At 38.3% G+C, this 57671-nt stretch carries 55 protein-coding genes and 1 other annotated feature (1 of these 56 running past the window's edge); of the genes, 45 read left to right on the top strand and 10 right to left on the bottom strand.

Annotated features, from left to right (window positions below; all coding sequences use genetic code 11):
• A protein-coding gene (gene pyk / locus K3T81_RS13520) for a pyruvate kinase (protein WP_106897133.1) crosses the window boundary here: on the top strand, positions 1 to 1152 show its 3' portion. It extends 612 nt beyond the left edge of the window; 1152 of the gene's 1764 nt are visible here — the last part of the coding sequence; the start codon falls outside the window, past its left edge; the stop codon is at positions 1150 to 1152.
• Positions 1153 to 1230: 78 nt separating this feature from the next.
• Positions 1231 to 1620, top strand: a complete 390-nt coding sequence (locus K3T81_RS13515) for an FxsA family protein (RefSeq protein WP_036572134.1) — start codon at positions 1231 to 1233, stop codon at positions 1618 to 1620.
• 7 nt (positions 1621 to 1627) lie between these two features.
• Here the strand turns inward: K3T81_RS13515 and ytvI are convergent, their stop codons facing one another.
• Positions 1628 to 2737 carry a sporulation integral membrane protein YtvI gene (ytvI, locus tag K3T81_RS13510; protein WP_238020534.1) on the bottom strand — a complete coding sequence of 370 codons (1110 nt, stop codon included), beginning with the start codon at positions 2735 to 2737 and terminating at the stop codon, positions 1628 to 1630.
• A gap of 282 nt (positions 2738 to 3019) precedes the next feature.
• On the opposite strand from ytvI, the gene citZ reads away from it, so the two are divergent.
• The 22 genes from citZ to K3T81_RS13400 all read left to right on the top strand — a co-directional run bounded on the left by citZ (position 3020) and on the right by K3T81_RS13400 (position 25333).
• Positions 3020 to 4135: a citrate synthase gene (gene citZ / locus K3T81_RS13505; RefSeq protein ID WP_238020533.1), complete on the top strand. Its 1116-nt coding sequence runs from the start codon at positions 3020 to 3022 to the stop codon at positions 4133 to 4135.
• A 74-nt stretch (positions 4136 to 4209) separates the two neighbouring features.
• Positions 4210 to 5481, top strand: a complete 1272-nt coding sequence (gene icd, locus K3T81_RS13500; RefSeq protein ID WP_238020532.1) for an NADP-dependent isocitrate dehydrogenase — start codon at positions 4210 to 4212, stop codon at positions 5479 to 5481.
• Positions 5482 to 5558: 77 nt separating this feature from the next.
• Positions 5559 to 6497, top strand: a complete 939-nt coding sequence (gene mdh, locus K3T81_RS13495) for a malate dehydrogenase (protein WP_238020531.1) — start codon at positions 5559 to 5561, stop codon at positions 6495 to 6497.
• A gap of 200 nt (positions 6498 to 6697) precedes the next feature.
• Positions 6698 to 7174 carry a MaoC family dehydratase gene (locus tag K3T81_RS13490; protein ID WP_238020530.1) on the top strand — a complete coding sequence of 159 codons (477 nt, stop codon included), beginning with the start codon at positions 6698 to 6700 and terminating at the stop codon, positions 7172 to 7174.
• A 292-nt stretch (positions 7175 to 7466) separates the two neighbouring features.
• The gene (locus tag K3T81_RS13485) at positions 7467 to 8162 is read left to right on the top strand and encodes a response regulator transcription factor (RefSeq protein ID WP_036572145.1); all 696 of its coding nucleotides are present in this window, start codon (positions 7467 to 7469) and stop codon (positions 8160 to 8162) included.
• On the top strand, positions 8159 to 9535 hold the full coding sequence (gene pnpS / locus K3T81_RS13480) for a two-component system histidine kinase PnpS (RefSeq protein ID WP_238020529.1): 1377 nt from the start codon (positions 8159 to 8161) through the stop codon (positions 9533 to 9535). The genes K3T81_RS13485 and pnpS overlap by 4 nt, the downstream gene beginning before the upstream one ends.
• 325 nt (positions 9536 to 9860) lie before the next feature.
• The gene (gene polA / locus K3T81_RS13475; RefSeq protein ID WP_106897126.1) at positions 9861 to 12500 is read left to right on the top strand and encodes a DNA polymerase I; all 2640 of its coding nucleotides are present in this window, start codon (positions 9861 to 9863) and stop codon (positions 12498 to 12500) included.
• 15 nt (positions 12501 to 12515) lie between these two features.
• Positions 12516 to 13343 (top strand): DNA-formamidopyrimidine glycosylase, encoded by an 828-nt coding sequence (gene mutM / locus K3T81_RS13470; RefSeq protein ID WP_238020528.1) that lies wholly within the window; start codon positions 12516 to 12518, stop codon positions 13341 to 13343.
• 16 nt (positions 13344 to 13359) lie between these two features.
• Positions 13360 to 13971, top strand: a complete 612-nt coding sequence (gene coaE, locus K3T81_RS13465) for a dephospho-CoA kinase (RefSeq protein ID WP_238020527.1) — start codon at positions 13360 to 13362, stop codon at positions 13969 to 13971.
• Positions 13972 to 14097: 126 nt separating this feature from the next.
• The gene (locus K3T81_RS13460; RefSeq protein ID WP_238020526.1) at positions 14098 to 15129 is read left to right on the top strand and encodes a glyceraldehyde-3-phosphate dehydrogenase; all 1032 of its coding nucleotides are present in this window, start codon (positions 14098 to 14100) and stop codon (positions 15127 to 15129) included.
• Between the two features lie 290 nt (positions 15130 to 15419).
• A complete protein-coding gene (gene speD / locus K3T81_RS13455) occupies positions 15420 to 15800 on the top strand; it encodes an adenosylmethionine decarboxylase (protein WP_106897122.1) in 381 nt (126 codons plus the stop codon).
• Between the two features lie 215 nt (positions 15801 to 16015).
• Positions 16016 to 16405: a cytosolic protein gene (locus tag K3T81_RS13450; RefSeq protein ID WP_106897121.1), complete on the top strand. Its 390-nt coding sequence runs from the start codon at positions 16016 to 16018 to the stop codon at positions 16403 to 16405.
• Positions 16406 to 16445: 40 nt separating this feature from the next.
• Positions 16446 to 16928 carry a transcriptional regulator NrdR gene (nrdR, locus tag K3T81_RS13445; protein ID WP_036572161.1) on the top strand — a complete coding sequence of 161 codons (483 nt, stop codon included), beginning with the start codon at positions 16446 to 16448 and terminating at the stop codon, positions 16926 to 16928.
• Positions 16929 to 16959: 31 nt separating this feature from the next.
• The gene (locus K3T81_RS13440; protein WP_238020525.1) at positions 16960 to 18285 is read left to right on the top strand and encodes a replication initiation and membrane attachment family protein; all 1326 of its coding nucleotides are present in this window, start codon (positions 16960 to 16962) and stop codon (positions 18283 to 18285) included.
• Between the two features lie 27 nt (positions 18286 to 18312).
• Positions 18313 to 19242, top strand: a complete 930-nt coding sequence (gene dnaI / locus K3T81_RS13435; RefSeq protein WP_238020524.1) for a primosomal protein DnaI — start codon at positions 18313 to 18315, stop codon at positions 19240 to 19242.
• 199 nt (positions 19243 to 19441) lie between these two features.
• Positions 19442 to 20299 (top strand): putative sporulation protein YtxC, encoded by an 858-nt coding sequence (gene ytxC / locus K3T81_RS13430; RefSeq protein WP_106897118.1) that lies wholly within the window; start codon positions 19442 to 19444, stop codon positions 20297 to 20299.
• Positions 20300 to 20631: 332 nt separating this feature from the next.
• On the top strand, positions 20632 to 22575 hold the full coding sequence (gene thrS, locus K3T81_RS13425; protein WP_238020523.1) for a threonine--tRNA ligase: 1944 nt from the start codon (positions 20632 to 20634) through the stop codon (positions 22573 to 22575).
• Between the two features lie 160 nt (positions 22576 to 22735).
• Positions 22736 to 22858, top strand: a sequence feature (ribosomal protein L20 leader region).
• 72 nt (positions 22859 to 22930) lie between these two features.
• On the top strand, positions 22931 to 23434 hold the full coding sequence (gene infC / locus K3T81_RS13420) for a translation initiation factor IF-3 (RefSeq protein WP_036572171.1): 504 nt from the start codon (positions 22931 to 22933) through the stop codon (positions 23432 to 23434).
• Between the two features lie 31 nt (positions 23435 to 23465).
• Complete coding sequence (gene rpmI / locus K3T81_RS13415) at positions 23466 to 23663, top strand: 50S ribosomal protein L35 (protein ID WP_106897116.1); 198 nt, start codon at positions 23466 to 23468, stop codon at positions 23661 to 23663.
• A gap of 60 nt (positions 23664 to 23723) precedes the next feature.
• On the top strand, positions 23724 to 24080 hold the full coding sequence (gene rplT, locus K3T81_RS13410) for a 50S ribosomal protein L20 (RefSeq protein WP_106897115.1): 357 nt from the start codon (positions 23724 to 23726) through the stop codon (positions 24078 to 24080).
• Positions 24081 to 24375: 295 nt separating this feature from the next.
• Entirely contained in the window at positions 24376 to 24651 is a 276-nt protein-coding gene (locus K3T81_RS13405; protein WP_106897114.1) for a DUF1294 domain-containing protein, read from the top strand.
• 109 nt (positions 24652 to 24760) lie between these two features.
• Positions 24761 to 25333 carry a TVP38/TMEM64 family protein gene (locus K3T81_RS13400; RefSeq protein ID WP_036572178.1) on the top strand — a complete coding sequence of 191 codons (573 nt, stop codon included), beginning with the start codon at positions 24761 to 24763 and terminating at the stop codon, positions 25331 to 25333.
• 57 nt (positions 25334 to 25390) lie between these two features.
• Here the strand turns inward: K3T81_RS13400 and K3T81_RS13395 are convergent, their stop codons facing one another.
• The gene (locus K3T81_RS13395; protein WP_106897113.1) at positions 25391 to 25783 is read right to left on the bottom strand and encodes a sigma-w pathway protein ysdB; all 393 of its coding nucleotides are present in this window, start codon (positions 25781 to 25783) and stop codon (positions 25391 to 25393) included.
• 235 nt (positions 25784 to 26018) lie between these two features.
• On the opposite strand from K3T81_RS13395, the gene dut reads away from it, so the two are divergent.
• Together dut and K3T81_RS13385 are read left to right on the top strand one after the other, a co-directional pair.
• Entirely contained in the window at positions 26019 to 26453 is a 435-nt protein-coding gene (gene dut / locus K3T81_RS13390) for a dUTP diphosphatase (protein WP_106897112.1), read from the top strand.
• Positions 26454 to 26553: 100 nt separating this feature from the next.
• Entirely contained in the window at positions 26554 to 27639 is a 1086-nt protein-coding gene (locus K3T81_RS13385; protein WP_106897111.1) for a M42 family metallopeptidase, read from the top strand.
• Between the two features lie 279 nt (positions 27640 to 27918).
• On the opposite strand, the gene K3T81_RS13380 is transcribed toward K3T81_RS13385, so the two are convergent.
• The 6 genes from K3T81_RS13380 to sspI form a co-directional block, all read right to left on the bottom strand.
• Positions 27919 to 28551, bottom strand: a complete 633-nt coding sequence (locus K3T81_RS13380; RefSeq protein WP_238020522.1) for a lytic transglycosylase domain-containing protein — start codon at positions 28549 to 28551, stop codon at positions 27919 to 27921.
• 77 nt (positions 28552 to 28628) lie between these two features.
• Entirely contained in the window at positions 28629 to 29297 is a 669-nt protein-coding gene (locus K3T81_RS13375) for an ABC transporter ATP-binding protein (RefSeq protein ID WP_238020521.1), read from the bottom strand.
• On the bottom strand, positions 29281 to 30426 hold the full coding sequence (locus K3T81_RS13370) for an ABC transporter permease (protein ID WP_238020520.1): 1146 nt from the start codon (positions 30424 to 30426) through the stop codon (positions 29281 to 29283). Before K3T81_RS13370 ends, K3T81_RS13375 begins: the two co-directional genes overlap by 17 nt.
• Positions 30423 to 31634 (bottom strand): ABC transporter permease, encoded by a 1212-nt coding sequence (locus K3T81_RS13365; protein ID WP_238020519.1) that lies wholly within the window; start codon positions 31632 to 31634, stop codon positions 30423 to 30425. The genes K3T81_RS13370 and K3T81_RS13365 overlap by 4 nt, the downstream gene beginning before the upstream one ends.
• A 34-nt stretch (positions 31635 to 31668) precedes the next feature.
• Complete coding sequence (locus tag K3T81_RS13360; RefSeq protein WP_238020518.1) at positions 31669 to 33249, bottom strand: DUF6583 family protein; 1581 nt, start codon at positions 33247 to 33249, stop codon at positions 31669 to 31671.
• Positions 33250 to 33657: 408 nt separating this feature from the next.
• Entirely contained in the window at positions 33658 to 33879 is a 222-nt protein-coding gene (gene sspI / locus K3T81_RS13355) for a small acid-soluble spore protein SspI (RefSeq protein ID WP_106897105.1), read from the bottom strand.
• 170 nt (positions 33880 to 34049) lie between these two features.
• Here sspI and K3T81_RS13350 point away from each other — a divergent pair, with 170 nt between their 5' ends.
• The 3 genes from K3T81_RS13350 (at position 34050) to pheT (ending at position 38682) form a co-directional block, all read left to right on the top strand.
• A complete protein-coding gene (locus K3T81_RS13350; RefSeq protein WP_238020517.1) occupies positions 34050 to 34787 on the top strand; it encodes a TrmH family RNA methyltransferase in 738 nt (245 codons plus the stop codon).
• Between the two features lie 419 nt (positions 34788 to 35206).
• Complete coding sequence (gene pheS, locus K3T81_RS13345; RefSeq protein WP_106897103.1) at positions 35207 to 36241, top strand: phenylalanine--tRNA ligase subunit alpha; 1035 nt, start codon at positions 35207 to 35209, stop codon at positions 36239 to 36241.
• Between the two features lie 14 nt (positions 36242 to 36255).
• Positions 36256 to 38682: a phenylalanine--tRNA ligase subunit beta gene (pheT, locus tag K3T81_RS13340; protein WP_238020516.1), complete on the top strand. Its 2427-nt coding sequence runs from the start codon at positions 36256 to 36258 to the stop codon at positions 38680 to 38682.
• 70 nt (positions 38683 to 38752) lie between these two features.
• Here pheT and rnhC read toward each other — a convergent pair whose 3' ends face one another.
• Positions 38753 to 39688, bottom strand: a complete 936-nt coding sequence (rnhC, locus tag K3T81_RS13335) for a ribonuclease HIII (protein WP_106897101.1) — start codon at positions 39686 to 39688, stop codon at positions 38753 to 38755.
• A gap of 151 nt (positions 39689 to 39839) precedes the next feature.
• Here rnhC and zapA point away from each other — a divergent pair, with 151 nt between their 5' ends.
• From zapA to uvrC, 12 genes are all read left to right on the top strand, one after another.
• Positions 39840 to 40103, top strand: coding sequence for a cell division protein ZapA (gene zapA, locus K3T81_RS13330; protein WP_106897100.1), 264 nt, complete (start codon positions 39840 to 39842; stop codon positions 40101 to 40103).
• A 2-nt stretch (positions 40104 to 40105) separates the two neighbouring features.
• Positions 40106 to 40654 carry a CvpA family protein gene (locus K3T81_RS13325; protein ID WP_106897099.1) on the top strand — a complete coding sequence of 183 codons (549 nt, stop codon included), beginning with the start codon at positions 40106 to 40108 and terminating at the stop codon, positions 40652 to 40654.
• A gap of 227 nt (positions 40655 to 40881) precedes the next feature.
• Positions 40882 to 42600: a DNA polymerase/3'-5' exonuclease PolX gene (polX, locus tag K3T81_RS13320; protein WP_238020515.1), complete on the top strand. Its 1719-nt coding sequence runs from the start codon at positions 40882 to 40884 to the stop codon at positions 42598 to 42600.
• Between the two features lie 25 nt (positions 42601 to 42625).
• On the top strand, positions 42626 to 44968 hold the full coding sequence (locus tag K3T81_RS13315) for an endonuclease MutS2 (RefSeq protein ID WP_238020514.1): 2343 nt from the start codon (positions 42626 to 42628) through the stop codon (positions 44966 to 44968).
• A 21-nt stretch (positions 44969 to 44989) separates the two neighbouring features.
• On the top strand, positions 44990 to 45397 hold the full coding sequence (locus tag K3T81_RS13310; RefSeq protein ID WP_036572201.1) for a DUF350 domain-containing protein: 408 nt from the start codon (positions 44990 to 44992) through the stop codon (positions 45395 to 45397).
• A gap of 174 nt (positions 45398 to 45571) precedes the next feature.
• On the top strand, positions 45572 to 47281 hold the full coding sequence (locus K3T81_RS13305; protein WP_238020513.1) for a long-chain-fatty-acid--CoA ligase: 1710 nt from the start codon (positions 45572 to 45574) through the stop codon (positions 47279 to 47281).
• Between the two features lie 132 nt (positions 47282 to 47413).
• Positions 47414 to 47998: a TetR/AcrR family transcriptional regulator gene (locus tag K3T81_RS13300; RefSeq protein ID WP_238020512.1), complete on the top strand. Its 585-nt coding sequence runs from the start codon at positions 47414 to 47416 to the stop codon at positions 47996 to 47998.
• A gap of 16 nt (positions 47999 to 48014) precedes the next feature.
• Positions 48015 to 48788 carry an enoyl-CoA hydratase gene (locus K3T81_RS13295; protein ID WP_238020511.1) on the top strand — a complete coding sequence of 258 codons (774 nt, stop codon included), beginning with the start codon at positions 48015 to 48017 and terminating at the stop codon, positions 48786 to 48788.
• Between the two features lie 27 nt (positions 48789 to 48815).
• Entirely contained in the window at positions 48816 to 49589 is a 774-nt protein-coding gene (locus tag K3T81_RS13290) for an electron transfer flavoprotein subunit beta/FixA family protein (protein ID WP_238020510.1), read from the top strand.
• Between the two features lie 29 nt (positions 49590 to 49618).
• On the top strand, positions 49619 to 50593 hold the full coding sequence (locus K3T81_RS13285) for an electron transfer flavoprotein subunit alpha/FixB family protein (protein ID WP_238020509.1): 975 nt from the start codon (positions 49619 to 49621) through the stop codon (positions 50591 to 50593).
• A gap of 219 nt (positions 50594 to 50812) precedes the next feature.
• Entirely contained in the window at positions 50813 to 51127 is a 315-nt protein-coding gene (gene trxA, locus K3T81_RS13280; protein WP_036572212.1) for a thioredoxin, read from the top strand.
• Positions 51128 to 51214: 87 nt separating this feature from the next.
• Complete coding sequence (gene uvrC / locus K3T81_RS13275) at positions 51215 to 53005, top strand: excinuclease ABC subunit UvrC (protein ID WP_238020508.1); 1791 nt, start codon at positions 51215 to 51217, stop codon at positions 53003 to 53005.
• Between the two features lie 89 nt (positions 53006 to 53094).
• Here the strand turns inward: uvrC and K3T81_RS13270 are convergent, their stop codons facing one another.
• Positions 53095 to 53532 carry a YslB family protein gene (locus K3T81_RS13270; protein WP_106897090.1) on the bottom strand — a complete coding sequence of 146 codons (438 nt, stop codon included), beginning with the start codon at positions 53530 to 53532 and terminating at the stop codon, positions 53095 to 53097.
• A 315-nt stretch (positions 53533 to 53847) separates the two neighbouring features.
• Between K3T81_RS13270 and K3T81_RS13265 the strand changes: the two genes are divergently transcribed.
• From K3T81_RS13265 to K3T81_RS13250, 4 genes are all read left to right on the top strand, one after another.
• Complete coding sequence (locus K3T81_RS13265; RefSeq protein WP_106897089.1) at positions 53848 to 54468, top strand: succinate dehydrogenase cytochrome b558 subunit; 621 nt, start codon at positions 53848 to 53850, stop codon at positions 54466 to 54468.
• Positions 54469 to 54496: 28 nt separating this feature from the next.
• Positions 54497 to 56260, top strand: a complete 1764-nt coding sequence (gene sdhA, locus K3T81_RS13260; RefSeq protein ID WP_238020507.1) for a succinate dehydrogenase flavoprotein subunit — start codon at positions 54497 to 54499, stop codon at positions 56258 to 56260.
• A gap of 2 nt (positions 56261 to 56262) precedes the next feature.
• Positions 56263 to 57027 carry a succinate dehydrogenase iron-sulfur subunit gene (gene sdhB, locus K3T81_RS13255; RefSeq protein ID WP_106898531.1) on the top strand — a complete coding sequence of 255 codons (765 nt, stop codon included), beginning with the start codon at positions 56263 to 56265 and terminating at the stop codon, positions 57025 to 57027.
• Positions 57028 to 57117: 90 nt separating this feature from the next.
• A complete protein-coding gene (locus tag K3T81_RS13250; protein WP_106897087.1) occupies positions 57118 to 57561 on the top strand; it encodes an acyl-CoA thioesterase in 444 nt (147 codons plus the stop codon).
• Positions 57562 to 57671 lie beyond the last annotated feature (110 nt).

Genomic DNA, 57671 nt, shown 5'->3' with positions numbered 1-57671 from the left:
AAAGAATTGCTTGATACCCACAATGCTTCACACATTCAAATTATCCCTAAAATTGAAAACCAAGAGGGTGTCGACAATATCGATAGCATCCTGGAAGTAAGTGACGGGCTTATGGTTGCACGTGGTGATTTAGGAGTAGAGATACCTCCTGAAGATGTACCACTTGTACAAAAGCAGTTAATTAAAAAATGTAATACAGCAGGGAAGCCGGTTATCACCGCAACACAAATGCTTGATTCTATGCAACGAAACCCTCGTCCGACAAGAGCAGAAGCTTCCGATGTAGCGAATGCAATCTTTGATGGAACCGATGCAATCATGCTTTCAGGGGAAACAGCTGCAGGAATTTATCCAGTAGAATCTGTTCAAACAATGAGCAATATCGCAATAAAGGCAGAAACAGCGCTTAACCATGAATCAATTCTGAAAGATCGCTCTAAACATGTAGATATGACAATCACGGATGCAATTAGTCAATCTGTTACACATACAGCAATGAACCTGTCAGTGAGTGCGATTATTACTCCTACGGAAAGTGGTCATACTGCACGAATGATCTCCAAATATCGCCCGCAAGCACCAATTGTGGCAGTAACTTTTGCAGATCGTGTAAAACGTCAACTTTCTCTTGTATGGGGAGTACACGCTGTACCAGGAGAAAAAGCAAACTCTACTGATGAAATGCTTGATATTGCTATCGAAAAAGGATTGGAAACTGGCGTTGTAGAACATGGAAGCAGAGTAATTATTACTGCCGGTGTTCCTGTAGGACAAAGTGGCACTACTAACCTGTTGAAAGTACATGTGATTGGGGACGTTATCGCAAAAGGACAGGGAATTGGAAAACGCAGTGCTTATGGTAAAGCTATCCATGCAAAAAGTTCACAAGAAGCCATTGATAAGATGGATGATGGAGATATTCTAGTAACATATGGCACAGAGAGAGAAATGATGCCTGCAATTGAAAAGGCCGGAGCTATTATAACAGAAGAAGGAGGACTAACCTCACACGCAGCTGTTGTGGGATTAAGTCTAGGAATTCCAGTTATCGTTGGTGTTAAAGATGTCTTTGATGTTATCACAGAAGGACAGGTAATTACCGTTGATGGTACAAAAGGGGATATCTATAAAGGCCATACAAGAGTCCTTTAATCCGTAAGAAAAAAGAAGGGAGAACCTTCTTTTTTTCTTATATTTTAAATTAAATTTATTTAAAAGGGAGGTACCGATATGCGCTGGTTGTTACTTAGCATGCTCCTATTATCTGGGTTGGAAATAGGAATGTTTATTTGGGTAGGTGGGATGATTGGCCCATGGTGGGTGGCACTCTTAATTATCCTTACAGGAATTATTGGTGTTTCACTTGCAAAGCAACAAGGTGTTGAAACATGGAACAAAGCGCAGCTGTCTATGCGTAATGGATCAGCCCCGACCCCTTATATCATTGATGGTATTTGTATTTTAATCGGTGGAATTTTTCTTTTTACACCTGGTTTTATTACAGACATCGCCGGTTTTATTCTCGTTATCCCATATACAAGAGCACCGTTCAAAGCATACATCGGTAAACTTATTACGAAGATGATGAGTAAAAACACCATTATTTATCGGAAATGGTAGTGGTAGGTTATCCTTTTGCAATGAATTGCCAAATCTTCTGAGGGATTTCAGCCTTATAAAACGCGTTAACAAGGATTAATAGTACAGGCGCAATAAGGAAGCCAAGCATGCCAAGCATTTGTACACCAACAAACAAGATAATAAGTGCTGCAAGCGGGTGTAAGCCAATACTTGAAGCAAGTACTTTTGGTTCTAGGATCTGTCGTAAAATGACAATAATCATATAAATAACAATCAGGCCAATAGTTAGTGGGAAATTACCTGTCATATAAAGATAGAGAATCCAAGGGATAAATAGGATGCCTGTCCCAACATATGGCAAGAGATCCACACATGCTGCCAAGAAGGCAATGGTCAGTGGATGATCAACCTGGAGTACAATTAGGCCGACAAGTATGACGATAAATGTAATGAAGATAAGTGTTACCTGCGCTTTTATATACCCTGCAGTAGCTTTTTTTAGTTGAGTCATAATCCGTTGTCCTGAACTATTAATACGAGCTGGAAAAAGGGATTTCATTTTCGTATTTAATAAATCCCAGTCATTCGTAATGATAAAAGAAGCCAAAACGATGAAGATAATAATGGTAACCGAATTTGGAAGTGTACTGACAAAGGCAGGTATGGATAACAGTAGCTGTTGCAGAAATTCTGCAGCAGCTACTGCCATATTATTTGCAAAATCCGTAACCTTTTCTTTAATTGTAATTTGCTGCTCCTCGTCTAATGTGTGAACAAGGGAAGCTAATTTTTGATAAAAGGGTAATAAGTAGCTGTTCGTAAGGTGGTCCAGTATCTGTGTGCCTTTGGTAAAGTAACCAGGAATCTTATCTGCAATAGATATGACACCATTAATAACTTCATTCACAATAAAAAAGATGAAGCTAATAAACGTTAAAAAGGCAGCAACAATGACGGTCAATGTTGCCGCAATCCGAGGAAATTTGAAACGTTTTTGTAAAAAAGTCACAGCTGGATGCATACCCAGTGACAGCATAATGGCAATGATTAGTGGATAGATGAATTTGGCAGTATAATGAAACACTAAGAAAATAACCGTACATAGTAAGATGACAATAAATAAGCGCAACAGTTGATAAGAAAGCTGCTTGTACATAAAAGGACCCCATTCATTAAATTAATGACGTATACTTTTTATTTATGCTTCTAGGTGAAGGATTAGACGTACCAGTTTAGGGCAATTTTGAAAGGTGCAAATCAAGGAAGAAATTTACTTTTTTTAAAATTAATCTGTAATTTAATCGGTTTCAATTCACATTACATTCGAAATACTTTATAATTAGCCTTGGGGATGACAATATGAAACTATGAATATATTGTCGATTTTTAAATGGTCCTAATTGAATGGAACAATTAATAGAAAAAGGAGAGGTTTTCAATGACAACAACGAAAGGGCTTGAAGGCGTTGTAGCAACACAATCTTCCATAAGCTCCATCATTGATGATCAACTAACATATGTTGGTTACAAAATCGATGACTTGGCAGAAAATTCTAGCTTTGAAGAAGTAATTTATCTATTATGGAATCAAAAACTACCAAATAAGTCAGAGTTAGATGCTTTCAAAAAAGAGATAGCAGAAAATATGTCGTTGCCAGATGCAGTTATTTCTCATTTGCGTTCTTATGACCTGTCTACCGTTCATCCAATGGCAGCTCTACGTACAGCGGTTTCTTTACTTGGGCTGTATGATGAAGAAGCAGATGTTATGGACGAAGAGGCTAACAAACGGAAAGCGTTACGAATTCAAGCTAAGATATCAACAATTGTAACTGCTTTCGCAAGAATTCGTCAGGGTAAGGAGCCAGTACAGCCTAAGCATGACTATAATTATGCTGAAAATATTTTATATATGCTGAATGGCAAGGAACCTGAAGCAATCGAGGTTGAAGCGATAAATAAGGCGTTAGTTCTTCACGCAGACCATGAGCTTAATGCTTCCACTTTTACTGCCAGAGTGTGTGTCGCAACATTATCTGACGTGTATTCAGGTATTACGGCAGCAATTGGCGCATTAAAAGGACCGTTGCATGGTGGGGCAAATGAACGAGTAATGCAAATGCTCACAGAAATTGGCGAAGAAGAAAATGCGATCCCTTACATTAAAAGAATGTTAGATAACAAAGAAAAAATTATGGGGATGGGGCACCGTGTGTACCGCGATGGTGATCCACGTGCTAAATACTTGAGGGAAATGTCTAGACAGCTTACAGAGCTTACAGGACAATCCAAATGGTACAATATGTCACACGAGATTGAAGATTATATTAAAGAGACAAAAGGTCTTCCTGCTAATGTAGATTTCTATTCTGCTAGTGTTTACCATAGCTTGGGAATCGACCATGATTTGTTTACACCAATCTTCGCAGTAAGTCGTACATCAGGATGGCTTGCCCATATTCTGGAGCAATACTCAAATAATCGACTGATTCGTCCACGTGCTGAGTACAATGGACCAAGGTCACCTAAATACGTTCCAATTGAAGAAAGATAAAAGAGATAGCTAGACACAGATAACGGGGAATACGTTATACTAGAATCGAGAAAAGAAACAGGAGGTTTTTTACGATGACACAAGGAACAAAAATTACAGTTGAAAACGGACAAATGAATGTACCAGACGTTCCAGTAATTCCATTTATTGAAGGAGATGGTACTGGCCCGGATATTTGGGCTGCAGCAAGCAGTGTAATTGAAGCTGCTGTTGAGAAGGCTTACAATGGCACGAAGAAAATAGAATGGTTAGAAGTATTTGCTGGTCAAAAAGCATTCGATCAGACAGGAGAATGGCTACCAAAGGATACTCTTGATAAAATCAATGAATACAAAATTGCAATTAAAGGACCGCTTACTACACCAATTGGTGGTGGTATTCGTTCATTAAACGTTGCTTTACGTCAAGAACTGGACTTATTCACATGCCTACGACCTGTACGTTATTTTGAAGGTGTTCCATCACCAGTTAAACGACCAGAAGATGTAGATATGGTCATCTTCCGTGAAAATACAGAAGATATCTACGCAGGAATAGAATGGCAAAAAGGTTCGGATGATGTTAAAAAGGTTATTGAATTCCTTAAAAACGAGATGAATGTAAGCAACATTCGCTTCCCTGAAACGTCTGGTATTGGTGTGAAGCCAGTATCTGAAGAGGGTACAAAACGTCTAGTACGTTCAAGTATTGAATATGCACTGAATGAAGGACGTAAGAGTGTTACTTTAGTACATAAAGGTAACATTATGAAATTTACAGAAGGTGCTTTTAAAGCATGGGGATATGAAGTGGCTGAAGAAGAATTCGGTGATAAAGTCTTCACTTGGGCTGAATATGATCGCATTGTAGAAAAAGATGGGAAAGATGCTGCAAATAAAGCACAAGACGAAGCTTTAGCATCAGGCAAGATCTTAGTTAAGGATTCAATTGCCGATATTTTCTTACAACAGATTTTAACTAGACCGAAAGAATTTGATGTTGTAGCTACAATGAATCTTAACGGTGACTATATTTCAGATGCCCTTGCAGCACAAGTTGGTGGAATTGGTATAGCACCAGGAGCAAACATTAATTACGATACAGGGCATGCCATTTTTGAAGCAACTCACGGTACAGCACCTAAATATGCAGGACTGGACAAAGTAAATCCGTCTTCTGTTATCCTATCTGCTGTATTAATGCTTGAACACTTAGAGTGGAGAGAAGCAGCGGACTTAATTACGAAGGCAATGGATAAAACAATCGCATCCAAAGTAGTTACGTACGATTTTGCTCGACTTATGGATGGAGCAAAAGAAGTTAAATGTTCAGAGTTTGGTCAAGAACTTATTAAAAACATGGACTAATTATAAGCTATAGAATCTCTGCACCCTCCTTTCATAAAGGAGGGTGCACTGCAAATATTGTAAAAGGGGACGTTAAAATGGCTATTAAAAGAAGTAAAATATCAGTAATCGGATCAGGCTTCACTGGAGCAACAACTGCTTTAATGTTAGCACAAAAAGAATTGGGCGATGTCGTGCTTGTTGATATTCCAAACATGGAGGATCCTACAAAAGGAAAGGCATTGGACATGCTTGAAGCAAGTCCAGTACAAGGTTTTGATGCGAATATTACAGGTACATCTAATTATGAAGAAACCAAAGATTCCGATCTTGTCATCATTACAGCCGGGATTGCTAGAAAGCCAGGCATGAGCCGTGACGATTTAGTTAATACAAATGCTAAAATAATGAAGACTGTAGCCAAGGAAGTCGTTAAATATTCTCCTGATACCTTTATCGTAGTGTTAACAAATCCTGTTGACGCCATGACGTATACTATATTTAAAGAGTCTGGGTTGCCAAAAGAACGCGTAATTGGTCAATCTGGTGTCTTGGACACAGCTCGTTTCCGTACATTTGTAGCCCAAGAATTAAATCTTTCTGTTAAAGACGTAACAGGGTTTGTATTAGGTGGACATGGGGATGACATGGTTCCATTAATCCGTTATTCTTATGCTGGTGGAATACCGTTAGAAAAGCTTATTTCCAAAGATCGCCTTGACGCCATTGTAGAACGTACACGCAAAGGTGGGGGTGAAATTGTAGGCCTTCTGGGTAATGGAAGTGCTTATTATGCTCCTGCAGCTTCCCTAACCGTTATGGCGGAAGCAATTCTTAAGGACCAACGTCGTGTTATTCCATCTATTGCTTACTTAGAAGGAGAGTATGGTTACAGCGATATATACTTAGGAGTGCCAACAGTGCTTGGCGGAAAAGGTATTGAAGAAATCATTGAACTTGATTTAACTGAAGAAGAAAGAACTGCGCTTGATAAATCAGCAGATTCAGTTAAAAATGTTCTAAGCATATTGGGATAGTAATGAAAGCCCTCTGCAGTTTCCAAACTGTGGAGGCTTTTTTTATCATTAATTTTGCTGTCTAGGTGAACAAATTCCTAAACGTATTTCTGGCTATTTGCTGCCCCCCTATTAGTCTCATAGGCTCTTCGCATTTGTTCTGGTAAAGTAAGAAAAGGTTTGATATAATAGAAAGCGCTTACAAAACGGAGGTGGTTGCAGTGTTAGGGAAGAAAAGAAAGCTTGGCATGACGTTGAAGGATATACAGATAGGGGAGACGTATACGGCAATCAAAGTTATTGAGGACAAAGAGTTATTGCTCTATCTAGGATTAACAAATGATGCGAACCCATTATATATTCAACATGATTATGCTTCACAGACTCCATATAAAGCTCCAATTGTTCCGTCAGTTTTGCTGTTTGGGATGGTATCCTCCATAGTATCAATGCATCTCCCTGGTCCAGGTAGCCATATTACACAGCATGAAATGACTTTTCCAAAACCTGTCCTACACCAGGCTGAGGTAAGATTTAACTTAGAAGTAATAGCTATAGATGAAAAAGATCATACTGTTTCAATCAATGTTACAGGGTACGATACGGATGGAGGTAAGGTCATTATTGGAAAGTTGCAAGTTTGCCCGCCATATAAACCAAATTCATTAACAGCAACTTCATTGGAAAACTTTTTCTGATCAAGGAAGATACCTATTAAACCAGGTCGAACGGGCAACATGACGTTCGACATTTTCCTTTTCAAGAGGCTGTGTTGGGACGTATTTTCAGTGTGTGGTATTCGATTCTTCTACTCATTCTTCTCTACATTTTCATTATCTAGATCCCCAGTCTAAGATGTTTTTTGTAAATTTTAGTTAACAAAGTTTTTAATATGTTCACATTGTCACCTATTCATTGTAAGATGAGGGTAGGTCGAACGTAATTAAATGGTAATAGATACGATATTCTCTAGAGAAATGGGGATTTTGAATGAAGCAAAATATACTTATTGTAGATGATGAGAAGTCCATTGTGACACTTCTTAATTTCAATATTGAGAAAGCAGGATTTCAGACAGATGTAGCATATGATGGAGCCGAAGCGATTAAAAAGGCTGAGGCAAATGACTATGATTTAATCATTCTTGATCTCATGCTACCTGAAATGGATGGGATGGAAGTATGCAAGTACCTCCGTAATAACAAAATTGATACACCCATCCTCATGCTCACTGCTAAAGATGAAGAGTTTGATAAAGTACTTGGTCTTGAATTAGGCGCTGATGATTATTTGACAAAACCGTTTAGTCCTAAAGAAGTAATTGCCAGAATGAAAGCTATCCTAAGACGATCTAACAAGGTAAGCAAATCAACCTATTCCTCTTTAAAAATAGGGGAACTAATTGTCTACCCTGAGCGCTATGAGGCTGAAATTGCTGATAGGGTCATAACATTTACAAGAAAAGAATTTGAATTACTTCATTATCTGGCAAACAATAAAGGAAAGGTAATCTCACGTGATCAACTGTTGAGCGGTGTTTGGGATTATGATTTTGTTGGAGATACAAGAATAGTAGATGTCCATGTATCCCATTTACGAGATAAAATCGAACCGGACACAAAAAAACCTAAATATATTAAAACAGTACGCGGTCTCGGGTATAAATTGGAGGAGCCTACTACATGAAAGCACTCTTTAAGAAACCACTAGCTACTTATTTATTTGGCGTTTTCATTGTGGTTTTCGCCACAGGACTTGTCCTGTACCAAATTGTTGATAACATAGTTATTTTAGGGTCTGTTCTACTAACCCAGTTTATAATTTTAACATTATTTTTAATGCATCTTTATGAACGTTACATACGTCCGATAAAGAAAGCGACAAGTACCATTGAAGAAATAGTGAAGGGAAACTATCGTGCTAGATTCCATCATCCCAGCAATGATAGCATTGGTTTATTAAGTGCAAAAATAAATTCCCTTGCTCGTAATATTGGGGAGTTCGCCAGGCACGAGAAGATGCAATCGGAGCAATTATCAACTGTAATTGATAATACACAAAGTGGTCTTATTCTAGTTGATGCAAAAGGATATATTCATTTTGTTAACCGGAAATTCATCCACATCTTTGGCGGTGTACCAAAGGATTATAAGGGGCACCTTTATTACGATATATTAGAGAATGAAATTATTCATGAAACGGTACAAAAGACATTCTTATATGAAAAAAATGTAAAAGAAGCGTTTACCCACTATAAAGGCATTGATAAAATCTATTTGGAAATAGTCGGTGCACCAATTTTTAATGAAAAAGGCATGCTAAAAGGTGCGGTATTAGTCATATATGATATTACAGAAATGAAAAAGCTGGAGTTAATGCGCAAGGACTTTGTTGCCAATGTTTCGCATGAACTGAAGACTCCTATTACATCGATTAAAGGGTTTGCGGAAACTCTTTTGGATGGCACGATGGATGATAAAGAAGCTAGTAAGGAATTCCTCGGTATTATTTATAATGAGAGTGAACGTTTGCAATTACTAATTGAAGATCTCCTTATTTTATCTCGACTTGAAAAGGAAGATTTCCAGCTAGTATTATCTGAAATTAATTTAAAGCAAGTTGTATCCGAAGTGGCCATGTTGATGAAACATAAAATGGATAAAAAGAAGCTTTTGCTATCCGTTAATATTAGTGATGAGGCAATAATAAAAGCAGATAAAGAGCGTTTAAAGCAAGTCATTATTAACCTTCTAGATAATGCGATCAATTATACCCCTGTCAATGGGCAGATCTGGATTAATGGTGAAAACACCAAAGATGAGGTTATGATAGAAGTGAGGGATACAGGAATTGGGATAGCCCAAGAAGCATTGCCACGCATTTTTGAACGTTTTTACCGTGTTGACAAGGCGAGGAGCAGAGATACAGGTGGCACGGGGCTTGGTCTAGCTATTGTAAAACATATTGTGGAAGTCCATAGAGGGGATATTCAAATCAGTAGTGACCTGAATAAAGGCACAACAGTGTCTGTTACTTTTAAAAAAGAACTGATCGATTAATAATTAATATTTTGTACAGCATATGGAGAATGGAAGAGGGTGCCCCTTTTAGCTATAGGGTCATCTTCTTTCTTTTTATCCCAGTGCAACCGTCCGTAAGACCCCCACTTCAAAACATGAGGTGAAATCGTTAGTTTTTAGTGAGAGAAAACGGACGCTAACACTCCGATTCGTTCAACTAACAATCAGTGGGGGAAGAATGTCACCACTGATTGAAGTTTCACTTTCTATCCGGTGGCTCTATTCATGTATATATTTTTTCACTTTCATGATAGAGAATGATACTATAGGGGTAATGAAGATTCTGGAATGGAGGATAATTACGATGTCTGAAAAGCTTGTTTTAATAGATGGTAATAGTATTTTGTACCGTGCTTTTTTTGCACTTCCCTTGCTTAATAATGACAAAGGTGTTTATACAAATGCTGTGTATGGATTTACGACGATGTTACTTAGAATTCTGGAAGAAGAAAAACCAACACATATGCTTGTTGCGTTTGATGCAGGAAAGACGACGTTTCGTCACAAAACTTATAAAGAGTACAAAGGTGGTCGGCAAAAAACGCCTTCCGAGTTATCAGAACAATTTCCCCTTATAAAAGAAGTATTGGATGCTTTTCATATCCCGCATTACCAACTGGAAAACTATGAGGCAGATGATATCATAGGTACGCTTTCTAAAACGGCTCAACAAAATAAGTGGGACGTCACGGTTATTTCAGGGGACAAGGACTTATTACAACTTGTTTCCGATTCGGTAACCGTCCGCTTGACAAGAAAAGGCATTAGTGATGTGGAAGAATATAACCCAGCTTTCTTACAGGAAAAAATGGAGCTGCATCAAGATCAAATTATTGATCTAAAAGCACTTATGGGAGATAGCTCCGATAATATTCCTGGGGTCCCCGGTGTGGGACAGAAAACCGCCACTAAATTGTTGAAGCAATACAATACGTTAGAAGAACTCTATAACCATGTGGACGAGGTTAGTGGAAAGAAATTACAGGAAAAGCTAACTACATACAAAGATGATGCGTTTATGAGCAAAGAGCTTGTGACCATAGACCGGGAGTCTCCTATCACAATTAAGGTAGAGGACATTGCCTTTAATGGCTACCAACCAAGTGATGTTAGTGGGGTTTTTAAGGAGCTAGGTTTCCAGTCATTGTTAGACAAACTTGGAGGAAATGTATCAGCTGAAGAACCAACAGAAAGTGAATTACAGGACATTGATTTTCAAATTGTAGAAGAAATCGATGAATCCATGTTTCTTGGAGATGAATCCATCGTCGTGGAAACACTTGGTGAAAATTACCACCAAACGGAAATTGAGGGTTTTGGGGTATTTAATCGAGAGCAAGCCTACTTTATCCCAACAGAAATTGCATTATCTTCAGAATCATTTAAAGCATGGCTAGAAGACAGCAGTAAAAAGAAAGCAGTATTTGATGCGAAAAAAACATTAGTAACACTTCTTAGAAATGGGATTCACATAAAAGGAATTACGTTTGATATGCTGCTTGCGTCATATTTGCTGAATCCAGCGGATAATAACCATGACATCCCTGCTATTGCAAATAGAATGGGAAAACAAGTTGTTCTCTTTGATGAGGAAGTTTATGGCAAAGGTGCAAAGCAAAAGGTTCCAGAACAGCCAGTATTAGCGGAACACGTTGTTCGTAAAACAAAAGCATTGTTTGAGTTAACAGATAATATGAATCAGCAGCTGATTGATAATGAACAAAAGGAATTATGTACAGAGTTAGAGATGCCACTTGCTTTAATTCTTGGTGAGATAGAACACTATGGTGTTGAAGTGGACGTTGAGCGACTTGAGGAAATGAGTATTGATTTAAAATCTAGGCTAGCTGAATTAGAAAAAGAAGTACATGAGCTTGCAGGTGAAACATTTAATCTTAACTCACCTAAGCAATTGGGGCCGATTTTATTTGAAAAACTACAGTTACCTGTTGTGAAGAAAACAAAGACAGGCTATTCAACTGCAGCGGATGTATTGGAAAAGCTGGAACACGAACATGAAATTATTCCAAAGTTACTTCTTTACCGCCAATTAGGTAAGCTTCAGTCTACCTATATCGAAGGATTATTGAAAGTAGTAAATAAAGACACAAATAGAATTCATACGCGCTTTAACCAGGCACTAACACAAACAGGTCGCTTAAGCTCAATTGATCCTAACCTGCAAAATATCCCGATTAGACTGGAAGAAGGCAGGAAAATTAGACAAGCTTTTATTCCTTCTAAGAAAGATTGGATCATGTTTGCAGCCGATTATTCACAGATTGAATTAAGGGTGCTAGCACATATAGCAAATGATGAGAAATTGGTGGCTGCCTTTAAAGAGGATTCCGATATTCATACACAAACAGCAATGGATGTTTTTCATGTAGACAAGGACGAGGTTACCGGAAATATGCGGAGACAGGCCAAAGCGGTAAACTTCGGTATTGTATATGGAATTAGTGACTTCGGATTATCACAAAATCTAGGTATCACCCGTAAGGATGCAAAAAAGTTTATTGAGCGTTACTTTGAGAGCTACCCTGGGGTTAAGGCTTATATGGACGAAATTGTACAAGATGCAAAGCATCAAGGATATGTCACCACATTAATGAAACGAAGAAGATATTTACCGGATATTACGAGCAGGAATTTTAATCTTCGTAGCTTTGCAGAAAGAACAGCAATGAATACACCAATTCAGGGAAGTGCAGCAGATATTATTAAGAAGGCTATGATTGACTTGCATGAAAAACTGCAGGAAGAGAAATTGCAGGCGCGTATTCTGTTACAGGTCCATGATGAATTAATTATTGAAGCTCCAAAAGAGGAATTAGACAAGTTAAAAGAAATAGTGCCGGAAATGATGGAAAACACAGTGGATCTCATTGTTCCGTTGAAAGCAGATTATGCTTACGGTTCCAGCTGGTTCGACGCGAAGTAAGGAGAGACGAAAAACATGCCTGAATTACCTGAGGTAGAAACAATAAAAAATACACTTAAACAATTTGTATTAAATAAAACAATTGAGCAGGTAGAGGTCTTCTGGCCAAATATTATAAAAGAACCAGATGACGTGCAGCAATTTCAAACACTGCTAACTGGACAGACGATTTCGGATATAACAAGAAGGGGAAAATTTTTACTTTTTCAGCTAGATGATTACGTTATGGTGTCTCACCTTCGGATGGAAGGGAAATATAGTGTAGAGCCACCGGGGGAAGCGGTTAAAAAGCATACTCATGTAATCTTCCGTTTTACAAATGGAGAAGAACTTCGTTATAACGATGTTCGGAAGTTTGGTACAATGCATCTATATCAGCGAGGCAAAGAGCTTCTTAATAAACCGTTGAATCAATTAGGTCCAGATCCATTTGATGCTACTTTTACATTTGAATACTTCTATCAAAAATTGAAAAAAACAGAGCGGGTAATTAAATCGGCCCTCTTAGACCAAACCATCGTGACAGGTCTTGGCAATATTTACGTAGATGAAACATTATATAAAGCTGGTGTCCATCCTTTAAAAAAAGCTAGTAAGCTAACCAAAAAAGAAGTAAAGGCTATTCAGGAACAAGCTATTAAAACATTAGCTGAGGCAGTCGAACTAGGTGGTACAACCATTCGTTCCTATGTAAATGGACAAGGGCAAATGGGAATGTTTCAACAGTCCCTATATGTGTATGGACAAGAAAATAAACCTTGTAAGAAATGCGGAAAACCGATTATGAAGATGAAAGTGGGCGGCCGTGGTACGCATGTTTGCAGTACCTGCCAAAAAAAATAATTGAGGTGGGAGAATAGTGACGCTTAAAATTGGACTTACTGGAAGTATTGCCAGTGGAAAAAGCACCGTCTCTCTCATGTTCCATGATCTTAATGTACCGGTAATCGATGCAGACAAAATTTCTAGAGAAGTAGTAAATCCTCATGAGGATGCATACATTAAAATAGTGGATACATTTGGTAACAGTATTTTGCAAGAAGATAAAACCATAGACCGGGCAAAGCTTGGTGAAATTATATTTAATGACCACGTGATGCGAGAGAAACTTAATAACATCGTGCATCCTGCAGTACGTGAAAGGATGCTTGCTAAAAGAGACGCCTATGTAAAAGCAGGTGTGCCAACTGTTGTATTGGATATTCCTTTACTATTTGAGAGTAACCTAACGCACCTTGTCGATAAGACGCTTGTTATTAGTGTGAGAGAATCGGTCCAGCTAACTCGGCTGATGACTCGGAATGGCTATAATGAGCAAGAAGCAAGGCAACGCATACAGTCACAGATTCCTATTACGGAGAAAGTAAAAATGGCAGATGCCGTGATTGATAATAATGGTACAAAGCAAGAGACATATGAACAACTTGAACAGTTACTTCAACAATGGAGAGACCTAACTACTGAAAACTAAACTAAAATCCGAACCTGACAATTTTGTCAGGTTTTTTCTTTTTAATAAGACACACTAATTAGTTTTTATGTTATACTTATTTTGAAATATCTCGATTAAAGTATAGCTTAACGGGAGGTTGTCTAAATGGGGAAGACAAAAATCGCGATAAATGGGTTTGGAAGAATTGGCAGAATGGTTTTTCGCCAACTGATATTGGACAGTGAAATTGAGGTGGTTGCAGTCAATGCTAATTATTCTGCAGATACATTGGCACACCTAGTTAAATATGATAGTGTACACGGTATTTTTTCCGAAGAAGTGAAAGCGCTTCAAAACGGATTGCAAGTAAATGAAAAGAAAGTAAAGATAGTAAATTCAAGGGAACCGGAGAAGCTGCCGTGGAAAAGCCTTGGGGTTGACATAGTTATTGAAGCAACAGGAAAGTTTAAAACAAAAGAAAGTGCGGGTAAGCATATAGAGGCAGGGGCCAAGAAAGTAGTTATTACAGCACCAGGAAAAGGGTTGGATAGAACCATCGTAATGGGGGTGAATGAGTCAGAATATGACCCCGACACGGATCACATTCTTTCCAATGCTTCCTGTACAACAAATTGCTTAGCGCCCGTAGTAAAAGTATTGGATGACCATTTCGGAATAAAGAATGGCTTGATGACAACCGTCCATGCTTTTACAAATGACCAAAAAAACATTGATAATCCACATAAAGATCTTCGACGCGCTAGAGGTTGTACCCAATCGATTATTCCAACCTCCACAGGAGCGGCCAAAGCGTTAGGTGAGGTTTTACCTCATTTGAACGGCAAATTGCATGGCATGGCACTAAGAGTACCTACACCAAATGTCTCGCTAGTCGACTTAGTCGTAGATCTTAACCACCAGGTTACTACAGAGCAGGTCAACAAGGCTTTTGCTGATGAAGCAGCCGGAAGTATGAAGGGGATTTTACATTATAGTGTAGAACCACTCGTTTCGATTGATTACACCACTACAAATTATTCAGCAATCATTGATGGACTATCCACCATGGTAATGGAAGGGAACAAAGTAAAGGTGCTTGCATGGTATGATAATGAGTGGGGATATGCAAAACGTGTAAGTGACCTTACAAAATATGTGGGGAAATATATGTATCGTACTTCTGCAGTGGTATCGTAAACTGCTTTCAAGATATAATATTTTCGGGGGGCAACCAGTACGGCAATAGATAAAAAGATATAATAGAAGAATTAGAAAAGAGTGAAAGATTCTTATAAGAACATCAATTTTCAAACTTCCCTTTTTCGAAAAAAAACGTGTTGCAAATCAAGCAGAAAACATATATACTTTTCGATGTACTTCCTGATTAAATGGTTTATCCGCTTAAAGGGTTAGGACCTCATCGGACTAACTTTCCCCCGTGGCGGTGTTAGAAATCAGGAGGATCACCATAAATAAGGGGGATTTATATGGATACAATGGGAAGACACGTTATTGCCGAATTATGGGATTGTAATATTGATAAATTAAATGATATGGGATTGATAGAACGAATTTTTGTGGATGCAGCACTTAAAGCTGGTGCAGAGATTCGAGAGGTAGCATTTCACAAGTTTGCACCACACGGTGTGAGCGGTGTGGTTATAATATCAGAATCACATTTAACCATCCACAGCTTTCCGGAACATGGCTATGCGAGCATTGATGTATATACCTGCGGAGACATTATTGATCCAAATGTCGCAGCAACATATATTGCTGAAGCGCTAGAGTCTAAAACTTTCGAAAAAGTTGAAGTTCCACGTGGTATGGGGCCGGTAAAAGCAGGAAAATTCCAAAGCGTATTATAATATAAGAACAGGTTGACTAATTCAGTGATCAAACACTGCTAACTAGTCAACCTTTTATTTTCCCCTAAGCATAGCCACTCTTATGATGTTCAGTCTAGAGGAATTCCCTGAAACATGTTAAGATTAATAGTAATCTATTAAAGATGTAGTTATTACATAGCGATCAGAATTCTTATATTTAAGTTTGAGAATATATTCATGATGAGGTGTGCGATATGGGTGTTCGCAATACGATTGGAAAATATTTAAGTAATCATGCTGAAACTAAGGAAAATCACTGGGACGAGTCACTTAACACACATTATTATAAAACATCAAAAGACAAGGGACTACGTGCCCTTGAAGATATCATTAAAAATTCACCATCCTATGAATTAAACGCTGTTTCAGCAGAACATGGTGAGATTAGCATGTATGTAAAAAAGGGGAAAAAGGCATTTGTTGTAGCGACCGTTATTATGGTTAGGCCCTATCAGACAGCCATTGATTTTTCCGTTACTACAGAGTCAGCCTTACCGTTTGATTTGGGCTATAGCTCAAAGTTAATCAAAACATTATACAATGAACTTAACAAACATCTGCAGCTAATTACGGATAAAAAATAGATTTCCTTCATGAAAAGACATAAAGGAGGGACACCACGACATGAGATGCTCCAATTGCCAATATAAAAGTACAAAAGTATTGGATTCGCGACCAATAGAAGAGGGCCGTTCCATACGAAGACGAAGAGAGTGTGAAGCCTGTGGTTTTCGCTTTACTACCTTTGAAAGAATTGAGGAAGTACCGTTAATCATTGTGAAAAAGGATGGAACAAGGCAGGAATACAGCAGAGAAAAGCTTATTCGAGGCTTAATAAAGGCGTGTGAAAAACGACCCGTTCCGCTTGAAAAAATTGAAGCGGTAGCGATAGATGTTGAGAAAGAACTGCGAAACACTGGTATGTCTGAAATTGACAGCAACGAGATAGGAGAAATGGTGATGGACAGGCTTTCCGAAGTAGATGAAGTGGCATATGTCCGCTTTGCATCTGTTTATCGTCAGTTTAAGGATATTAGTGTGTTTTTTGATGAGTTAAAAGATCTCATTAAAACAGATAAGAATGACGGTACACGTTCAAAACCGTAGTAAATTGGGTTAAGCGAAAGGGTTAATCACGATGAATTTTATTGGTAAAATTTTGCCTATTGAAGGCTATTATGTGGTGGTGAAATCACCTTTACCTGTCGACTATGCAAAATCATTGACCCATTTGTATCAGCCACTGATTGGAATCCAGGCTGTTACATTGTATTTGACATTATTGCATGAAGTAGAATTACAAAAGGAAGATTCACCTCAGACACATCATACATTAATGAATTATTTAAATCTCCCTCTTGATGAAATTTACCAGGCACGATTAAAGCTAGAGGGAATTGGGCTGTTAAAAACATACGAGAACAAGGGTGAAATGCAAAACTATTATACCTATGAGATCCAAAGCCCGTTCTCTGCAAAAAGCTTTTTCTTAGATGGTATGCTTACACAATTACTCTACCATCACATCGGCAAGGATAAATTTGAACTATTACAGGAACATTATACGAAACAACCTGTCACAAAAGGGTCAAATATAACGGCTTCCTTCAATGAAGTGTTTCAAACCTTTCAGCCACAGGCTCCAGCCAATCAGGTGAAGCAGGACGAGAAACCAGCTTCAAGTGAAGCAGTATTTGATTTTACTTGGATAGAACAGATGCTTAGGCAACGCATGATACCAGCACAGCGTGTGTTAACTGGTGAGAATAAGCGACTAATCATTCAAATGATGCAGTTATATGATTTGGAAACATTTGAAATAGAAAAGTCCCTTTTATGGGCACTTACTGAGGATAATGTGCTTAACTCTGAAGAATTTAAAACAGCCTGCCATGATTTATTTAAATCAAAGTACAAGGAAACGGATATACAGTTAACCGAAAAACAATCGAGTCCAACACAGATATCGTCCCAAGAAGTCGTCACGAAGGAAGATCAATTAGTTATGGAACTTGAAAAGATCTCTCCCAAACAGTTATTAGAGGATCTATCAAGCGGTAACCATGCTTCTGATCAGGATATGAAAGTCATCAGAGAAGTTATGACATCACAAGGACTTCCTTCTCCGGTCATGAATGTATTAATTCATTATGTGCTGCTCCAGACTAATATGAAGTTATCCAAGGCCTATTTAGGAAAGATCGCCAGCCATTGGTCGAGAGCCAATTTAAAGACTGCGAAGGAAGCGATGGCTTTTGCAAAGAGAGAAACAAAGAATTTCCAAAAAGGGAACCAAGCAGCTTCTAGCTATAGAAAACCGGCGTCGAAAGAAATTATTCCGGATTGGTTCAAGGAGCGGAAGAAAAAGCAGCCCTCCACTTCAAAGGAACAAAATGTAGATAAAGAAAAAGAGCAACAGGAAATTGAGGCATTGCTGCGCCAATTTTCAGGTGAAAATAAATAAAAATAATCATTTGCAAGGATGATTGAGATGAAACCAGTACAATCTGAATTAAAACGCTGGATGGAGCAAAATGAAAATTTCCAGGAAAACTATAACCGTACGAGACAGGAAGTATTAACTGATCCGGAAATAAAGGAATTTTTAGCTGCACATCCCGAATTAAAAAAGAACGAGATTAATAAGAGTTTAATAAAGCTCTACGAATATAAGACACAGTCGAAACAATGTGATCGTTGTAATTCTTTTGGTGGTTGCCAGAATATGCTACAGGGCTATTCGCCAATTCTACACGTGGAAGATAACGAAATTCATCTTTCCTATGAAAAATGCCATAGTAGAGTTGATTATGAGAGGCAACAAAAGCAGCATAAACTAATCAAAAGTCTATTTATGCCTAAGGAAATCATGCAGGCAACGATCGCCGATATTGACAGTGACCCCGAGCGAAGTGAGGCTGTTAGACAGCTATTACATTTTGTGGGACAGGTTAAAGAAGGATTACCTAAAAAAGGAATCTACTTTTACGGGCCATTTGGAGTAGGAAAAACGTATTTTCTTGGTGCTTTAGCAAATCAGTTGAAGGAGAAAAACATTTCCTCGACACTAATCTATATGCCTGAGTTCGTAAGGGAAATAAAAGCTTCCTTTAAGGATGACTCGATTAATGATAAAATTGATTACTTTAAAAAAGCAGATGTCTTAATGCTTGACGATATTGGGGCAGAACTTCATTCAGCCTGGTTCCGTGATGAAATTCTTGGGTCTATTTTACAATATCGCATGATGGAGGGGCTGCCGGTCTTTTTTACATCCAACTACAGTATGGATCAGTTAGAGGGTCATTTGGCTACAACACGTGGTGGCGTAGAGGAAGTTAAAGCAGGTAGAATTATGGAACGAATAAAACAAGTAAGCAAAGAAGTGCGAATTGCTGGAGGAAATCGAAGAGACATCTAGCATCTGTGGGCCTGAAACTAGTTAGGTAAACAAGAAGATCTCCATTTTACTTAAAAAAAGCTGGTGATAGAGTTTAGGAACTCTGTTACCAGTTTTTTCTTTTTATTTACTATATTGACTAGTTTCAGTTGTTTATTCATTTTTTGCTCTCCTCGTCCATATAATGTAACAGTTTGGTGTTGGGTGAGGGTGATGATGATTGCTTGAAGTATATTTTGAGTCAGATAAAGAAGTAATCCGATTCTGTGAACTGCTTTTTCGCTACAATAAGGGAATCGAGTTACACTGGAAAACCAATAAAGATTGGGGGAATCATATATTATTTGAAAAAGAGATAAAGTCAAATGAACTATTTGATGCCATTTCGAAGGCGATGGTTGAAGTATTTGTTACCCACCGTTTAACAGCAATGATAAACGCCATTATTGAAGAATATTATTATTATACAAACCAAGATGAAATGGAAAAAATACTTGAATTAACACAATGGATATTTGCAGGGGAAGACGAGGACAGTCGCCGTGTCAGAAAAGACAAAGATCCTAGGCAACTCTTAATGTCGCTTTTTATGGCAAATATAAAAAATACGCCTACGGTACACTATGATTCTATTGTAAAGTTTCGTTTAAACGTTTTTAAAGACAAGCTAGTTCATTATGTAGGATTGGCAATAGATGAGTTCAAACGGGAAGAGGACCATCAAGAATTTGTTTATTTACTCCGTGAATACATTGCAAAAAAAGAGCCTAGCTTTAAAATTATTCATATTTTACAAGGCGATCCTTTTTCCTTTTTTAAGCAGAATGGAAAAAGGTTGTCTAAAATGGAATTACACTTGCTCATGCAAAAGGAACCGTTATATATTGTTGGGCTTGATGAGGATGAACTTAATTTGGCACCGCTTGTAGCCATGGCTCCAGAGAAAATTAAAATTTATGGAGATCATCCATCAGAGCCAAAAACACTAACAGTTATTAATGTTTTTCAGGAAAGAGTAGACTTTGAACCATACAATAATTTTCCTTTTGCCTTCTACTTAAACAATCGCCAAAAATAGGGCTTGCATTTCTGTATAGCAACAGATATAATACTGATTATAAATTATCTCAACTTAAAGGTTTTGAGAAGGACATGATTTGTTGAACTGAGTTAGTACAGAGATGGGAGCCTTGGCTGTAAGCTTCCTCTATACCATCAACTAATTACCCCCTTTGAACCCTGCTGTGGAAATGAAGTAAATAGCAGCGTATGATCTGCGTTAAAGATGTTATAAAGCCGTAATAAATTGTTGCGGAAACTTGGGTGGAACCACGACGTGTCAGCGCTCGTCCCTTTGCAAATTAGCAGAGGGATGGGCGCTTTTTAATTGTAGAGAAGGAGTGAGCAGAAATGTCGGAAGCAGTAACCATTATTTTTCCTGACGGAGCTGAAAAACAGTTTCCAGCAGGATCAACAGGAGAAGATATTGCAAGTTCTATCTCCAGTGGACTAAAAAAGCAAGCAGTTGCAATTAAACTGGATGGTGAACTAGTTGATTTAAAACGTGAGCTTTATCACGGTGGCAAAATAGAAATCGTCACCTATAAAAATGATGAAGGTATTGAAGTAATGCGCCATTCTACAGCTCATTTGATGGCACAAGCAATCAAGCGCTTGTATGGTGACGTTAATTTTGGAGTAGGTCCAGTGATTGAAGAGGGATTCTATTATGATATCGAAATGGATCAATCTGTAACACCAGAAGACTTACCAAAAATCGAAAAAGAAATGAAGCGTATTGTGGATGAAAGCTTAGAAATTAAAAGGATAGAAGTATCCCGTAACGAAGCAAAGGAAATGTTTAAGGACGATCACCTCAAGCAAGAATTAATTGATGCCATTCCTGAAGAGGAACAAGTGACAATCTATAAACAAGGTGAATTCTTTGATCTTTGTCGCGGTATTCACGTTCCATCTACGAATAAAATAAAGGCATTTAAATTGTTAAGCATCTCTGGGGCATATTGGCGTGGAGATAGTAATAATCAACAACTACAACGTATCTACGGAACAGCTTTTGAAAAGCAAAGCCAAGTGGATGAGTATTTGCGCATTTTGGAAGAACGTAAAGAACGAGACCACCGTAAATTAGGCAAAGAGCTTGAGATATTTACTGTCTCACAAAAAGTTGGACAAGGGCTGCCTCTGTGGCTTCCAAAGGGTGCTACTATTCGCCGTAACATTGAACGTTATATTGTAGACCTTGAGGAACGCTTAGGTTATGACCATGTATACACCCCAGTACTGGGTAGTGTCGACCTATATAAAACAAGTGGCCACTGGGATCATTACCAGGATGACATGTTCCCTGTAATGGAAATGGATAACGAAGAATTAGTTCTTCGTCCTATGAACTGTCCACATCATATGATGGTGTATAAAAACCAACTATATAGTTACCGTAACTTACCTGTAAGGATTGCAGAGCTTGGAACGATGCATCGTTACGAAATGTCAGGAGCTCTAGCTGGCTTACAGCGTGTCCGTGCGATGACATTGAATGATGCTCATATTTTTGCACGTCCTGATCAATTGAAGGATGAATTTATCCGGGTAGTAGAGTTAGTACAAAAAGTATATGAAGACTTTGGTATCGAAGATTATTATTTCCGTCTATCCTATCGTGACCCAGAGGATAAAGAGAAGTATGTAGATAACGATGCAATGTGGGAAAAAGCACAAGCCATGCTGAAAGAAACAATGGAAGAAATGAATGTAGAGTATGTAGAAGCTGAAGGAGAAGCAGCATTTTACGGACCAAAGCTTGATGTTCAGGTGAAAACGGCTCTCGGCAAAGATGAAACACTTTCCACAGTTCAATTGGACTTCCATCTGCCAGAACAATTTGATCTAACTTATATTGGGGAAGATGGAAAAGAGCACCGACCAGTGGTTATTCACCGAGGTGTTGTTTCTACAATGGAACGCTTTGTTGCATTCTTAATTGAGGAATACAAAGGAGCATTCCCAACCTGGTTAGCTCCCGTTCAAGTAAAAGTGATTCCTGTATCTCCACAAGTCCATCTGGAATATGCCAAAAAAGTGGCCGACGACCTCCGTTTAGATGGGGTGCGTGTATCCCTTGATGAAAGAGACGAGAAAATTGGGTACAAAATACGGGAAGCACAAACACAGAAAATCCCATTTGCACTCGTTCTTGGTGATAATGAGATTAATGAAGATGCCGTAAATGTAAGACGCTACGGTGAAAAAGCTTCCAACACCTTATCTTTTGAGGCATTTAAACAATTAATTAAAGAAGAAATAACAAGTAAAACATTATATACAAAATAAATATCTAAAGGGTAAATCCGTTTTCAAAGGATTTACCCTTTTTAAATGGAGATATCTATGATAGAATAGATTTTGGTTAAGAACTCATTGTTGTTTACCATGTGTTGACAGCAGTATTTTTAAATGATATGATAATTAAGTTGAAAACATTATATGATCTTAAGACAAGAAGAAGCACCCGCTTCTCACCTGATCGACGCTCTATTGCAGTTGACTGGTTCCGAACTTTTTTAAACGATTGGAGACGTGTGGGTGCATTTTGTACCGACGCTTTTTTAATGTATATGATTCGCTTGTCAATAGAGATCAGAAACACGCAAAATAACTTTGGAGGTGGCTGGCTATTAGCAAAGATATGAATGTTAATGAGAAAATCCGTGCTAGGGAAGTACGTCTTATTGATTCAAACGGTGATCAGCTTGGAGTGAAATCACGCCAGGAAGCACTTGAAATCGCACAAACAAGAAACCTAGATTTAGTGTTAGTTGCACCGAATGCGAAACCGCCTGTTTGTCGGATTATGGATTACGGTAAATTCCGTTTTGAACAACAGAAGAAAGAAAAAGAAGCACGTAAGAAACAAAAAATCATTAATGTTAAAGAAGTACGCTTTACTCCAGGAATTGGCGATCATGATTTTGAAACAAAACTAAAGAACGCTAGAAAATTCCTAGAGAAGGGTGATAAGGTAAAAGCAGCAGTCCGTTTTCGTGGACGTGCTATTACCCACAAGGAGCTTGGACGTGAGGTGCTAGATCGTTTCGCTGAAGAAGTGAAAGATATTGCAACCGTTGAAACCAAGCCGAAAATGGAAGGTCGTAATATGTTTATGATGATCGCTCCAGTTAACGAAAAATAATATTTGGACAGCTTACGAGGAGGAAATAACTATGCCAAAAATGAAGTCCCATAAAGGTTCTCAAAAACGTTTTAAGAAGACTGGAACTGGAAAACTTAAACGCGCACATGCTTACACAAGCCATATGTTCGCAAACAAATCTCAAAAACAAAAACGTAAACTTCGTAAAGGTACTGTTGTATCTGCAGGAGATTTCAAACGTATCAAAACAATGCTTCCATACAAATAAGTTAAGAAGCACATACGAATAAAAAGACTACTATGAGATGTATTTTAGGAGGGAATTTATATGCCACGTGTAAAAGGTGGAACAGTAACGCGTCAACGTCGTAAACGCGTCCTTAAATTAGCAAAAGGTTATTATGGTTCAAAGAGAACGTTATTTAAAACAGCAAAACAACAAGTAATGAAATCAGGTCAGTATGCTTATCGTGACCGCAGACAGAAAAAACGTGATTTCCGTAAACTATGGATCACACGTATTAATGCTGCAGCTCGTTTGAACAACCTTTCATACAGCAAATTAATGTACGGTTTAAAAGTTGCTGGTATTGATATCAACCGTAAAATGCTTTCAGATCTTGCTATTAATGATGAGCAAGCATTCGCTCAATTAGCAGAAAAAGCTAAACAAGCTGTTAAGTAAAAAACGTTTAGGTGCATCCGTTTCTAGTGGAGCTAAGTCTCCATCTGATTCGGCCCTAAATGGTAGAAGGCCAAATCTTTTATTTTATAAGAGATCTGGTCTTTTTTACACTTTAGGAAAGTATAAAATTCCAGCAAGGAAGCAAAGTCGATGCAGTTGAAATTTTGAGGTTCCAAGTATAAGAAAAACGTACACATTTGCTAAAGGACGAGCGAATGTGAGTTTTTCTAAAATAGCATAATACATAGTCTATCATTTAAAATTATCAAGTAGTTACAAGAAGGAAGGTATTCCAATGGACGAGTTGAATGGATTGCTGCTATATCTTCTAGGCGTTAATATCATTGCATTTATTATGATGGGTTTAGATAAGCAAAAAGCAAAAAAGAGACAATACCGTATACCCGAAAGGACGTTCTGGCTTTTAGCGATTGTTGGTGGAGCTCTAGGGGCGATTATTGGAATGCAACGATATAGACACAAAACCAAGCATAAAACATTTGTATGGGGTATGCCTATCTTGCTATTAGTCAATATAGCTTCCGTTGTGTATCTGCTTTATTCCATTTAAAACTTTACATAACGCTCTATTAGGGCATAATCCGACAATGACCATCATATAATGAGGTGAGGAGGTGGGCAAAGAGGCTTGAGCAGGCTCTGAAGCGAGGAGGTTTGTTATGGAGCTGTTTGGAAATTACCTGATGGCGTTTATTGAAACAGGAGGATTTTTGGCACCGTTGTTATTCATCAGCTTTCACTTATTAAGGCCGTTATTTTTCCTTCCAGTTGTTTTCATTTGTATCTCCGGAGGGGTGCTGTTTGGTGCGGTTGCTGGCAGTGTTTATTCATTAATTGGTATTACGTTATCCAGTATTATGTTCTACTATGTAATTCGTTGGATGCCCGGAACGTTTAACAAATTAGTCCGTGTCAAACATAAATTAATCGGAAAGCAGACCTCGTTCACACCATCTCAAATTGCATTACTTAGGCTTGTGCCATTTATCCATTTTCACTTACTTTCCCTATGTTTAATGGAAATTTCAGCTGGCTTTAAGGATTATACAAAGTCTGCACTTATTACCAACATTCCATTAGCCTTTGTTTACACATCCATTGGTCAATGGATTTCTAATTTAACCCCACTTCATATCTTCATTTTCCTAATGGCTCTGCTTCCTTTATTATACTTATTGAGACGAAAAGAGATAATAATTAAATGGAATGAATTCTTCCACCCAGCGACATAATTTAATGAATAAACCACTCATCTGATGATGAGTGGTTTTTAGTTTGTTTTATAATATTTACTCAATGCTTGTAAGAAGCAGCTGATTTATTGGATGCTTCCATTCAATACTTGCATATGGATATCGCATTAAAATTTCTTTCTCCATAAAATAAAGATCATCTCTCGTAAGCCCTCTTAGTTCAAGGGGATCTCGTACCGTAACATGGATGTTCACTACTTCAAATGCATCCTCGGTTGTACCTAAATACTTTTCTCCTTCAAATAAACAACCTTTATAGACAAACTGCACATTTTTTTTACTGTTATTTGGTTCGTCAAGAAAGAAAAATTCATTTGCTACCTTGGCCAGACGCAGCCGCCGTGAAGGATTGCGATAGTATTGTATTAATGTATAAACGAGGAGTACCAGTGCGATGATAACGAGTACGCGAAATAGAATCACAATCATAAAGATACACGTCTCCCTGCAGATTAATACTCGTTATACGTATACCAAGGGAGGAAGGTTTCACTTTTTGTCTAAAAAATAATTTCATGACTTTAATAATGTCTTGTTTAATATTAAAGGTCCAATCATGTTAAAATGAAATGATTGTAATGTTGATTAAGAAAAGAAGAACAAGTGCATCGCTATCAGCGCACACATATTGTAGCTAGATGGAAATAGGGGAGAGGTTGATTTCATGACATATACATTAAAAGTAAAATTAGTTGATGAGGAAGCAACATTACCATTCCGCGCAAATGAAGGGGATGCTGGGATGGATTTATTCTCAATTGAAGAAAAAACAATTAAAGCAGGCGAGTCAGCTTTAGTAAGAACGGGAATTCAAATTGAGTTACCACAAGGAACAGAGGCACAGGTAAGACCTAGAAGTGGGTTAGCGTTAAAGCACTCTGTTACGGTTCTGAATAGTCCCGGAACAATTGATGAGGGGTATCGGGGGGAGATAAAAGTAATCTTAATTAACCATGGGAAAGAAGATTTCCAGGTTTTGAAACAAATGCGAATTGCCCAAATGGTTGTCGCGCCTGTCGCACAAATAAATCTTGTTGAAACAGTCATTATGTCTGAAACTGCTAGAGATAAAGGGGGATTTGGTTCCTCTGGAAAATAAATGAGGATGCCTTTTCAAAACTACGTTTCTGTTTTGTTATTTTTCAAAAAACGGTTATACTGTAAGGGAACATTATATTATAGGAGGTACTGGTACATATATGGCAAAACTAGATGAAACATTAACAATGCTGAAGGATTTAACTGACGCTAAAGGGATTTCTGGGAATGAAAAAGAAGCAAGAGAGGTAATGCATAAATATATCTCTCCATATGCAGATGAGGTGTATACCGATAATCTAGGGAGTTTAATTGCTAAAAAAGCTGGCGATGAAAATGGACCAAGCATTATGGTTGCAGGTCATTTGGATGAGATTGGCTTTATGGTAACACGGATCGATGAGAAAGGCTTTGTTTATTTTCAAACCATTGGCGGATGGTGGAACCAAGTTATGCTCGCACAACGTGTAACGATTATGGGAACTAAAGGAGATGTAACTGGTGTAATTGGTTCAAAACCACCACATATTCTCTCTGCAGAAGCACGTAAGAAACCTGTAGATATCAAGGATATGTTTATTGATATTGGCGCTTCTAGTAAGGAAGAGGCAAAAGAATTTGGTGTAAAACCTGGAGATTCTATTGTCCCTTATTTTGAGTTTACCCAAATGAATAATGAGAAGTTGCTAATGGCAAAAGCTTGGGATAATCGTATCGGATGTGCTATCGCAATAGAAGTGTTAAAACAGTTAAAAGATACAGATCACCCTAACGTTGTATATGGAGTGGGAACTGTTCAGGAAGAAGTCGGACTGCGTGGTGCTAAGACAGCTGCACATACGATAAAGCCAGATATTGGTTTTGGTGTTGATGTAGGAATTGCTGGAGATATGCCAGGTGTATCAGACAAAGATGCTGACAGTAAGCTAGGAGAAGGCCCACAGATTGTTTTATACGATGCTTCTATGATATCTCACAAAGGAGTTAGAGATCTTGTATTAGCAACTGCTGATGAGAACAACATTCCTTATCAGTACACTTCTATCGCGGCTGGTGGTACGGACTCAGGTTCTATTCATTTAACTGCAAATGGTGTACCGTCATTATCTATCACGGTAGCTACTCGCTATATACATTCTCATGCAGCAATTTTGCATCGTGATGATTTTGAAAATGCTGTGAAGATCATTGTAGAAACCATTAAAAAACTGGACGCAGATACAGTAAAAGACATTGTACTAAGTTAAGCAGGGATAAGGAAATACCTTGCATAGACTAAAGAGTATAGAATAAAGAAACGCCGAACGAGATTTGAGCTCTAAAAGAGTTACAATAACGTTCGGCGTTTATATGTCCACATTTTTTTGCCGCGGTGCAAACATCCGTAAGACTCCCACTTTAAAACACAAAGTGAAACCTTTAGTTTTTAGTGGGAGTAAACGGTCGCTAACACCCCGATTCGTTTAACTAACAATCAGTGGGGGAAGAAAGAATCCCCCAACTGATTGTAGTTTCACTTTATGAAATTATGCTAAGTAGCTGTTCATAACTTTTGTTACATAATTTTGTGTTTCTTTAAATGGTGGAATGCCTTGATGTTTGTCAACATTACCTGGACCAGCATTATAGGCAGCAAGTGCCAATTCCATATTTCCGTTATATCGACTAAGCATCTGACTTAAGTATTTTGCTCCGCCTTCTATGTTTTGCTGTGCGTCAAATGGATTTGTTACTCCAAGCCCTCTAGCTGTAGCGGGCATCAGTTGCATGAGACCTTGGGCACCAGCAGTACTGCGTGCGTTTTGGTTATAATTGGATTCATTTTTAATAACCGCATATATAAGTTTTTCATCCAAGCCATACTTTGTAGCTGCTTCTTGTACATATGTATTATACTGTGAAGCAGCACCAGTTGCCTCTGTTGTGAAAGTTGGCGATGGACTGGATTGTATTGCAGTATAAAGAGTATTCATATTTGAAACATTTTTATTTAAATCAGCACTCTGAGTTGTTGCCTGGTTTATTCTTTCCTGTAGCATTTGTTTAAATGCTAATTCCATCATGGGGGAACCATTAGAGTAAGGACTTGAGCCAGAAGATGAAGTCAACGTAGCCATTGCCTGATATTGAATCATTTGTTGTAACTCTCTTATCTCCATAGTAACTGCCCCCTTTCTCTTTTAAAATAGCTTACAGGATTATTTTACTATAATCTATCTATTATGCAATATAAATTTTAAACTGGAATAATAGACTTACCTGCTTCTTCAAGTAGGTTTTTATAAAAAGGATCTTCCCCGATACAGACAATTCGATCACATAATGAAATAATTTCATCCATATCATGGGAAGTGTAAACGATGATTTTGCCTTCATCCTTAGCTAATCGTTTTAGATAGTTGCCGATCTCTTTGCGCGATTTAAGGTCTATACCTACTGTAGGCTCATCAAGCAACAGTAGATCCGGATCATGAATTAGACTGATTGCAATGTTTAATTTACGCTTCATCCCACCAGACAAGGACTTAACAGGGTCCTTCCATCTATTGAGCTTCATATCCAAACAGAGTTGTTTTAGCTGGGTTTTAGTTCTATTGGTCCAGGCCAGCTTTTCAAAAAACACCATATTTTCTTCTACGGTAAATTCATCCCATAAGGCTATTTCTTGGGGCACAAACCCAATCTGTTTCCGGAGTTTCTTTTTATCTTCAAAATTTCGTTCATACAGTGATAGGCTACCATTAGTTGGTTTTTGTAAGGTGGCAAGGATCTGCAGCAGAGTAGATTTCCCCGCGCCATTTTCCCCAACCAAACCGATGACTTCTCCTGGATTAACGATGAAATTAATGTCTCGTAATACTTTTCGCGTTCCGTAATTTTTTGATAGGTTATGCACCTTTAACATTTCTCTTCTCCTTTCGTACAAACCATATTGCAATTAGGATAACAAATAAAATATTCCATTCATATCCAATTTCTTTAGAAAGAAAGGGTGCTAGTGGATTTCCTAATTGTAGCCATGGATAGCGACTTATTAATCCTTCAGTCGGAAGAATGGCACCACTTATAATGGCAATTAAAAGTGTGAGCACAAACGAGAAACCATAATAGACAGGTAATTTATTAATCCATATGGCAAGTAAGAATGCTCCCATTAAAACGGTAAGTCGAAAGGAGAGGACAGCAAAGATTAATACCAGCGTTACAGCTTCTCCTAAGGATTTGAAAAATACTGCAATTGTTACGATGTCTATAATGATAAATAACAGCAGATATAACATAGCATTTCGCAGTAGATATGATTTAAGTGCTATTCGCATAAAGAAAAAACGTGGCGATAAGCTCTTGCGTCGCTCCCGTATAATCCAATCCATTACCATAAAGGTAGAAAGGATTGAAAAAATGGCCCATACTCCCCAGGGATTAAATAAAACAAATCGGTTTGCATCCTCTTCAGTTTGCGCGTTTAAAAAAGTAAAGGAAGTCTGTAGTAAGTTTTCTTCTGCTTCTACTGCCTTACTTTTGTCCACAATTTCTTCCCAAGTCCAATTTCCCCCTGTATTTGCATATTGTTCACTAAGTTCCTGAATAGTGAGCACTGCTTTCGTTCTACCGGTATCCTGCTGGACGTAGGACATCACCATTTCCGCAATAGGAGAGTAAGCAAAGGATAGGTCTGAACGATAACTCTTGATCAGACGGTTTCTACTTCCTTTTTTTATTTGTTCCTCATAGCCTTCCCGTATGATAAATACACTATCAAGCTGGTGTTGTTCCAGCTGAGTTAAAGCTTCATCTTCAGATAGTTGTTCAACTCGAATGATAGGCGTCTGTTTGATAGAATCAACCAAGTCCAATGCCATAGGGGTGGTCTCTTCTACGACAATTCCTACTGGGACTTTGCTATCTTGTTGTAGAGAATTTGTTAACCCCATAATGGTCAGAGTCGCAATAATAGGAAATAGGAGCCAAAAAAGAAGCGATCCCCAATGCTTTTTTAAATGGATGAAGCGTGTTTGAAGAATTGCTTTCATTCCTGAATTCGCTCCTTTCCAATAGCTGTCCCTATAAAAATAAGAGTAGTAGCAATCGTTAGAAGCAAGAGTGGAATATAGTCAACAAATACTCTGTTATTTAAAACAATTTCTTGCACCCAATGGAGTGCCTCCACAGAGGGAACATAGTCTATAAATTTTTGGATGACGACTGGAAAATAAATTGTCGGAATAAGTGCACCACTTATTAGAAGGTAAACACCGCTTAATATACTTTGGGTTAGCATACGTAATTTTTGCGAGAAAATTATTATTTCTACCATCCCGAGAGCAAAGAGAAATTGAGTACTATAAAGCATGCTAAGCAGTAAGACCCGTCCATAGTCTTCTATCGTCATATCCCAATCAAGTAATGAATGGAAAAGAAAAAGGGCAATTGCGGAAAATAACGTAGCTACTATAAGCGTAACGCTCATTTTGGCAAATGTCTGCTGTAACTCGGTAACACCATATAATTTCATCCGCTGCTTAAGTCGCACAGTGTCTTCCTTAGATAAAAAGTTATAAATAACAAAAAGCCATAATGTTACAAAAGTAAACCAAAAAGACAAGCTATAATAATTCAGTGGGTTAGATGTAGCCGCATTGCTAATTTCACTTTCATTTACTATTCTGTCTTTTCCGATTGTGTAGAAAAAGTATTCCTTGAATTGTTCAAAGAGTAGATCGCTTCTTGTTTCACTATCTATATCCAACTGCTTCGCATAATAATTAATGGTCAGAATATTAGCCTGTGAAGCACGTATGTGTCGTGTCACGCTTTCAATTAACTCTCTTACTAATTGGCTTTGTGCCGGTTGTGTTGGATTACCTACGATTGGAAACTCTACTGATCGACCTTGATAGAGGTCTTCTGTAAACCCTTTTGGGATGACTAGATAAGCACTCAAGCTGTCATCTTCTATTCGTTCAATCGCTTGCTGCTCTTCCATCCCTCTAAGTTCGAGGAAAGAGCTCAGCGGGGTCTCTTCAATTAATTGACTCACGAGTTGTGTTTCTTCCGATTGGTCTTGATCAACGATCCCGACTTGAACAGGGGCATGCTCATCGTTAATAAAAAACTGAAGTATAATAAATAGCACAAGACCTGTTAATAAGATCGGAAAAAGCAAAAGAAGAGGAAGTGAGAGCCACTTCCTCCTAAACTGTAATACATTATTTTTAACAAATAATCTTACATTCCTCATGAAATGCATTCTAGCACTTCCATTTCTTTAAAGATTAAAAGCCTGCTCCTCCGTAAAGAAGGTTTGAAACCCATTGCTGAAATTGTGGTGTTACCTCAGTATTGAAGTATTGTGACAATTCATCCATGCTCATACTTCCTATGTCTTTCACGTTGTCCTCGTTTGGTAGCTCGACACTATCAATTGTTTTCCCTTCAACAGCAGCATGTAAGGAGAACATGTCTTGACTCATATCTGGCGTGTTCACAGAGAAGGAATGTTCAGAAGTCATTTGGTCACCTTCATAATTTGCATTTCCAGACCAGATCAAGCTTCCTTCACCATTCATTGGATCTTCAAACGAGAATGTCCGCTCAAACTCACGCGCGGTCCCATCAAGGGTTTCTTCTCCATTATAAGAAAGAACCGTATCAGCGAAGGTTAATGCTAGTGAATCAGTTGCTTGATTATCTTTCCAAGAAAGGTCACCTGTTAAGTTCATTGTACCCTCGGTATACCCATCGTCATAACTAAAATCATAGTTAAAGGATTGATTTGCATCTTCGAGTAGTTGCGAACCTTTTACAGCCAAGGAAACGGTATCCTCATTTTCTGTTGAACCTAATTTTACAGAAAAATCTCGCTGGGCAATTAAATCATCTTTGACCCAAATTGTAGAATTTAACCCATCTGGGATGCTTACTTTATCTATTTCATTAATTCCTTCTTCTAAACCAGTTTCAAAATCGGCAATAAATTGGTCGGCATCAGGTGACATTGCTGTACCACCAAACTGTTGTAAAGCCATTTGCTCACGAATCATTTCTTTCAGTTTTTCATCGTCTTTCATTTTCTCTAATGTCTTGACAATAAGGTCCTTAACCTGATCTTCAGAAAGATGAAGACTAAGTTTCTCTGTGTCTAAAGATTGATCTTTAACCTTGATAGATTCTTCCGTTTGTTCAAATGCATCTTCAGGTAACTCATCAAAAATCATCTTTCCATATTCTTCTTTAAAGTACTCTAAATCTTCCGAGTTTGTTCCTTCAAATAATTGTTCTAGATTCATAGATTCTTCACCTGTGAAGGTTTCCGGGTCTACTTCTTTTAATAAAGGTCCAAGGTCTTCATCTTTTAGTTGTAATATTTCATTGATGAATGGTAGGCCAAGAAGAATCTTCTCTGCTGTCACATGGAATTGAACCCCATCTATCTCCATTTCACCGAATGATGCAGCTAGTTCTGTGGATATTTGTTTTTCTTCCATGTCAGCAGCAGTTGTTAAGGTGATAGTAGAGTTATTAATGATCTGGCTAGGATCCAATCCCATTCCGTATCCCATCCCACCGTTTGGGTCATTATATTCAGCTGATAACTCAACTGTTGACTCTGTAGGATTTTCTTCTGATGTTTCTAACCACTCCATCTCTGGTTGATATCGATCTTCAAATTTATCACCTATGTAATCAAGTGAGTTTTTCTCTGCTAAAAAATACTGAGCCTTAGCCGAATTTTCTAATAATACAAAGGCAGCTACACTACCTCCTATCACCAAAACTGCGGCAACAATGATTGCAATAAGTCCTTTGGATACTCCTTTTTTTTTCTCTGGAGTATTGTTTACAGTTTCATCCATTATCTTGCTCCTCTCCTTTGTCCTTTATCATTATTATATATGCTTAGAGTAAAAATACATAACGACAAAGTATCTTCATTCTTTTTATCAGATTAAAAAAATATAGTCAAATGGTTTCACAAAGGTAGGTAAATAGATTGTCATATCAAGGGTTATAATACTTTGACTTCAAGATAATTATAGGGGTAATTAGACCTTGTTTTATTACAAATAGTGGAAATATAATTGGTAATTTCAAGAAATTGTATCGATGTGCATAGGTCTTTTTCTTTATTTTAAAAAAATAGATGCGAATCGCATCTATTTTAGTATCGGTCTATTTATTTTCTTAAATGACCAAACGTTCTTAGTTCTTCGTTTAGCACCGAGCGCCAAAAACGTAAACTTACTTACCTTTTTGCACTTTTATTAACTAGCAGTTTCCTTTTTGACACCTTGTTCAAGGGCGTCGATCATTTCTTGTTTTTCTTGTTCATCTGATGCTTTCCAAATTAATTCAAATAGCACGCCCAAACCCGGTAGCATTTTTTCTTCTCCATCCTGGATGGCATCCACAATGGTTGCTTCTAATTGAGATTGGTCATTAGTCGCGATATTTGTTAGTATTGCTTTTCGTAAATTTAAATCCATTTCTTTTCACCTCTTTTAGAAAATTAAAGCTAGGGATAGTTTGACCCGGAAGTAAAATAATATGTATGATAATAAAAATGGATTTAATTGATACAAGGATTATTAATGCAAACTAATATTACTCAGATGTTTTAACCGATTTTAATTTTAATATGAAGGATGAAAAGTCTATGATTACCTCAGCAAAAAACGAAAAAATAAAAGCGTTACGTAAGCTACATAAAAAGAAGGAAAGAACGGAAACAGGAACCTTTCTAGTTGAAGGTAATCACTTGGTAGAAGAAGCATGGAAAAGCAATTATACTATTTTGGAGGTTATTGCCCAGGAGGATGTTCAGCTTCCGAAATGGTGTGAAGAAATACCAGTAAGTTTTGTAACAGAACAAGTATTTCAGCAAGTATCCCAAACGAAGTCTCCTCAAGGTATTGCTGCAATTGTAAAAATGAAAGAAGCAATAGTCGATTTAGATAATCATCTGTTGTTAATTGACGCTATTCAGGATCCTGGAAATTTAGGAACAATGATTCGTACTGCAGATGCCGCTGGATTTGGTGGAATCATCCTTGGTTCAGGTACCGTTGATCTTTACAATGATAAAGTGGTTAGATCGACGCAAGGATCTCTATTCCATATTCCTATTAAAGCAGCTCCTTTAGATACAGAAATAGAGCAATTAAAGCGGAACGGGTATACAATTTGGGCAACTGCTTTACAAAATGCGCATAATTTCAGTGAAACTAACAGGAATAGTAAGGTTGCACTTATTTTAGGAAATGAAGGTGCTGGCGTGCAACAAGTTTTACAGGAAGAGGCAGATACTGTGGTCAAAATTCCCATATACGGGGAAGCAGAATCTCTTAATGTAAGCATTGCAGCAGGAATTTTAATGTACTATATTAAAGGATAATGTTGCACAAGTAATTTAAATTGCATATAATAAGTGTATTCTTAATAGAAAAGCGAAGAAAGAGACAGATAACATGATCATGTGGGAAAGGGAAAAAATGCCTAGACTGAAAGCATTTTTACCATAACGACTGTTATTATTTCACTCTGGAGCTGACACCGGGACCCTGTTTTATACTACAGGTAAAGGTGATCCGGAACATTCCGTTATCATGTTAGAGCTGGATGCATTTTGTACGTTAATGCGTCAATTAGGGTGGTACCGCGAATTTATAGCCTCGTCCCTTTTCTGGGATGGGGCTTTTTGTATTCTTTTTTAAACGATTCACTTCTCATTGTTGCGTAGAGCAGATTAAAAAAGAAGGATCTTTTAATTAAGAACCATGCGGCATTTACAAAGATAGAAGGAGGTAAAACAGTATGAAGGAACAATTGGAAACAATTAAACAAGAAGCACTTGGTAGGATTGTGAGTGCAGATGAATTAAAAGAGTTACAGGACATTAAGGTTGCCTACCTTGGAAAAAAAGGTTCTTTAACCAGTGTATTACGCGGAATGGGTAAACTATCAAAGGAAGAGCGTCCAATTATTGGGGAATTAGCAAATGAGGTACGCGAAACAATTACGACAGCCCTTGAAGAAAAGGGGCAAAAACTTGAAGAGCTCGCGCTTGAAAAACAGCTGGAGGAAGAAGCAATAGATGTCACCTTGCCAGGTCGTCCAGTTAATGTTGGGGGAGAACACCTTCTAACAAAAATTGTAGAAGAAATTGAAGATTTATTTATTGGGATGGGTTATGAAGTAAGAGAAGGTCCAGAGGTGGAAACAGACTATTATAACTTTGAAGCATTAAATTTACCTAAAGGCCATCCAGCAAGAGACATGCAGGATACATTTTACGTAACAAACGAATTATTAATGCGAACACATACTTCTCCTGTGCAGGCAAGGACGATGAAGGAATTTGACGGAGATCAGTCGGTCAAAATGATTTGTCCTGGAAAAGTTTACAGAAGAGATACAGATGACGCAACACACTCCCATCAGTTTACACAGATAGAAGGGCTTTATGTAGGGAAAGACGTCCGCATGAGTGATTTAAAAGGAACATTGGATCAGTTTGCGAAGAAGATGTTTGGGAAAGATCGGGAAATCCGCTTACGCCCTAGCTTCTTCCCATTTACAGAACCATCTGTTGAGATGGATATTTCTTGTAAGGTATGTAATGGTCAGGGGTGCTCTGTATGTAAGGGCACAGGCTGGATTGAAATTCTCGGTGCAGGTATGGTACATCCAAATGTGTTGGAAATGGCCGGGTATGATCCGAAAGTATACACTGGTTTTGCCTTTGGGATGGGTCCAGAACGAATTGCCATGCTGAAATATGGTGTGAATGATATTAGACAGTTCTATACAAATGATAAACGATTTTTGAAACAGTACCATAACGCGTAAGGAGGTAGAGGTCAATGTTAGTATCACTTAATTGGTTAAAGAATTATGTAGATATTGGAGAAATAAGTCCGGAGCAGTTAGCTGAGAAAGTAACAAAGTCCGGGATTGAAGTGGAAAGTGTAGAGTACGTTGCGGAGAAAAGTGAGAATGTGGTCGTAGGATATGTACAATCCTGTGAAAAACATCCTAATGCAGACAAGCTAAATCTATGTCAAGTTGATACGGGAGAAGAAACGTTACAGATTATCTGTGGTGCACCGAATATCGCGCAAGGACAGAAAGTTGCGGTAGCTAAGCCAGGGGCTGTGTTGCCAGGTAACTTTAAAATTAAGAAAGTCAAATTACGTGGCGTTGAATCAAACGGTATGATTTGCTCGCTACAGGAACTTGGGATCGAAGAAAAATATGTACCAAAAGAATTCGCTGAAGGAATTTTTGTTTTTCCTGAAGATGTAACAGTGGGAGAAAGTGTAGAACCATTATTAAACCTTAACGACGCTGTACTTGAATTTGAATTAACACCCAATCGCGCGGACTGTCTTTCCATGTTAGGGGTAGCCTATGAAGTTGCTGCACTACTGGATCAGCCACTCCAACTGCCAAGTGAGGAAGTAGAAGTTACAGATGAAGATGCTGCAGACTATATAAAAGTTGAAGTTGAAGCTAAAGATTTAAATCCGTATTATGGAGCTTTTGTTATTAAAGATATTGAGGTAAAAGATTCGCCACTTTGGATGAAAAATCATCTAATCGCAGCGGGTATTAGACCGATTAACAATGTAGTGGACATTACCAACTTTGTAATGTTGGAGTATGGTCAGCCATTACATGCATTTGACTATGATCGCTTGCAGTCAGAAAACATTGTGGTTCGACGTGCTAAGGATGGCGAGAAACTTGTGACGCTTGATGAGCAGGAAAGAACACTCTCAGAAGAACATCTAGTTATTACGGATGGCGAAAAGCCTGTTGCATTAGCCGGCGTAATGGGTGGGCTTGATACAGAAGTTCATGAAAAGACTAAAACGGTATTACTTGAAGCCGCTTATTTTGAATCGTCTGCTGTAAGGAAAGCAGTGAAGGATACCGGTTTACGTAGTGAGTCAAGTACACGTTTTGAGAAAGGAATCGACCCAAATAGAGTAAGAGAAGCAGGTCAAAGAGCATGCCAGCTTTTAACACAATATGCTGGTGGGAAGGTCCTAGCTAATGTGGTTGAATCCGACCAAATTGATCGAACCGAGAAAAAGATTAACCTTGTGACAAGTGAAGTAAATAAGCGACTTGGAACAGAGATAACAGCTGAAGATATTGCTGATATATTTCGCAAGCTTCGTTTCCATTTTGAGCAGGACCTTGAAGAGTTTATTGTCTATGCACCAACTCGCAGGGGCGATATAACCATTTTTGAAGATTTACTCGAAGAAATTGCACGTGTATATGGGTACGATAACTTGCCTTTTACATTGCCAGAAGGGGAAGCCCAAGCTGGGGCGCTTACAGAGACACAACAGCTAAAACGGGATGTGAAACGCTACTTACAAAGTGCTGGGCTTATGGAGACAATAACATACTCCTTAACAAGCTCAGCAAAGATCAGCCAACTTATCAGTCCAGAAATTCAAAATTTAGACCCACAAGCCGTTGCGCTATCTATGCCGATGAGTGAGGATCATAAATATTTAAGGTTAAGTCTTTTGCCAGAGTTGTTAAGTACCATCTCCTATAACCAGGCAAGAAATCAAACAGATCTGTTTTACTTTGAGCTAGGTAAAATCTTCGTCTCCCAGGAAAAGATGATTACGAGCCAACCATCTGAGCAACTTAGAGTCTCTGGCGCACTTTCCGGCAAATGGATGGAGCATCCTTGGCAACAGGAGAAAAAAGAGGTTGATTTTTATGTAGTGAAAGGCATAATGGAAGGATTGTTCAACTACCTAAAATTACCAGTCTCCTTCAAAAAAGGGACAATACCACAGATGCATCCAGGAAGAAGTGCTGTAATACTTATTAATGGTAAAGAAGTCGGCTTTATTGGCCAGGTACACCCTGCCTTACAAAAGGAAAGTGGGCTTAAAGATACGTATGTATTTGATGTGAATATGGAAGAAGTGATTGCCGAGCATAGTGCTGTCCCTTCCTATAGTCAAATTCCGAAGTACCCATCCATTTCAAGGGATATTGCCTTTATCATGGATAAGCAGATTCCTGCTGGGGATGTGAAACAGACGATTGTAGAATTAGGAGCTCCATTAGTAAAACAAGTCAATATATTTGATGTATATCAAGGAGAAAACATAGGGGAAAACAAAAAATCAGTTGCGTACAGCCTAGTATATCAACACCCTGATAAAACTCTTACAGACGAAGAAGTCGAGGAGTCTTATACTAACATCCTTCATAACGTAAATGAAAAATATGATGCATATGTAAGATCATAATAATATTATTATAGAAGCCGATCAATTAGTCGATAGATGAAACACGATTAATTGGTCGGCTTTTTTATGGTTATAAATAGGCTTTCGCTTTTGTGGTATTTGCAAAATGGGTCTTAGCCCATTGGTTTAATGCGTCTTCCCCATGTTCTGTGATGAGTCTGGCGATAACTTGGTCAACTTTTTTGGACGCTCCTTTTGGGATCGTAACACCAAGCTTTTCTGTCAGTCTATCTATTTCATCTAGAAAACGACTTCTAGCAATGATTGAGCCAGCCGCAACTGCAATGGAATAGCTTTCTGCCTTTGTCATAAAATAGGTCTTTTCTGCAAGTACTTGTTTTTCAGAAGCAATATGGCGCTTATAGACTGCCGGCTCACAAAACTGGTCAATTAATACACCCTCCATGGGTTTATCTTCTGTTTTCTTTAGAAGGCTTTTAATGACAGAGTGATGTAGCATCGCTTTCATTTTACCTTGTGACCACCCACTGGCCTGTAGCTTATTATACTTTTCATTCGCAAGCACCATCAGCGTATAAGGGATGTTCATTTTTACAATTTCCCTTGAAAGCTTCCTAATGGTATCATCATGTAGATTTTTTGAGTCTTTAACACCCATTTTTTTCAACGTATCAATTTGGTTTGCACTTACATAAACGCCTGCTACTGTTATAGGTCCGAAGTAATCTCCTGTACCAGCTTCATCTGTTCCGATATGACTCTGGGAAAATAAAGTAGAAGGGGGTGCGTAAGTTGATTGCGGTTTCCCTGTTGGCTTCCCTTTTTTAGTGGAAGTGTCGGCTGCTGCATCTGTCCACCTACCTGCTTCTTTTTCAGGACTCGCACCTTGAAATAATACCTTCCCTGATTTGTAGGCAGTAATGACTGCATGCTCGGTCTTTGCCCGGAAAACCGCCCCTTGTGGAGTAGTAGTTAGAGATGTATGATAATGTTGCATCATTTTCTTAATTGTATTATATGGTAACGTATGCACAGACTGTGGCATTTAAACAACTCCTCTTTTTCCGATAGATTGACTATAGCAAAAACAGCGACAGAAGAAAACGGGTTTGTTCCATGATATCTCGGTTTCCTAATTCATTCACTTCATGTTAATATAAGATGTAGAATTTTTTATCAGGCAGGAGGGCATTCCCGTGACCCAAAATAATAAATCGCGGATTACTGTTGATATACATAATAAATCATATACGATTGTTGGGGAGGAATCTGCAAGTCATGTTCGCCTCGTTGCCAGCCTAGTTGATCAAAAAATGAATGAAATTCAAGAGGCTAACAGGCAACTTGATACCACCAAGCTTGCAGTACTTACAGCGGTTAATACTATGAATGATTACTTAAAATTAAAAGAGGATTATGCAGCATTATTAGGCTCATTAAAAAAGAAAGAGGATAACTAGATATGTTTGATCTTATCATACTGATTATATTAGTTTTTGGTTTGTTAGTGGGATTGAAGCGGGGTTTCATCCTCCAGCTATTCCATTTATTAGGGTTTATTGTGGCACTAATAGCAGCCTCCCTATACTATGATAATTTGGGTCCGAAGCTAAAACTATGGATTCCTTATCCCGACTTAACAGATGAGGGAGCTTGGGCAGGGTTTCTTCAAGCATTACCGTTAGAAAGCGGTTTTTATAATGCTATTGCCTTTGTTATCATATTTTTTGCAGTAAGAATTATATTACAGATTATTGCCTCAATGCTTGATTTTGTGGCATCTCTACCTGTCTTGAATTCAGTAAATAAACTGCTTGGTGCAGTGCTAGGATTTATAGAGGTTTATCTATTATTGTTTATTGTCTTGTATATCTTGGCCCTCACGCCAGTTGCTAGTATACAAACATGGATAAACGACTCTTCCATCGCCCTCGGAATGTTAGAAAACACCCCTTATTTATCAGAGAAGTTAAAAGATCTTTGGTTTAATACAGTGGCTCGTTCTGAATAAATAATGTACTGGTGAATGAAAAAACATAGTAGTACCGTAACTGACTGGTTCAAGTAGTAGTGATACAGTTGTATGTCATGTACAATAGGTATTAACTAGTTTGAATCAGTCTTTTTTACACGTTAGGAAAGTATAAAAATTTTAGCTAGGAAGCAATGACGACATAGGTAAAATTTTAATGTTTAAAGTATATGAAAAAGATTATTAATGGATGTAGGTGATTTACAATGAGTTTAAATAAAAAAGATGTCATTAAATTACTTGAAAAAATTGCAATTTATATGGAATTAAAAGGTGAAAACACGTTTAAGATAGCTGCATACCGAAAAGCAGCGCAGGGTCTTGAAAAGGATGAAAGGTCGCTTTCTGCCATTGAGGACTTTCAAAAAATCAGTGGGATTGGAAAGGGAACCAGTTCGGTAATTGAAGCATTCGTTGAAACAGGCAATTCGGAAACACTTGCACAATTAGAAAAGGAAATACCAGAAGGACTCATACCTTTATTAGATCTACCTGGTCTTGGTGGTAAGAAATTAGCCAAGCTATATCAAGAGCTTGGTGTAAGGGATGGAGCCTCTCTAAAAGAAGCGTGTGAAAATGGACAGGTTGAGGCATTGGCTGGTTTTGGAAAGAAAACGGCAGAAAAAATTCTTTCTGCACTAGAGGAAGTGGGGAAACGTCCAGAACGTCTGCCAATTGCTATCATGCTTCCAATTGCTGAAAAAATTGAAGCATACTTAAGCCAAGTTAGTGAAATCCAGCAGTACTCCCGTGCTGGTAGCCTCAGGCGAATGCGGGAGACAATAAAAGACATTGATTTTATCATTGCAACCGAACAGCCTGAACGTGTTAGAGAGGCATTATTAAATATAGAGAACCTTAAAGATGTCATCGCAAAAGGTGATACGAAGGTATCTGTGACACTTGAGGATATCTATGATATTAACGTAGATTTTCGTTTGGTTGATCAGTCCGAATTTGCTTCCACCTTACATCATTTTACAGGGTCAAAGGATCACAATGTTGCCATGCGACAGCTTGCGAAATCACGGGGCGAAAAAATTAATGAGTATGGGGTAGACGTTGAGGAAACAGGTGAGACATTACACTTTCCCACGGAAGAAGCTTTCTTTAAACATTTTGGTTTACCAAATATCCCTCCAGAAGTAAGAGAAAATACAGGGGAAGTGGAAGAATTCCGCTCTTCAAATAACCTGCTTGAACTTACTGACATTCGTGGTGACTTACATATGCATACCACAGCGAGTGATGGTGCACAGTCACTGGAGGAAATGGTCGAAGAAGCAAGAAGAAGAAACTATCGCTATATTGCGATTACAGATCATTCTAAGTACCTAAGGGTAGCAAATGGTCTTGATGAAGACCGTTTAAGGAAGCAGCGAGAACTAATTGAAAGACTAAACGAAACATATAAAGATATCCAAATTTTTGCTGGGGTGGAAATGGATATACGTCCAGATGGAACTCTCGATTTCTCGGATGACTTCTTAAAGGAAATGGATTTTGTTATTGCGGCGATTCATTCCAATTTTAATCAGTCGAAAGAGAAAATAATGGGTAGGTTACAGACAGCGCTTGAAAATCCCTACGTGTCTTTAATTGCCCATCCTACAGGTAGGTTGATCGGAAGACGGGAAGGGTATCAAGTAGACATGGAACAACTTATCAAAAAAGCAAAAGAAACAAATACAGCTTTAGAAATAAACGCCAACCCAAATCGCCTGGACATAGCTGCAGAGTGGGCCAGAAAAGCCCAAGAGGCAGGGGTGAACCTTGCAATAAATACGGATTCGCATAACTATCAAATGTTGGAGCATATGAAGTATGGAGTAGGCATTGCAAGAAAAGGTTGGATTGAAAAAGATACTGTTATGAATACGTGGTCCGTTGAAGAGTTAAAGAAATATTTTTCACGGAATAAATAAGGAAGAAAAAAGGAGTAACACTTTTATGAATGAGCGAATCCTACGGGTAATGGAATTCGATAAAATTATAGATCAATTAAAAGACCATGCAGCAACGTCTTTAGGTAAACGTCTTGCTGTTCAAACAAAGCCATCTGTGGACATGGAAGAAGTCATACAGCGCCAGAAAGAGACGGATGAAGCTTCCCAAATTGTCCGTTTAAATGCAGAAATGCCTCTTGGTGGTATTTCTGACATACGGGCAAGCATCAAGCGCTCGGTAATCGGAGGTAGTTTAGGGACTGACGAATGTTTAGATGTGGCAAATACGATTTATGGTGGAAGGCAAGTTAAAGAATTTGTTGGCAAGTTGGAAGAAACGTACCCTATCTTAGAAGAGCTTGTGGAGCAGATTACACCGTTAAGAGAACTTGAGCAACGAATAAAAAGCTGTATTGATGATCACGGTTATGTGATGGATAGTGCTTCCCAAAAATTACGCAGTATCCGTTCTTCTATAAGGACCTATGAAAGCAGAGTCCGGGATAGATTGGAAAATTATACACGTACCAATAGCAATATGCTTTCGGACGCCATTATTACCATTCGTAATGATCGCTATGTACTGCCTGTAAAGCAAGAGTACAGAGGAGCGATAGGTGGCATTGTACATGATCAATCATCCTCAGGTCAGACATTGTTTATGGAACCTAAAGCAATCGTTGACCTTAATAACCAGCTCCAAGAAGCAACGGTAAAAGAAAAGCAAGAGATTGAAAGAATTCTTCTGGAAATCACCGAACAGATTGCATTAGAGGAAGCCCCATTACTAATCAATATCGAGGTATTATCAGATATCGATGTTATGTTTGCTAGAGCAAAACTGGGTAAAGAAATGAAGGCTTCGATGCCGAAAATGAATGATAATGGAATAATTAAAATGCAACAAGCAAGACATCCACTCATCCCCAAAGAGGAAGTGGTCCCGAATGATGTGGAAATTGGAGAGTCATATACCTCTATTGTCATAACAGGCCCAAATACAGGTGGGAAAACAGTCACTTTGAAGATGATCGGATTATGCACGCTCATGGCACAATCTGGTTTACAGATTCCCGCATTGGATGGCTGTGAGCTTTCTGTGTTCCAACACGTTTTTGCCGATATTGGAGATGAACAATCGATTGAGCAAAACCTGAGTACCTTTTCATCGCATATGACCAACATCGTAGATATCTTGAAGAAGGTTGATGATAAGACACTAGTTTTATTCGATGAACTTGGAGCGGGTACCGATCCACAAGAGGGAGCAGCACTTGCGATGTCCATCTTAGATGATGTGATAAGTCGAGGGGCCAGAGTAATTGCAACCACTCATTATCCTGAATTAAAGGCCTATGGTTATAATAGAGAAAATGTAGTAAATGCATCAGTAGAATTTAATGTGCAGACGCTACGACCAACTTATCGTCTATTAATTGGCGTTCCGGGTCGCAGTAATGCTTTTGAAATCTCTAAAAGGCTAGGATTGAATGATCATGTGATCGACCAGGCTAAAGGGTTAATCGGTGTTGATACAAAAAGCGTGGAAAACATGATTGCCTCACTCGAAGATTCACAACTTTCGGCTGAAAAAGAGTATGAAGAAGCACATCGAACGCTTATAGCAAGTGAAGAATTACATCGAGACATAAGAAATGCCTGGAGCCAATTTGAACAGAAACGAGAAGCTTTATATAAGAAAGCTGAGGAAAAGGCAGAGAAAGCATTAGCAAAAGCCCGCGAGGAAGCCGAGCTAATTGTCGATGAAATACGCAAAATGAAAACAGAGACGAAGTTAAAGGAACATGAGTGGATCGAAGCGAAAAAGATGCTAGAAGATGCGCAGCCTAAGCTACAAAAGAAAAAAGAACAACAGCCTTCTGCGCCAGCACAGTCCAAGAAAGAGATCAAAGCTGGTGATGAAGTGAAACTTCTGAGACTTAATCAGAAGGGTACGATTGTAGAAAAGGTTAGTGATAAGGAATTTCTCGTACAAGTCGGTATAATGAAAGTCAAAATGAAGCGTGAGGATCTCCAGCCATTAGGAAAGCAAAAGCAAACCTATGAAAAACCCCTCACTACAATACGTGGATCTAATTATCATGTTAGTACAGAACTTGATTTACGTGGAGAAAGGTTTGAGGATGCACTTTTAAAACTAGAAAAGTATATTGATGACAGCTTACTTGCAGGATATAGCAAGGTATCCATCATACATGGTAAAGGAACAGGTGCCTTGCGCAATGGTGTAAAAGAGTTCGTCAAGAAGCATCCGAGAATTGCGGGGCAGAGACCTGGAGAATCGGGAGAAGGCGGTAGTGGAGTTACCGTCATAGAATTGCGTTAGTGACAAATAGGAGGAAGCGCTGTGAGTACATTTTGGGAAAATGTTATTGTTGTAACGGCTGCTAGATACAGTGTGGTTATATTAGCCACACTTGTATTCCTAGCCATATTTGAAACAGTAACATCTTATAGAAATTGGGAAGAGATTAAAAAGGGAAATTTAGCAGTGGCGATGGCAACTGGAGGGAAAATATTTGGAATAGCTACCATTTTTCGATTTTCCATTGAGCATAATGACACGGTGCTTCAAAGTATTGGCTGGGGAGCATTTGGCTTTTTGTTATTATTGTTTGGGTATTTTATTTTTGAATTTCTCACCCCAACGATAAAAGTTGACGAAGAAATTGGAAAAGGAAACAAAGCAGTTGGTTTAATTTCCATGATGATATCCATTGGATTAGCCTTTGTTATTGGTGTTAGCATAGAATAGGGGAGCGTTTTTTATGATACTTGACAGGTTGGCAAAAATATTAACAGTTGTAGCGGTTATTTTTATGATAGTTGGCATTGTGTATTTATTTAAATAAAAGTTACATAAAATTTTCAAAAATTGAAATTTACCGTTATAATGAAAATAGTATAGTAATAAAGGAGGAGATATAGAATGGGGCAGAGTAAAAGATGGTTAAAGCATTACCCCTCTGAGATACCTACCAGTATTACGTATGACAGGAAGCCCTTGCACGCATTTCTTGAAGAAAGTGCTTCCCGATTCGCAAAAAAGAAAGCGCTTTATTTTATGGGGAAGGAAATAAGTTTTGAGGCTTTGTACGAGGAAGCAAAAAAACTGGCATTCTTTATGCAGAAGAAAGGACTAAATAAAGGCGATAAAGTCGCCATTATGCTACCAAATTGTCCTCAAGCGGTAATTGGGTATTACGCTACACTTATGGCTGGGGCCGTTGTTGTACAGACTAACCCCCTTTATAAAGAAAGAGAACTGGAGTACCAGTTAAAAGATTCAGAGGCAAGCTTTATTATTTGCTTGGATATTCTCCTTCCTACCGTTACCAACGTTATTCCTAAGACAAACATCACGCATTCCATTGTCACTGGCATCAAGGATTACCTACCATTTCCCAAAAATATGGTTTATCCTTTTATTCAAAAAAGACAATATAAAATGGTTGTGAAAGTAGAAGAATCAGAGATAACCCATAGCTGGCATAGAGCACTTTCTGCATCAGAAACTTCGTACCAAAAAGTGGATATTGATCCAATGGAGGATCTTGCATTACTACAGTATACGGGTGGCACAACAGGATACCCCAAAGGCGTTATGCTGACACATTACAATTTAGTTTCTAATGTTCAAATGTGTGATGCTTGGTTATATAATACAAAAGGTGAAGAGGATATTGTTCTCGGAGTTCTGCCTTTCTTTCACGTGTACGGAATGACAACCGTCATGAACAATTCTATCATGGTGGGTTCCAAAATGGTATTACTGCCTAAATTCGATGCAAAGGAAGTATTGAAAACAATTGATAAGCAAAAGCCCACACTCTTCCCGGGAGCGCCAACCATCTATATTGGCCTGCTAAACCATCCTGATCTATCTAACTATGATTTATCCTCTATTGAAGCCTGCATCAGTGGATCCGCTCCACTTCCTATCGAAATACAGGAGCAATTTGAGAAACTAACTGGTGGTAAATTGGTGGAAGGGTATGGACTAACAGAAACTTCTCCTGTAACCCATGCGAACTTTGTATGGGAAAAGAGGATTAATGGAAGTATTGGAGTACCTTGGCCTGACACAGAATGTAAAGTCGTGGTAATGGAGACGGATGAGGAAGCAGAAATAGGTGAGATAGGTGAAATTGTAGTAAAAGGACCGCAAGTAATGAAAGGTTACTGGAATAATCAGGAAGAAACAGATCTAGTACTGAAAGATGGGTGGCTATTCACTGGAGACTTAGGATACATGGATGAAGAAGGGTATTTCTATGTAGTGGATCGTAAAAAAGATATGATTATTGCAGGCGGGTACAACATTTATCCTAGAGAAGTGGAAGAAGTGCTTTACGAGCATGAGGGTATTCAAGAAGCGGTAGTCGCAGGAGTACCAGACGCTTATCGAGGAGAAACTGTTAAGGCCTACATCGTACTTAAGTCTGGATCAACTTTAAATGAGGAAGAATTAAATCGCTTTTGTAGAAAGCATTTGGCAGCATATAAAGTACCAAAAATTTATGAATTCAGAATAGAGCTACCAAAAACAGCAGTAGGGAAAATACTTAGACGTAGCTTAGTAAATGAAGAAAGAGAAAAACGGAAAGAGGAAGAAGCGGAACACATTCAAAAAGCATGAGCCCATAAGGCTCTTGTTGGAAAAAGTTTGGACAACTTATATCGGTTGACAGAAATCATCTTTGATCGTAAAATGAAATATGAATGATGGTTCATTCAGTTGATTATTTCTTGTTTAGATTAGGAGATTAAGATGAATAAACGAAAACCAAAGTATAAGCAAATTATTGAGGCAGCAGTGGAAGTAATTGCTGAAAATGGTTATCATGCCTCACAGGTTTCAAAAATTGCCAAAAAGGCAGGGGTAGCAGATGGCACCATCTATCTATATTTCAAAAACAAGGAGGATATTTTAGTCTCTGTTTTTGAAGAGAAGATGGGACAGTTCATAGAACAAACCGAAAAGTCCATTGAGCAAAAAGAAGATGCGAATAAAAAGCTTTTAGCATTAATTGAAATGCATTTTCAACAGTTAGCAAGTAATCCACCTTTGGCTGTAGTAACGCAGCTAGAACTACGCCAGTCTAATCCTGAGTTGAGGGTAAAAATTAACCAAGTTTTAAAGCCCTATTTGACCTTAATTGACAGTATTATTAAAGAAGGAATGCAGGATGGAACTTTTCGAAAGGAATTAATTCTACCACTTGTAAGGCAAATGATATTTGGCACATTGGATGAAACGGTGACCAATTGGGTAATGAAGGAAAGAAAATACAACCTAGGAGATCAGGCAGGAGACGTTCATCAATTACTTACAAATGGTCTTACTGTAAAATAACAAAGGGGGGAGAAAGATGTCTATATTAGCTTATGATGTAAAGGACGGGGTAGCATATTTAACTATTCAAAGTCCACCTGCTAATGCGCTCTCTAGCACACTTTTATTTGAATTGGAAGAAAAACTAAAACAAGTGGAAGCTGATAAGAGTGTGAAGGCAATAGTGTTAAAAGGGGAAGGAAGGTTTTTCTCGGCAGGGGCAGATATAAAAGAGTTTACTTCTTTTCAAGATTCTTCAGATTCTAAATCACTAGCTCAAAAAGGGCAACAGCTTTTTAACAAGATAGAACATTTTCCAATACCAGTTATTGCAGCAATTCATGGGGCTGCACTTGGTGGAGGATTGGAACTGGCAATGGCATGCCATATTCGAATTGTTACAAAATCTGCTAAGCTTGGGTTGCCTGAACTTACCCTTGGTATTATTCCAGGTTTTGCGGGAACACAGCGCTTACCGCAGCATGTAGGGAATGCCAAAGCATATGAAATGATTTTATCTGGTGAACCTATATCTGGAGAGGAAGCATATCACTTTGGGCTTGCCAATAGGGTCGTGGAAGAAGATGAATTGTATACTGAAACTAGTAAACTTGCAAAAAAAATAGCAGAAAAAAGTAAACCTTCCATTCAACATATTATGAACTTAGTGCCTTATGCGAAAACGGACCTCTTTGACAGAGGGTTGGAGGCCGAAGCAAATGCATTTAAAGAAGTTTTTGGTTCCCAGGATGCTAAAGAAGGTATCCAGGCTTTCTTGGAAAAACGCAAGCCAAACTTTATAGATAAGTAATCCACTTTTAATTGAGGAGGAACAAAATTGGATATATACGTACTGTTAAAAAGAACGTTTGATACAGAGGAAAAGATAAACATATCGTCAGGAAAAATTGAAGATGACGGTGCTGAATTTATTATTAATCCATACGATGAGTATGCAGTCGAAGAAGCAATTAACCAACGGGATGAGCATGGAGGAGAGGTTACAGTAGTAACAGTAGGAGATGAAGAATCTGAGAAACAGCTCCGAACAGCGTTGGCAATGGGAGCGGATAAAGCAGTCTTAATTAATACGGAGGAAGATTTAGAAGATGGAGATCAATATACTACTTCACGTATCCTCGAAGCATATTTTAAAGATAAACAAGTCGACTTAATCCTTGCTGGTAATGTTGCGATTGATGAAGCGAGTGGACAGGTCGGCCCGAGATTAGCTGAATTGTTGGGGATGCCATACATTACAACGATCACCAACTTAAAGATTGATAATAAGACAGTTTCCATAGAAAAAGATGTAGAAGGAGACGTGGAAGTTGTAGAATCAACACTTCCTTTATTGGTGACATGCCAACAAGGTTTAAATGAACCAAGGTATCCATCTCTTCCAGGCATTATGAAAGCAAAAAAGAAACCTCTTGATGAGCTGGAATTAGAAGATTTAGACATTGATGAAGATGAACTTGAAGCGAAAACGAGAACAGTCGAGATTTTTCTGCCACCGGAAAAAGAAGCTGGAAGAGTTCTTGAAGGGGAAATTGGTGATCAGGTTCAGGAGCTAGTATCTTTACTTAAAAACGATGCAAAAGTGTTATAAATCCGTTCAGTCAGAAAGGGGAAGACGTAATGAGTGATAAATTTTTAGTTATTGGTGAAGCAAGGGAAGGTACATTACGAAATGTGACCTATGAAGCAATTGCAGCAGCTAAGAAGATTCAGCCAGAAGGTGAAGTTGTTGGTGTAATATGTGGTGATACAGATCAAGAAAGCCAAGCTGATGAAATGATCTATTATGGTGCCGATAAAGTAATTACAATTAAGCATGATAATTTGAAAGCGTATACGTCAGAAGGTTATGGGCAGGCCATACTATCCGTAATTAAAGAAGAAGCACCTTTTGGTATTGTTATGGGACACACCTCGGTTGGTAAGGATCTTACACCAAAGCTTGCAAGTAAATTAGAGAGTGGTCTGGTTTCAGATGTGGTTGATTTAGAGCTAGAAGGGGATACACCAGTTTTTACTCGGCCGATATATTCTGGTAAAGCATTTGAAAAGAAGACGGTAACAAGTGGGTTAACATTCTTTACGATAAGACCAAACAACGTACCAGCACTGGAACGAGATGAAAGCAGGAAAGGTGAAGTAATCACAAAAGATATAGATGTTGCAGGTATTCGAACTGTAATTAAAGATGTTATTCGAAAAGCAGCAGAAGGAGTAGATCTTTCTGAAGCGAATGTAATTGTTGCGGGTGGTAGAGGTGTCAAAAGTGAAGAAGGCTTCAAGCCATTGTATGAACTAGCAGAAGTACTTGGTGGTGCAGTCGGTGCCTCGCGCGGAGCATGTGATGCTGAGTACTGCGACTATTCTCTACAAATTGGCCAGACTGGGAAGGTTGTTACCCCAGACTTGTATATTGCTGTAGGTATTTCTGGAGCAATTCAGCATCTTGCGGGAATGTCCAACTCTAAGGTTATTGTTGCCATCAATAAGGACCCTGAAGCAAACATCTTTAATGTAGCAGACTATGGAATTGTTGGGGATTTATTTGAAATCCTCCCATTGTTAATTGAAGATATTAAGAAGATGAAGCAATAGAAAAAGCTATTGCTTTTTCTATTTTCTATTTAATTACTACGTGGGCCCGGAGGAACCGGGTCATGCCGACGTTGACCTAGGACGGGTTGTTCTTAGTCGGCGTTCCCAATTAGCAGGGGCTCTGCGCTTTTTTTATGTATAAGCAAAGTATTCGCAAGGAAATAATAACGATGGTATACTCGGTGTATGATTTAAAGCTTCACTTAAGGAGGAATTAGAATGGCAATTACGAACGTAACAGATCAAAACTTCGCTAAAGAAACTGCTGAAGGACTAGTGTTAGCTGATTTTTGGGCACCTTGGTGTGGACCTTGTAAAATGATTGCACCAGTACTCGAAGAAATCGATGGCGAAATGGAAGATAAAGTACAGATCGTTAAACTTGATGTAGATGAAAACCAGGAAACTGCTGGTAAATATGGTGTTATGAGTATCCCTACACTACTATTGTTTAAAGATGGTAACGTAGTAGATCAAGTTATCGGTTTCCAACCTAAAGAAGCGCTTGTAGATCTTATTAACAAGCACGCGTAATAATGGTATAGTGAATAGAAAGTAAATTAAAATCCCTTGTTGCCTATGTAACAAGGGATTTTCTAAGTGATAAAAGGAATGGATAACATGAATCAGACGATTAAAGAGAAACTGGCTGTCCTGCCATCGCAACCGGGCTGTTATTTAATGAAAGATAAACATGGTACCGTTATTTATGTAGGAAAATCAAAGCTATTACGGAATCGTGTCCGTTCTTATTTTACTGGTGCTAATGACAGGAAGACACAGCGACTTGTACAGGAAATTGTAGATTTTGAATACATTGTAACGACTTCAGAGATAGAAGCTCTAATATTAGAAATGAATCTAATTAAAAAGTATGACCCTAAGTTTAATGTTATGCTCAAAGATGATAAATCCTACCCTTACCTAAAAATTACGGCTGAGAGACATCCTCGATTATTAATAACCCGTAAAGTTAAAAAGGATAAGGGGAAGTATTTTGGCCCATACCCAAATGTTATTGCAGCAAGAGAAACGAAGAAACTTCTAGATCGCTTGTATCCATTAAGAAAATGCAATAACCCACCAGGTAGAGTCTGTTTATACTATCACTTGGGGCAGTGTAAAGCATGTAGTGAAAATCCCCCCTCTAAGAAGGAATACTTTTCAATTGTTCAGAGTATCTCTTCCTTTTTACATGGAGGATATAAAAAGATTAAAGCTGATCTTAAGCGAAAAATGTTGCTGGCTAGTGAACAGCTGAACTTTGAACGTGCGATGGAGCTCCGGGATCAAATTGAGCATATAGAAATAGTAATGGAACAGCAGAAAATGACGCTTAATGACAATGCCGATCGTGACATCTTTGGTTACAGCTATGACAAAGGCTGGATGTGTGTTCAAGTGTTTTTTATTAGGCAGGGGAAATTAATTGAGCGTGATGTCGCAGTGTTTCCTTTCTTTGATGATGCAGCGGATACATTTCTCAGCTATGTCGGAAGGTTTTATATACACCAGCACCATCCAAAACCGAAGCAGATTCTTGTTCCAATTGGTATTGATAATGATTTGGTGAAAGAATTATTAGAAGTAGATGTCCATACGCCATATAGAGGACGTAAAAAAGAGTTGGTGGAATTGGCGACCAAAAATGCGGAAATCGCATTGAAGGAGAAATTCTCGCTTATCGAAAGAGATGAGGAGCGGACCATTGTGGCGGTTGAACAGCTGGGTGAAACGCTTAATATTGAGACACCACATCGTATTGAAGCCTTTGATAATTCAAATATTCAGGGAACGGATCCTGTTTCTGCTATGGTTGTCTTTATAGATGGAAAACCAAATAAAAAGGAATATAGAAAGTATAAAATTAAAGATGTAGAAGGACCTGATGACTATGATACAATGCGTGAAGTTGTGCGTCGTAGATACTCAAGGGTACTTAAGGATGGATTGCCATTGCCAGATATGATTATAGTCGATGGTGGGAAAGGACAAATGAGTGCAGCGTTAGATGTCTTGGAAAACGAATTAGGGCTTGATATTCCGTTATGCGGATTGGCAAAGGATGACCGCCATAAAACGAGTGAATTATTGTACGGATTCCCGCCAGCAGTAATCCCGTTAAAACGTCAGTCGCAGGAGTTTTATCTCGTCCAACGAATACAGGAAGAGGTCCATCGTTTTGCTATTACATTCCACAGACAGTTACGGGGGAAAAACTTGTTTCAGTCAGAGCTTGATAAGATACCAGGGATTGGTGAAAAACGGAGAAAATTGCTTCTTACTCACTTTAAATCAGTGAAGGAAATAAAGAAGGCAACTGTTACCGATATCACGAAATTAGGTATCCCAATAAACACTGCTGAAGACATTTTAGCGCATTTAACGAAAGAAAATGAGGATAGCGAATAAAAATTTTTTAGTCCGTGAATATGAAAAGCCACGAAGCATTTATGCTTCGTGGCTTTTCAATATAGAGCTTTCTAATAAGCTCATTGAATTTATTTCGTATACATAATATTGAATTGAACTTGGTGGATTTTTCGGTGTATATCCTCGGTGCACTCACATTCGTATCCTACTAGTCGTTGTACAGCTTCTGCAAGAAATCCGGCTTCAAGTCGAAAATCAGTATTTAATGGGGCTTGTAGTCGTTGTGCCACGCTATCGGCCATCAACTGAAAGACTAGTTCCTTTTTCTTTTCTTTTACAAGATCCAATTTTCCCCATCCTAATTTCTCCACAATATCATAAATATCTTCCATGGATTCAATAGCAAACTTTCTAGCAAGATTTCGTCCCATAAAATAAAGCAATGTATCGGATTCATTACCAAATAATTCAGGTAAACCAATGTATCGAAGTATATCGTATCCGGCACCAGTGCTTTGAAGGTTAGTTAATAAAGAATTATCAAGTGTATCTTGTTCCTTTGACATGAATGTCATCCTTTCCAAATAGGTAACCTGCTTCTTATGTATGAAGAAGTAAATTGCTAGTCTTATTATCTATATAATTAATGAAATTAGCAAGTGTACCGTCGGAAGTTCTTCTTATAAATTTAATTTTTTCAGGAAGACTTTCTATAAGAATACGATAACGTTTTCTTGACGCTTTTTCTAGTTAGAAGTACAATAAATATGTCGCAAATTGTACATTATGCAAATAGTAAGGAAACAACACAAAAACAGATACTATTTGTTGATGTTACTAGTTATGAAAATCGTAAACTTTGAAACTAAGGGGGGTAACACATGGCAGAGCATCGTGAGTTTTTTTACAGGAGATTACACTCACTGTTAGGCGTAATACCAATTGGGCTCTTTCTGGTTCAGCACTTGGTGGTGAATCATTTTGCTGTGTATGGTGAAGAAAGTTTTAATAAGGCAGCTGGTTTTATGCATGGACTACCATTTAGGCTATTGCTTGAAACCGTAGTCATTTATCTGCCAATTCTGTTTCATGCAATTCTAGGGGTCTATATTGTATTTGTCGCGCGAAATAACATGAAAAGATACAATTATTTCCGAAATTGGATGTTCTACGTACAGCGATTCACAGGCATTGTAACACTTGTATTTATTGCCTGGCATGTATGGGAAACACGGATACAGCTAGGGATGGGTAATGTAGATCTTGATTATAGTCTAATGGAAAATATTTTAACCAATCCATTTATGTTCTGGTTCTATATTATTGGTGTCATTTCTACTACTTTCCATTTTGCAAATGGTTTATGGAGTTTCCTTGTAACATGGGGCTTCACACAGTCACCAAAATCTCAAAAGATCGCTACATATGCAACATTGCTAATCTTTTTAGCGATAAGCTATTTAGGTGTAAGAACATTAATTCAATTTGCTTACGGCGTTTAATTTATAGAAAGAGGAGTGAGTGTTCATTATGAGTAATCGCAAAATTGCTGTTGTTGGCGGCGGACTTGCCGGCTTGATGGCAACAATCAAAGCAGCTGAAGCGGGTGTGAATGTAGATTTATTCTCTATTGTACCTGTTAAACGTTCTCACTCTGTTTGTGCACAAGGTGGTATTAACGGTGCGGTTAATACGAAAGGGGAAGGGGATTCTCCAGATATTCACTTTGATGATACAGTATACGGTGGAGACTTCCTAGCGAATCAACCTCCTGTAAAAGCAATGTGTGATGCAGCTCCAAGTATTATCCATATGTTGGATCGGATGGGTGTTATGTTTAACCGGACACCAGAAGGGCTACTTGATTTTCGCCGTTTCGGTGGAACCCAGCATCATAGAACAGCGTACGCTGGGGCAACAACAGGACAGCAGTTGCTATATGCATTGGATGAACAAGTTCGTCGCTATGAAGTTGAAGGGCTTGTTAATAAATTTGAAAGCTGGGAATTTGTTGGCGCCATTATAGATGACGAAGGAACAGGTAGAGGGATTGTAGCACAAGATATTAAGACACATGAAATTAAATCTTTCCCTTCGGATGCAACAATTATTGCTACCGGTGGTCCAGGAATTATTTTTGGTAAATCTACCAATTCGATTATTAATACAGGCTCTGCTGCAAGTGTGCTTTATCAACAAGGTGCAAAATATGCAAACGGCGAATTTATTCAAATCCATCCAACTGCAATACCAGGTGATGACAAGCTACGTCTCATGAGTGAGTCAGCTCGTGGAGAAGGTGGACGTGTTTGGACTTATAAGGATGGAGAACCATGGTACTTCCTTGAAGAGAAATACCCTGCTTACGGAAACCTTGTACCTCGTGATATTGCTACACGTGAAATTTTTGATGTATGTGTTAATCAGAAGCTTGGAATTAATGGGGAGAATATGGTTTATTTAGACCTTTCCCATAAAGATCCAAAGGAACTGGACGTAAAACTTGGTGGGATTATCGAAATCTATGAAAAGTTTGTAGGTGAAGATCCTAGAAAAGTTCCAATGAAAATTTTCCCTGCTGTGCATTACTCAATGGGTGGTCTATGGGTTGATTATGATCAAATGACAAATATCCCTGGGATTTTTGCTGCTGGAGAATGTGACTATTCCCAGCATGGAGGGAACCGTTTAGGTGCTAACTCGTTGCTTTCCGCTATTTATGGTGGTTCGGTAGCTGGTCCTAATGCTATTAAATACATCGACGGGCTGGATAAACATGTAGATGATATCTCTCCAGAGTTATTCGAGAGAACTGAAAAAGAAGAACGTGAGAAGTTTGAAGCATTAATGAATATGAAAGGTACAGAAAATGCCTATCAAATTCATAAAGAGCTAGGTGAATGGATGACTGACAATGTAACAGTTGTTCGAGATAATGAGAAACTATTAAACACCGATAAGAAAATACAAGAGTTGTTGGAGCGTTGGGAAAATATTAACATTAATGACACCTCCAGATGGAGCAATCAAGGTGTAATGTTTACTCGTCAGTTGAAAAACATGCTTCACCTAGCTCGCGTTATTACAATCGGTGCATATAATCGTAATGAAAGTCGCGGTGCGCATTACAAACCAGAGTTCCCTGATCGTAATGATGAAGAGTGGTTGAAAACAACCGTTGCCGCATTTAACCAAGAGACAGAAGAACCTGTATTTACATACGAACCTGTAGATACGTCTCTAATCACACCACGTAAGCGCGATTATACGAAAAAAAGTGAAGGGAGTAAGTAATGATGGCTGAACAACAAACCGTTACGTTTATTATTACCAGACAGGACAGTCCTGAATCTGCTCCTTATGATGAAACATTTCATGTTCCTTATCGAAAAAACATGAATGTTATCTCTGGCCTAATGGAAATACGGCAAAACCCGGTAAATGCGAACGGTGATAAAACCGCTCCTGTATACTGGGATATGAACTGTTTAGAAGAGGTTTGTGGAGCATGTTCCATGGTCATTAACGGAACAGCCAGACAATCTTGTGCAGCCCTAGTAGATAAATTAGAGCAGCCGATTCGTCTTGAGCCCATGTCTACATTCCCTGTTGTAAGAGATCTAATTGTTGATCGTGAACGCATGTTTGATGCATTAAAACAAGTAAAAGCCTGGATTCCAATTGACGGAACGCATGATCTAGGACCAGGACCTCGTATGCCTGAAAAGAAACGTCAATGGGCTTATGAGCTTTCAAAATGTATGACATGTGGTGTTTGTCTTGAAGCATGTCCTAATGTGAATGATAAGTCTAATTTCATTGGACCTGCAGCATTATCACAGGCACGTCTTTTCAATGCTCACCCAACTGGTGAAATGAATGCAAGCGAAAGATTAAATGGTTTAATGGATGAAGGCGGTATTGATGGATGTGGTAACTCACAAAACTGTGTGCAAGTTTGTCCAAAAGGGATACCTTTGACTACATCTATTGCAGCAATGAATCGTGCTACAAACATTCAAGCATTTAAAAATTTCTTTGGTAGTGATCACGCACATTAAGTGGTAGTAAAAGCCCCCTTTTGCCTCGATGGGTAACAAGGGGGGCTTTGTGCTACACTATTATTTAGCGAACAATTGGAGGACTAAATAATGAAAACGATATCATATATTGAAAATCTAGAGGAGTGGAGAAGTTCTTTTTCTTTTTCCACGCCTATAAAAATTCGATTTTCCGAGACGGACATGTTTGGACATGTTAATAATGTCTCTCCTTTTATTTATTTCGAACAAGCAAGAATTGAATTTTTAAAATCGGTTGGCTTATTCAATACCAAGTCTGAAGAAGATGCTGGTATACCAGTGGTCGCTGATTTACAGTGCGACTACCTGCAACAAATGTATTTCAATGAAAACTTAACCATGTATGTAAAAGCGAATCATGTTGGCAATACGTCAATGGATATTCACTATATGGGGGTTGTTGATGGGAAAGTCGCTTTGACGGGAAGAGGAAGGCTTGTTTATGTTCACCCTAAGACTGGAAAACCTATGCCAATTAGTGAAGAAATAAAAAAAGAATTGCTGGCAACATAGGTTAAAAAAACTGTAGCCAACCTTACAGGTCATTAAACTGAGTATGGACCTGAAGTTAATATTTCTCCATATACAAACAAAACCGACTTCCTATTGAAAGTCGGTTTTTT

Origin of the sequence: Oceanobacillus jordanicus (assembly GCF_022095695.1) — a bacterium.
GTDB classification, from domain to species: domain Bacteria; phylum Bacillota; class Bacilli; order Bacillales; family Amphibacillaceae; genus Oceanobacillus_B; species Oceanobacillus_B jordanicus.
Note: the sequence above shows the minus strand (reverse complement) of the source record. Positions and strands in the feature narration are given on the sequence as shown.

Bases quoted from the DNA above. Each gene is read 5' to 3' on its own strand.
- rpmI (WP_106897116.1), top strand. From the start codon at position 23,466: ATGCCAAAAATGAAGTCCCATAAAGGTTCTCAAAAACGTTTTAAGAAG.
- pheT (WP_238020516.1), top strand. From the start codon at position 36,256: ATGTTAGTATCACTTAATTGGTTAAAGAATTATGTAGATATTGGAGAA.
- K3T81_RS13375 (WP_238020521.1), bottom strand. From the start codon at position 29,297: ATGTTAAAGGTGCATAACCTATCAAAAAATTACGGAACGCGAAAAGTA.
- rnhC (WP_106897101.1), bottom strand. From the start codon at position 39,688: ATGCCACAGTCTGTGCATACGTTACCATATAATACAATTAAGAAAATG.
- infC (WP_036572171.1), top strand. From the start codon at position 22,931: ATGAATGTTAATGAGAAAATCCGTGCTAGGGAAGTACGTCTTATTGAT.
- sdhA (WP_238020507.1), top strand. From the start codon at position 54,497: ATGAGTAATCGCAAAATTGCTGTTGTTGGCGGCGGACTTGCCGGCTTG.
- K3T81_RS13380 (WP_238020522.1), bottom strand. From the start codon at position 28,551: ATGGAGATAAGAGAGTTACAACAAATGATTCAATATCAGGCAATGGCT.
- dut (WP_106897112.1), top strand. From the start codon at position 26,019: ATGACATATACATTAAAAGTAAAATTAGTTGATGAGGAAGCAACATTA.
- nrdR (WP_036572161.1), top strand. From the start codon at position 16,446: ATGAGATGCTCCAATTGCCAATATAAAAGTACAAAAGTATTGGATTCG.
- polA (WP_106897126.1), top strand. From the start codon at position 9,861: ATGTCTGAAAAGCTTGTTTTAATAGATGGTAATAGTATTTTGTACCGT.
- pnpS (WP_238020529.1), top strand. From the start codon at position 8,159: ATGAAAGCACTCTTTAAGAAACCACTAGCTACTTATTTATTTGGCGTT.
- speD (WP_106897122.1), top strand. From the start codon at position 15,420: ATGGATACAATGGGAAGACACGTTATTGCCGAATTATGGGATTGTAAT.
- mdh (WP_238020531.1), top strand. From the start codon at position 5,559: ATGGCTATTAAAAGAAGTAAAATATCAGTAATCGGATCAGGCTTCACT.
- K3T81_RS13515 (WP_036572134.1), top strand. From the start codon at position 1,231: ATGCGCTGGTTGTTACTTAGCATGCTCCTATTATCTGGGTTGGAAATA.
- K3T81_RS13300 (WP_238020512.1), top strand. From the start codon at position 47,414: ATGAATAAACGAAAACCAAAGTATAAGCAAATTATTGAGGCAGCAGTG.
- K3T81_RS13360 (WP_238020518.1), bottom strand. From the start codon at position 33,249: ATGGATGAAACTGTAAACAATACTCCAGAGAAAAAAAAAGGAGTATCC.
- dnaI (WP_238020524.1), top strand. From the start codon at position 18,313: ATGAAACCAGTACAATCTGAATTAAAACGCTGGATGGAGCAAAATGAA.
- K3T81_RS13450 (WP_106897121.1), top strand. From the start codon at position 16,016: ATGGGTGTTCGCAATACGATTGGAAAATATTTAAGTAATCATGCTGAA.
- K3T81_RS13285 (WP_238020509.1), top strand. From the start codon at position 49,619: ATGAGTGATAAATTTTTAGTTATTGGTGAAGCAAGGGAAGGTACATTA.
- uvrC (WP_238020508.1), top strand. From the start codon at position 51,215: ATGAATCAGACGATTAAAGAGAAACTGGCTGTCCTGCCATCGCAACCG.
- citZ (WP_238020533.1), top strand. From the start codon at position 3,020: ATGACAACAACGAAAGGGCTTGAAGGCGTTGTAGCAACACAATCTTCC.
- sdhB (WP_106898531.1), top strand. From the start codon at position 56,263: ATGGCTGAACAACAAACCGTTACGTTTATTATTACCAGACAGGACAGT.
- trxA (WP_036572212.1), top strand. From the start codon at position 50,813: ATGGCAATTACGAACGTAACAGATCAAAACTTCGCTAAAGAAACTGCT.
- K3T81_RS13485 (WP_036572145.1), top strand. From the start codon at position 7,467: ATGAAGCAAAATATACTTATTGTAGATGATGAGAAGTCCATTGTGACA.
- pheS (WP_106897103.1), top strand. From the start codon at position 35,207: ATGAAGGAACAATTGGAAACAATTAAACAAGAAGCACTTGGTAGGATT.
- K3T81_RS13365 (WP_238020519.1), bottom strand. From the start codon at position 31,634: ATGAGGAATGTAAGATTATTTGTTAAAAATAATGTATTACAGTTTAGG.
- K3T81_RS13370 (WP_238020520.1), bottom strand. From the start codon at position 30,426: ATGAAAGCAATTCTTCAAACACGCTTCATCCATTTAAAAAAGCATTGG.
- K3T81_RS13385 (WP_106897111.1), top strand. From the start codon at position 26,554: ATGGCAAAACTAGATGAAACATTAACAATGCTGAAGGATTTAACTGAC.
- ytvI (WP_238020534.1), bottom strand. From the start codon at position 2,737: ATGTACAAGCAGCTTTCTTATCAACTGTTGCGCTTATTTATTGTCATC.
- thrS (WP_238020523.1), top strand. From the start codon at position 20,632: ATGTCGGAAGCAGTAACCATTATTTTTCCTGACGGAGCTGAAAAACAG.
- K3T81_RS13325 (WP_106897099.1), top strand. From the start codon at position 40,106: ATGTTTGATCTTATCATACTGATTATATTAGTTTTTGGTTTGTTAGTG.
- sspI (WP_106897105.1), bottom strand. From the start codon at position 33,879: ATGGATTTAAATTTACGAAAAGCAATACTAACAAATATCGCGACTAAT.
- K3T81_RS13270 (WP_106897090.1), bottom strand. From the start codon at position 53,532: ATGTCAAAGGAACAAGATACACTTGATAATTCTTTATTAACTAACCTT.
- K3T81_RS13460 (WP_238020526.1), top strand. From the start codon at position 14,098: ATGGGGAAGACAAAAATCGCGATAAATGGGTTTGGAAGAATTGGCAGA.
- K3T81_RS13350 (WP_238020517.1), top strand. From the start codon at position 34,050: ATGATTACCTCAGCAAAAAACGAAAAAATAAAAGCGTTACGTAAGCTA.
- K3T81_RS13400 (WP_036572178.1), top strand. From the start codon at position 24,761: ATGGAGCTGTTTGGAAATTACCTGATGGCGTTTATTGAAACAGGAGGA.
- icd (WP_238020532.1), top strand. From the start codon at position 4,210: ATGACACAAGGAACAAAAATTACAGTTGAAAACGGACAAATGAATGTA.
- K3T81_RS13395 (WP_106897113.1), bottom strand. From the start codon at position 25,783: ATGATTGTGATTCTATTTCGCGTACTCGTTATCATCGCACTGGTACTC.
- K3T81_RS13295 (WP_238020511.1), top strand. From the start codon at position 48,015: ATGTCTATATTAGCTTATGATGTAAAGGACGGGGTAGCATATTTAACT.
- K3T81_RS13405 (WP_106897114.1), top strand. From the start codon at position 24,376: ATGGACGAGTTGAATGGATTGCTGCTATATCTTCTAGGCGTTAATATC.
- K3T81_RS13440 (WP_238020525.1), top strand. From the start codon at position 16,960: ATGAATTTTATTGGTAAAATTTTGCCTATTGAAGGCTATTATGTGGTG.
- K3T81_RS13250 (WP_106897087.1), top strand. From the start codon at position 57,118: ATGAAAACGATATCATATATTGAAAATCTAGAGGAGTGGAGAAGTTCT.
- polX (WP_238020515.1), top strand. From the start codon at position 40,882: ATGAGTTTAAATAAAAAAGATGTCATTAAATTACTTGAAAAAATTGCA.
- K3T81_RS13265 (WP_106897089.1), top strand. From the start codon at position 53,848: ATGGCAGAGCATCGTGAGTTTTTTTACAGGAGATTACACTCACTGTTA.
- mutM (WP_238020528.1), top strand. From the start codon at position 12,516: ATGCCTGAATTACCTGAGGTAGAAACAATAAAAAATACACTTAAACAA.
- K3T81_RS13315 (WP_238020514.1), top strand. From the start codon at position 42,626: ATGAATGAGCGAATCCTACGGGTAATGGAATTCGATAAAATTATAGAT.
- rplT (WP_106897115.1), top strand. From the start codon at position 23,724: ATGCCACGTGTAAAAGGTGGAACAGTAACGCGTCAACGTCGTAAACGC.
- K3T81_RS13305 (WP_238020513.1), top strand. From the start codon at position 45,572: ATGGGGCAGAGTAAAAGATGGTTAAAGCATTACCCCTCTGAGATACCT.